Source organism: Corynebacterium sp. HMSC073H12 (assembly GCF_001837775.1).
Classification (GTDB): Bacteria; Actinomycetota; Actinomycetes; order Mycobacteriales; family Mycobacteriaceae; genus Corynebacterium; species Corynebacterium amycolatum.
This window is the reverse complement of sequence record NZ_KV834033.1, coordinates 1-51657: the sequence shown is the minus strand read 5'-3', so window position 1 is coordinate 51657 and position 51657 is coordinate 1. Positions and strand designations below refer to the sequence as shown.

The 51657-nt window shown below is 57.6% G+C and carries 45 protein-coding genes, 1 tRNA gene and 2 pseudogenes; 23 read left to right on the top strand and 25 right to left on the bottom strand.

The annotated features are described in order from the left end of the window. The first annotated feature begins 729 nt into the window (after positions 1-729). From HMPREF2708_RS11385 to HMPREF2708_RS03940, 7 genes and pseudogenes are all read left to right on the top strand, one after another. Complete coding sequence (locus HMPREF2708_RS11385; protein ID WP_070832627.1) at positions 730-3657, top strand: VaFE repeat-containing surface-anchored protein; 2928 nt, start codon at positions 730-732, stop codon at positions 3655-3657. 9 nt (positions 3658-3666) lie between these two features. After that, positions 3667-4428 (top strand): class F sortase, encoded by a 762-nt coding sequence (locus HMPREF2708_RS03965; protein WP_070832624.1) that lies wholly within the window; start codon positions 3667-3669, stop codon positions 4426-4428. 154 nt (positions 4429-4582) lie between these two features. Further along, on the top strand, positions 4583-4942 hold the full coding sequence (locus tag HMPREF2708_RS03960) for a hypothetical protein (RefSeq protein ID WP_070832620.1): 360 nt from the start codon (positions 4583-4585) through the stop codon (positions 4940-4942). Positions 4943-5609: 667 nt separating this feature from the next. Next, entirely contained in the window at positions 5610-7085 is a 1476-nt protein-coding gene (locus HMPREF2708_RS03955) for a SpaH/EbpB family LPXTG-anchored major pilin (RefSeq protein WP_070832615.1), read from the top strand. A 216-nt stretch (positions 7086-7301) separates the two neighbouring features. Next, a pseudogene (locus HMPREF2708_RS03950) lies at positions 7302-8121 on the top strand (class C sortase); the annotation flags it as partial. 285 nt (positions 8122-8406) lie between these two features. After that, entirely contained in the window at positions 8407-9309 is a 903-nt protein-coding gene (locus HMPREF2708_RS11095) for an isopeptide-forming domain-containing protein (RefSeq protein WP_168168097.1), read from the top strand. A gap of 11 nt (positions 9310-9320) precedes the next feature. After that, positions 9321-12959 carry a prealbumin-like fold domain-containing protein gene (locus HMPREF2708_RS03940; protein WP_246840325.1) on the top strand — a complete coding sequence of 1213 codons (3639 nt, stop codon included), beginning with the start codon at positions 9321-9323 and terminating at the stop codon, positions 12957-12959. Between the two features lie 202 nt (positions 12960-13161). Here HMPREF2708_RS03940 and HMPREF2708_RS03935 read toward each other — a convergent pair whose 3' ends face one another. Together HMPREF2708_RS03935 and HMPREF2708_RS11090 are read right to left on the bottom strand one after the other, a co-directional pair. After that, positions 13162-13794, bottom strand: coding sequence for a trypsin-like serine protease (locus HMPREF2708_RS03935; RefSeq protein ID WP_070832607.1), 633 nt, complete (start codon positions 13792-13794; stop codon positions 13162-13164). A gap of 211 nt (positions 13795-14005) precedes the next feature. Continuing rightward, the gene (locus HMPREF2708_RS11090; protein ID WP_168168096.1) at positions 14006-14164 is read right to left on the bottom strand and encodes a hypothetical protein; all 159 of its coding nucleotides are present in this window, start codon (positions 14162-14164) and stop codon (positions 14006-14008) included. Between the two features lie 325 nt (positions 14165-14489). Here HMPREF2708_RS11090 and HMPREF2708_RS03930 point away from each other — a divergent pair, with 325 nt between their 5' ends. The 5 genes from HMPREF2708_RS03930 to HMPREF2708_RS03910 all read left to right on the top strand — a co-directional run bounded on the left by HMPREF2708_RS03930 (position 14490) and on the right by HMPREF2708_RS03910 (position 17322). Further along, positions 14490-15017, top strand: a complete 528-nt coding sequence (locus tag HMPREF2708_RS03930; RefSeq protein ID WP_016421902.1) for an Asp23/Gls24 family envelope stress response protein — start codon at positions 14490-14492, stop codon at positions 15015-15017. Positions 15018-15082: 65 nt separating this feature from the next. Continuing rightward, complete coding sequence (locus HMPREF2708_RS03925) at positions 15083-15280, top strand: hypothetical protein (protein WP_005511694.1); 198 nt, start codon at positions 15083-15085, stop codon at positions 15278-15280. Further along, the gene (locus tag HMPREF2708_RS03920) at positions 15277-16332 is read left to right on the top strand and encodes a hypothetical protein (protein ID WP_070832604.1); all 1056 of its coding nucleotides are present in this window, start codon (positions 15277-15279) and stop codon (positions 16330-16332) included. The genes HMPREF2708_RS03925 and HMPREF2708_RS03920 overlap by 4 nt, the downstream gene beginning before the upstream one ends. Then, positions 16319-16774 (top strand): hypothetical protein, encoded by a 456-nt coding sequence (locus HMPREF2708_RS03915; RefSeq protein WP_070832601.1) that lies wholly within the window; start codon positions 16319-16321, stop codon positions 16772-16774. Before HMPREF2708_RS03920 ends, HMPREF2708_RS03915 begins: the two co-directional genes overlap by 14 nt. Then, complete coding sequence (locus HMPREF2708_RS03910; RefSeq protein WP_070832598.1) at positions 16771-17322, top strand: Asp23/Gls24 family envelope stress response protein; 552 nt, start codon at positions 16771-16773, stop codon at positions 17320-17322. Before HMPREF2708_RS03915 ends, HMPREF2708_RS03910 begins: the two co-directional genes overlap by 4 nt. A gap of 58 nt (positions 17323-17380) precedes the next feature. Here HMPREF2708_RS03910 and HMPREF2708_RS03905 read toward each other — a convergent pair whose 3' ends face one another. The 4 genes from HMPREF2708_RS03905 to HMPREF2708_RS03890 form a co-directional block, all read right to left on the bottom strand. After that, complete coding sequence (locus HMPREF2708_RS03905; protein WP_070832595.1) at positions 17381-17959, bottom strand: RNA polymerase sigma factor; 579 nt, start codon at positions 17957-17959, stop codon at positions 17381-17383. Positions 17960-18067: 108 nt separating this feature from the next. Continuing rightward, the gene (locus HMPREF2708_RS03900) at positions 18068-19498 is read right to left on the bottom strand and encodes an ABC transporter permease (protein WP_070832592.1); all 1431 of its coding nucleotides are present in this window, start codon (positions 19496-19498) and stop codon (positions 18068-18070) included. Beyond that, positions 19485-20222, bottom strand: a complete 738-nt coding sequence (locus HMPREF2708_RS03895) for an ABC transporter ATP-binding protein (RefSeq protein WP_070832589.1) — start codon at positions 20220-20222, stop codon at positions 19485-19487. Before HMPREF2708_RS03895 ends, HMPREF2708_RS03900 begins: the two co-directional genes overlap by 14 nt. A gap of 9 nt (positions 20223-20231) precedes the next feature. After that, complete coding sequence (locus HMPREF2708_RS03890) at positions 20232-21347, bottom strand: efflux RND transporter periplasmic adaptor subunit (RefSeq protein WP_070832586.1); 1116 nt, start codon at positions 21345-21347, stop codon at positions 20232-20234. Positions 21348-21708: 361 nt separating this feature from the next. Here HMPREF2708_RS03890 and HMPREF2708_RS03885 point away from each other — a divergent pair, with 361 nt between their 5' ends. After that, positions 21709-23238, top strand: coding sequence for a catalase (locus HMPREF2708_RS03885; protein WP_070832583.1), 1530 nt, complete (start codon positions 21709-21711; stop codon positions 23236-23238). Positions 23239-23393: 155 nt separating this feature from the next. Here the strand turns inward: HMPREF2708_RS03885 and HMPREF2708_RS03880 are convergent, their stop codons facing one another. The 10 genes from HMPREF2708_RS03880 to HMPREF2708_RS03835 all read right to left on the bottom strand — a co-directional run bounded on the left by HMPREF2708_RS03880 (position 23394) and on the right by HMPREF2708_RS03835 (position 32902). Further along, entirely contained in the window at positions 23394-23741 is a 348-nt protein-coding gene (locus HMPREF2708_RS03880) for a hypothetical protein (protein ID WP_070832580.1), read from the bottom strand. Between the two features lie 131 nt (positions 23742-23872). Continuing rightward, on the bottom strand, positions 23873-24169 hold the full coding sequence (locus HMPREF2708_RS03875; RefSeq protein ID WP_070832576.1) for a hypothetical protein: 297 nt from the start codon (positions 24167-24169) through the stop codon (positions 23873-23875). Between the two features lie 589 nt (positions 24170-24758). Beyond that, positions 24759-25100 (bottom strand): monovalent cation/H(+) antiporter subunit G, encoded by a 342-nt coding sequence (locus tag HMPREF2708_RS03870; RefSeq protein WP_016421914.1) that lies wholly within the window; start codon positions 25098-25100, stop codon positions 24759-24761. A gap of 24 nt (positions 25101-25124) precedes the next feature. Next, complete coding sequence (locus HMPREF2708_RS03865; protein ID WP_005511667.1) at positions 25125-25415, bottom strand: monovalent cation/H+ antiporter complex subunit F; 291 nt, start codon at positions 25413-25415, stop codon at positions 25125-25127. Then, positions 25412-25894 (bottom strand): Na+/H+ antiporter subunit E, encoded by a 483-nt coding sequence (locus HMPREF2708_RS03860; RefSeq protein WP_070832573.1) that lies wholly within the window; start codon positions 25892-25894, stop codon positions 25412-25414. The genes HMPREF2708_RS03865 and HMPREF2708_RS03860 overlap by 4 nt, the downstream gene beginning before the upstream one ends. Further along, the gene (locus HMPREF2708_RS03855) at positions 25894-27435 is read right to left on the bottom strand and encodes a monovalent cation/H+ antiporter subunit D family protein (RefSeq protein ID WP_070833095.1); all 1542 of its coding nucleotides are present in this window, start codon (positions 27433-27435) and stop codon (positions 25894-25896) included. The genes HMPREF2708_RS03860 and HMPREF2708_RS03855 overlap by 1 nt, the downstream gene beginning before the upstream one ends. Before the next feature lie 23 nt (positions 27436-27458). Then, the gene (locus tag HMPREF2708_RS03850; RefSeq protein WP_070832570.1) at positions 27459-27941 is read right to left on the bottom strand and encodes a sodium:proton antiporter; all 483 of its coding nucleotides are present in this window, start codon (positions 27939-27941) and stop codon (positions 27459-27461) included. Further along, a complete protein-coding gene (locus HMPREF2708_RS03845) occupies positions 27938-31132 on the bottom strand; it encodes a DUF4040 family protein (RefSeq protein ID WP_070832566.1) in 3195 nt (1064 codons plus the stop codon). Before HMPREF2708_RS03845 ends, HMPREF2708_RS03850 begins: the two co-directional genes overlap by 4 nt. 560 nt (positions 31133-31692) lie before the next feature. Beyond that, a tRNA-Pro gene (locus tag HMPREF2708_RS03840) sits at positions 31693-31769 on the bottom strand. A gap of 197 nt (positions 31770-31966) precedes the next feature. Continuing rightward, entirely contained in the window at positions 31967-32902 is a 936-nt protein-coding gene (locus HMPREF2708_RS03835; protein WP_070832563.1) for a metallophosphoesterase, read from the bottom strand. A gap of 39 nt (positions 32903-32941) precedes the next feature. Between HMPREF2708_RS03835 and HMPREF2708_RS03830 the strand changes: the two genes are divergently transcribed. Then, positions 32942-33403 carry a GatB/YqeY domain-containing protein gene (locus tag HMPREF2708_RS03830; RefSeq protein ID WP_005511696.1) on the top strand — a complete coding sequence of 154 codons (462 nt, stop codon included), beginning with the start codon at positions 32942-32944 and terminating at the stop codon, positions 33401-33403. An 80-nt stretch (positions 33404-33483) separates the two neighbouring features. Here HMPREF2708_RS03830 and HMPREF2708_RS03825 read toward each other — a convergent pair whose 3' ends face one another. Beyond that, entirely contained in the window at positions 33484-35898 is a 2415-nt protein-coding gene (locus HMPREF2708_RS03825) for a transglycosylase domain-containing protein (RefSeq protein WP_070832560.1), read from the bottom strand. A gap of 370 nt (positions 35899-36268) precedes the next feature. Between HMPREF2708_RS03825 and HMPREF2708_RS03820 the strand changes: the two genes are divergently transcribed. The 4 genes from HMPREF2708_RS03820 to HMPREF2708_RS03810 all read left to right on the top strand — a co-directional run bounded on the left by HMPREF2708_RS03820 (position 36269) and on the right by HMPREF2708_RS03810 (position 38455). Further along, on the top strand, positions 36269-36631 hold the full coding sequence (locus HMPREF2708_RS03820; RefSeq protein ID WP_038627417.1) for a WhiB family transcriptional regulator: 363 nt from the start codon (positions 36269-36271) through the stop codon (positions 36629-36631). Between the two features lie 99 nt (positions 36632-36730). Beyond that, positions 36731-36892 (top strand): Sp36 family protein, encoded by a 162-nt coding sequence (locus HMPREF2708_RS11000; protein WP_005511670.1) that lies wholly within the window; start codon positions 36731-36733, stop codon positions 36890-36892. A 135-nt stretch (positions 36893-37027) separates the two neighbouring features. Further along, complete coding sequence (locus tag HMPREF2708_RS03815) at positions 37028-37504, top strand: RidA family protein (RefSeq protein ID WP_070595909.1); 477 nt, start codon at positions 37028-37030, stop codon at positions 37502-37504. A gap of 135 nt (positions 37505-37639) precedes the next feature. Continuing rightward, positions 37640-38455, top strand: a complete 816-nt coding sequence (locus HMPREF2708_RS03810) for an MBL fold metallo-hydrolase (RefSeq protein WP_005511689.1) — start codon at positions 37640-37642, stop codon at positions 38453-38455. 579 nt (positions 38456-39034) lie between these two features. Here the strand turns inward: HMPREF2708_RS03810 and glxR are convergent. Then, entirely contained in the window at positions 39035-39718 is a 684-nt protein-coding gene (gene glxR, locus HMPREF2708_RS03805) for a CRP-like cAMP-activated global transcriptional regulator GlxR (RefSeq protein WP_070832557.1), read from the bottom strand. Positions 39719-40344: 626 nt separating this feature from the next. Between glxR and nth the strand changes: the two genes are divergently transcribed. From nth to HMPREF2708_RS03785, 4 genes are read left to right on the top strand one after another with little or no spacing between them, the layout of a single operon-like run. After that, a complete protein-coding gene (gene nth, locus HMPREF2708_RS03800; RefSeq protein ID WP_371326293.1) occupies positions 40345-41172 on the top strand; it encodes an endonuclease III in 828 nt (275 codons plus the stop codon). A 16-nt stretch (positions 41173-41188) separates the two neighbouring features. Then, entirely contained in the window at positions 41189-41947 is a 759-nt protein-coding gene (locus tag HMPREF2708_RS03795) for a TlpA family protein disulfide reductase (RefSeq protein WP_070832554.1), read from the top strand. Beyond that, complete coding sequence (locus HMPREF2708_RS03790; RefSeq protein WP_070832552.1) at positions 41944-42816, top strand: NUDIX hydrolase; 873 nt, start codon at positions 41944-41946, stop codon at positions 42814-42816. Before HMPREF2708_RS03795 ends, HMPREF2708_RS03790 begins: the two co-directional genes overlap by 4 nt. Next, positions 42813-44009, top strand: coding sequence for a MarP family serine protease (locus HMPREF2708_RS03785; protein WP_070832549.1), 1197 nt, complete (start codon positions 42813-42815; stop codon positions 44007-44009). The genes HMPREF2708_RS03790 and HMPREF2708_RS03785 overlap by 4 nt, the downstream gene beginning before the upstream one ends. Positions 44010-44456: 447 nt before the next feature. Here HMPREF2708_RS03785 and HMPREF2708_RS11230 read toward each other — a convergent pair. The 6 genes and pseudogenes from HMPREF2708_RS11230 to HMPREF2708_RS03770 all read right to left on the bottom strand — a co-directional run. Further along, positions 44457-44592, bottom strand: a pseudogene (locus tag HMPREF2708_RS11230) (IS3 family transposase); the annotation flags it as partial. 284 nt (positions 44593-44876) lie between these two features. Continuing rightward, entirely contained in the window at positions 44877-46382 is a 1506-nt protein-coding gene (locus HMPREF2708_RS03780; RefSeq protein ID WP_070832546.1) for an ABC-F family ATP-binding cassette domain-containing protein, read from the bottom strand. A 450-nt stretch (positions 46383-46832) separates the two neighbouring features. Next, the gene (locus HMPREF2708_RS11420; protein WP_371326292.1) at positions 46833-46982 is read right to left on the bottom strand and encodes a hypothetical protein; all 150 of its coding nucleotides are present in this window, start codon (positions 46980-46982) and stop codon (positions 46833-46835) included. Positions 46983-47102: 120 nt separating this feature from the next. After that, entirely contained in the window at positions 47103-47420 is a 318-nt protein-coding gene (locus tag HMPREF2708_RS11415; protein WP_371326291.1) for an IS110 family transposase, read from the bottom strand. Between the two features lie 340 nt (positions 47421-47760). Continuing rightward, positions 47761-48738 carry an alpha/beta fold hydrolase gene (locus tag HMPREF2708_RS03775; RefSeq protein ID WP_070832544.1) on the bottom strand — a complete coding sequence of 326 codons (978 nt, stop codon included), beginning with the start codon at positions 48736-48738 and terminating at the stop codon, positions 47761-47763. A 94-nt stretch (positions 48739-48832) separates the two neighbouring features. Further along, positions 48833-49333, bottom strand: a complete 501-nt coding sequence (locus tag HMPREF2708_RS03770) for a phage holin family protein (RefSeq protein WP_070832543.1) — start codon at positions 49331-49333, stop codon at positions 48833-48835. A gap of 204 nt (positions 49334-49537) precedes the next feature. Here HMPREF2708_RS03770 and HMPREF2708_RS03765 point away from each other — a divergent pair, with 204 nt between their 5' ends. Next, positions 49538-50545 (top strand): Fic family protein, encoded by a 1008-nt coding sequence (locus tag HMPREF2708_RS03765; protein ID WP_083321861.1) that lies wholly within the window; start codon positions 49538-49540, stop codon positions 50543-50545. 24 nt (positions 50546-50569) lie between these two features. Here the strand turns inward: HMPREF2708_RS03765 and HMPREF2708_RS03760 are convergent, their stop codons facing one another. Next, the gene (locus tag HMPREF2708_RS03760) at positions 50570-51451 is read right to left on the bottom strand and encodes an HAD family hydrolase (protein WP_083321860.1); all 882 of its coding nucleotides are present in this window, start codon (positions 51449-51451) and stop codon (positions 50570-50572) included. Positions 51452-51657: the final 206 nt, after the last annotated feature.

Below are 51657 nucleotides of genomic sequence, written 5' to 3'. Positions count from 1 at the left end.
TCATAAACTCGCACAGTTTCACATTTGCAGTCCCCTATTCAGTCGCGTTTTACATAACGTGATCTGTTGGAATGCCATGAATCAGACCCACTTTTGTCTATTAACCGCGGATGGAGAGGACTGGGGCGGAGAGGCGATTATTTATGCAGCTGCAATTAGCACACAATTATGTGGCTTATTAAATGATGCCCGGGGATTCTTTTGCAAATAGTCTTGAGATGTTATTTTTGCTCTTAGGGATTTATTGGGTCGCATTTTCATTAGGTGGGGGTGAGGTGTTGGCTGTGCCGTAACTCACAATTATGAAAATCGTGACATGGGAGACATTCTAACCCAAATTAATGGGTGGGGATTCATTGAAAAAACTTCATATGCGCAGGTTAATGGTGATTTTATGGGTTGAATGGCTAGGTGTCATGGAGAAAAGTGGAACTTTGGCATGTGTGTGGTATCCAAATGTCTACCCCAGAAAAAATATGTAAACAACAATTATTGCTATTGAAATAAATGACAAGAGGGGTGTCAATTAAATGGCTCAACAAACATAAAATGTATTTGTTATATTCAGGGGTGGCCAACGCTATAAATGAGAATTAGAAGGCGATGTCAACTGGGCTACCTGTGATGGGGGCTGGAGACGCTTATGCGTGGTCATTGATTGTTAATTGAAGGCTGGAAAGGTAGCGAAAGGTGTATAACGCACTGAAATCGAAGGAAGGGGGAGGGCTCATGTTCGGTCGTTTTACAAACGAGAAGCGCTGGTTGGCGCTTTTTAGCTTCGTGGCTGTGCTCGCTCTTTTCTTCGCTAAATCTCCGATACTTGCGCATGCGCAGGAGCCAGAGGACACTGGCGAAACCCTGACGATTCAGAAGATTTTGAGTGTTCCTGGAACCGTTGAGGGTGTTGAAGCCAATGGAAATGTCCGTAATTTTGGGCCACTCATTGCGGCATTTGACGAGGCTGCAACTCCATTTGGTAGCCACAAAATGGGTTACTGCATTGAGGCCAGCGTCGCCGGTGATCTGTATGACACCGGTCGTGTGCAGAACTTCAGTCAGTTCTCGCGCAGTACAGATACCAATAACAAGCTTCGGAACGACTTTGACCGATACCGGAAGCTCAACTGGATTGCGCACCACGGTTCTCCAGCTGTTGGTTTGGATGAACTGGGGAAGGCAGCTGGAGTTAAAGGCCGTCTGAATGTGCTGGATGCCAATAACGCAACTCAATTCGCTCTGTGGCACTTCTCCGATGACATTGACTTCTCCAAGGGCATTCACAACCCATCGACGAAGGCTGTCTACGACTACCTCACTGGTCCGGCTAACGTCGGTCAGGGCACCGTCGATGGTACGAACCGCACTGGCTACATTTTCAACAATGGTAAGAAGCAAGACATCATTGTGATTGACAATGTCACGCCGTCTTCCGGTGAGGTTCCGGCTGAACCGACGAAGCCGTCTGAGCCAGAAAAGCCGACCGAACCGGAGAAGCCAACTACTCCGACCACTCCTGCGGAGACCACGACCCCATCCGAGTCGACCAAGCCGTCCGAGCCGGAGAAGCCGACCACGCTTAAGCCGTCGATCTCCACTCAGGCTCGCCTGAACGGCAACAAGATTGTTGCGGGCGCTGTAGTTAAGGACATCGTGAAGTTCACCGACCTGGTGCCGGGTAAGAACTACCGCCTGGACGCCACTCTGGTGGACAAGACCAATGCCGATCGCGTCTTGGGCACCGGCAGCGTCGAGTTCACTCCGGAGACCTCTTCGGGTGAGCAGGCTGTCATGATTACCGTCTCCGATGATGTGGATGAGCCGGTTTCCGCTGCTGTTGCATTTGAAAAGCTGACCTCGACAGAGGTCACCGCCGATGGCCAGGACAACACCGATGGTCAGCCGGTAGAAATCGCCTCCCACGAGGACATTAACGACGCAGCTCAGACCGTTCACGGCGAAAAGCCGGAACAGCCGACGACCTCCGAAGAGACCCCGACGAGCGAGGAGACAACCGAGGAAACAACGGAGCCGTCGTCCAGCGAGACCGCTACTTCTGAGACCAGTGAGTCTGAGGCTCCGACGACGTCGGAAAGCGAAGAGCAGTCGAGCTCTTCGACGACTACTCCTAACGCCTCCGAGTCCACGAAGCCGGCTGCCCCGACGGAGCCGACCGAGCCGACTGACAGCACTGAGTCGCAGACCACGGAGCCGACCGAGCCGACTGAGACCACCGAACCGTCTAAGCCGAGCGAGCCCGCTGATACGCCGCTGAAGCCGGAGCTGCGCACGGTAGCGGAGCTCCAGGGCAACCGCATTGAGGCCAACGCCAAGGTTGTTGACACCGTACATTTCGAGGGGTTGGTGCCTGGTAAGAACTACACCCTCTCCGGTGAACTGGTTAACAAGGCTGATGGCTCTGTCATCGGTCATGGCGAGGCGACGTTCAAGCCGACGTCGGCAAGCGGTACTGTGACTGTCACTCTCGAGGTGTCTGATTCTGTTAAGACTCCTGTCGCTGAGGCCGTCGTATTCGAACACCTGACCTCTGATGAGGTCGACTCGACTGGTAAGGAAAGCGCTGGCCAGGTCAATGAGATCGCGGACCACGCAGATATTAACGACGCAAGCCAGACCGTGACTGGCGACGTTCCGGAGAAGCCGGAAGACACCCCGACCGAGGAAAGCGAAACTCCGTCCGAGGAGACGACCGCACCGGAGACCAGCTCGACTGAGCCGACCACTTCCACGGTTCCGGCAACGCCTAGCGACGATGAGCCGTCCGAACAGCCGGAGACGACACAGCCGGAAGAGCCGTCTGAGACGACAACTCCGTCTAAGTCCGAGTCCGAGAAGCCGAGCACGCCGTCCAAGCCGAGTAAGCCGACCAAGCCTGCTCAGCCGGAGAAGCCGAGTAAGCCGTCCAAGCCTGCTCACCCGGAGAAGCCGTCCAAGCCTGCTCACCCGGAGAAGCCGAGCAAGCCTGCTCAGCCGAATCATCCAAGCACTCCAGCGCAGTCTGAGGACAACCCATCCATCACGACTACTGCCGGTATTGCCGGCAAGGGTCTGGTTGAGAAGGGCGCTGTCGTCATCGACACCGTGCACTTCACCGGTCTGAAGCCGGGTACGAAGTACACCCTGACCGGTGAGCTGATGTGCAAGGAGACGGGCAAGTCCACTGGCGCTAGGAGCCGCCTGCACTTTGTGCCGACGGCATCCGCAGGCACGGTTGATGTTCCGATCATCATTACTGACGGCGACTGCGCTTCTCAGGTTGCCTTCGAGACTCTGACCGATGTCAATGGCAAGGAAGTTGCTGTTCACAAGGACATCAACTCTGCGGAGCAGACTGTCACGAACGGCAAGGCCCCGGAGAACACGCCATCTGAGCAGCCGAAGGATAAGGGCGAGCAGAACACGCCTAACGACGATTCCTCTGCACCTACCAGCGAAGCTGCCACCCCGAACACTGTAATTAATCAGCATTCGGAGCAGAACAACACCAACGTCACCATCATCGGTGGAACTGGCCAGGCTAAGCAGAAGAACCACGGAAAGCCGTTGGCGCCGAACTCGGAACGACGTGCAATTAGTTCGGTTCCGTCTGGCCCGACCGGTTTGGCTACTCACGCTCTGCCGACGGTAGCCACGAACTAAGGAGATTCCATGACTGATCAGTTTGGCTCGGACGAAACCGGCAAGGAACCTGGAAACACACCAGGATTCGAACCGGAAACCGAAACCGAAACCGGCGCACGGGAGCACGTTGATCCATTTGACCAGGACGAAGACCAGGCCGATGGCCAAGTCGAAGACCTGCAGGACGTGCCTTGGTGGAAGCAGCCAAGGGTGTATATCGCCGCTATCGCATTAATTGGCGTTATCGCTCTGCTGGTGATTGCCCAACTGCACCGCAATGATTCGGCACTCGAAGGTGCGCAGGAGAATCTGCCTACTCCAGCACAGGGTTCTCGGGGAGCTGTGCACGAGATGGAGATGCTCATTGATGGTAAGTCGGCTCCGATTGATTTCGTTCAGCTGACTGATCAGGGATCTCTGATTCCACCGACCGATGTTTCGCGCCTTGGCTGGTATTCCGCCTCCGCGATTCCCGGTGAAAAAGGTGCTGCTGGATCGTCCGTCATTACCGGTCACGTCAATGAGGTGAATCAGGGTGATGGTTACGCTGCACGATTCGCTGACCTGAAGGCTGGTGACACCGTCACGGTGAAGGTGGATGGCGAAAGCCGAGACTTCACCGTCAGCAAGAATCCGATCCAGGTGGTCAAGGGCGCTCAGATGCCCGAGGTTGTCAACGATGCAGTTGGTGAGAACCGCTTGGTCCTCATTACCTGTGGGGGCGAGTTCGTCGGCGGCACTTTGGGTTACGCCGACAACATCATCGTCGAGGCCACTCCAGTGCGCTAGATCAGCGCACTAGGGCGCAGCCTCAACTAATTGACCAATTTCATTGGCTGCGGCTGTTGAACGCCGTCGAACAACGGCGGCGCCGGGAGTCGCAGAAAAACACAGAACAAATCTGCAGAAACCCTGCAGAAACACAGAAGATAAGGAAGTACCTATGAGCATGTTGAAGAAAATCGGTGTCTGGAGCGTGGGAGCACTCGTGCTTGCAGCTCCGGTTGTTACTGCCGCACAGGCGGTAGCCGCACCTGCAAACTCCGCTGACACTGCAGTTGTCGCTCCGGGCAAGGGTGGGTTCCTCCACTCCGGCAAGCTGGCCGTCAATCGCTACGTCTTCGAGCTCGAGCATCGCGATGGCAAGGACTACGTCAACATCACCTTCACCGGCGATCACAGCGCTGATGTGCAGATCATGCCGGATGGCACGACCCCTGAGGGTAAGAAGAAGGTCGATCAGATCGGTAACGTCCTCAAGCTCAACGGCTACAACGATGTTCACTACTGGGCGGTTCTCTAAACGTCCCTTGTGACGCCACAGCGCGCCTCGTGACGGTTTCTGTCTCTGTGCTTTTACAGGTCCTAGCACAGGGCGGTGCGTCGCGGGGCGTTTTGCTTCAAACGTTTGGCTTTCGCTTGACGACGTTGTTGTGACAGTAAACACGAGAAGGTTGATAAGGACTCATTTTCCAGGTGTGTGCTGTGGCGATAATGGTTACGCATAGGAGCCATCGCTATGGTGCATTTGACTACCCCCATTTTTGGGTGTGTTTGATTGTGTGGGAAATTGGGAGGATTTTCGGGGGTGAATGGAAAATCGCTGTGACCTCGATAGAAGGATATTTATATTCGACAGTTCTTATGTTTGCATAGGTTTCTTAGATGCTTGGTTCGGCGGTGTGTATCCGGCAAGTATCGGCTGGAAGTGAAACGAGTTAAGTTATTTATAAGCGGTTCACTGAGCGTTGTTAACCGAACGAGCAATGGGCTTGGGCTGCAATGTTTCGACCAGTAAACATTAAAGTTCATAACGCTTAGGCTTAAAAGGTTAGACAGGCTGGTCTTTTTCTTAAGGAAAATCTCAGTTTTGGCAAGTCGGGGAACGATGGTGTCGCCGTCTGGAGTGAATCGCGAGACGTATTGAAGCGTGTCGCTTCATTTTGGACTTCTGTAAAGGACCTGTTTTCGTGAATAAGTTCTCTCGTACCGCCCGCTCGGTAACCTTCGCTGCCATCGTCGGTCTGTCTATGGGCGTCTCCGCCCCGGCTGCAATCGCTCAGCCTGAAGGTCCTGCTGTTGAGCAGGGGGCTGTCAATAAGGCAAACATCGATTTCAACAAGAAGGGTTCGATCACCCTCCACAAGAAGAAGGGTGCTGAGTCGAGCACTGCGGCTACCGGCCAGGAGATGGAAGGTGTACCGGGCGAGCCGCTCGCTGGTGTGACCTACAAGATCACCAAGCTGGATTACGACCTGCAGAATGGTGACTGGTCGACCTTCCCGAAGAACGCTGCCGATGCAAAGGGCCACGAGACCGGCACGACGTTTGAGCAGACCACGGGTGCCGATGGCAAGGTGTCCTTCGAAAACCTGGAGCTGGGTATCTACCTGGTCGAGGAAACGAACGCTCCGGCTGGCATCGTAGCTGGTGCTCCGTTCATCGTCTCGGTTCCGATGGTCAATGAAGCCTCTGATGCATGGAACTACGACGTCGTTGCTTACCCGAAGAACACGGAGACCAAGACCGAGAAGACCGTCAAGGATGCAGATAAGCACATCCAGGACGCATACACCTACACCATTAACGCTGACGCTCCGACCTGGGGTGAGGGCAAGAGCCTGACTGCTTTCCGTTTCGAGGATCAGCTGGATCAGCGTCTGGACTTCCAGCAGGTTACCGAGGTCAAGGCTGGTGACGAGGTTCTGGTTGAGGGGGACTACACGGTCAACAATCCGGCTGAGAACGGAAACAAGCTCGTCGTCACGCTGACCGAGCAGGGTCTGGCCAAGGTTAAGTCGGGCGCCAAGATGTCCCTGACCTTCGAGGTCAAGCGCAAGGAGGTTGGTGACACCACTGAGCTGAAGAACCAGGCCGACGTCATCTTCAACAACCCGAATACCGGTAACGAGGTCACGAACAAGACCAATGAGGTCGTGACCTACCACGGCAAGCTGAAGGTTGTGAAGAAGGACGGCAAGGAGGCCGGTAAGGTCCTGGAAGGTGCTGAGTTCGAGCTCTACCAGTGCACCTCGGCAACTGAGCTGGGTGAAAACCCGTTGACAGTAAACGGTGCGGACAAGTGGACTACCGGCGCTGACGGTACTTTCACCATTGATGGTCTGCACCTGACTGACTTCGAGGATAACAAGGAAGTCGCTCCGGTAACCAAGAAGTTCTGCCTGAAGGAGACCAAGGCGCCGGCTGGCTACGCACTGCCGGAGAATGCCGTCACCGAGATTGAGTTCACTCGCGACAACGTAAAGGCAACCGGTGAGCTCGAGGGTGACGATGAGGTCACTTTGGTTTCTGAGATTGAGAACATCAAGCAGGACACCCCGAACCTGCCGATGACTGGTGGTGCCGGTGTCGGCATCCTGGCTGCCATCGGTGCAGCTATCGTCGCAGCTGGTGCATGGTTCGCTCGCCGCGGATCGAAGAACTAAACCCGAGTATGTACTCGGTGCCTTAGAGCAACTATCACTCTAAGGACGGTGAAGCAGGGTACGCGTTGTGTACCCTGCTTTGCCTAGCGCACTGTGGTCAGTGCGCTGCTGTTGTGATTGATTTTGGTTGTCTGCGCAGTGGCAATTGGCGGCGGGTTTGGTGTATCTGGCTGTTGAAGGCTGTGCGTATTTAGGAATCTTTTGGGGAGTTGTCCCGTGGAACAGTCGTCTGCTTCGGTAGTCGAGCTGGATGCTAGCCAGCAATCAGAAAAACCGGCCCGTAAGAGCCTTACGCTGCCCGCAATTATCGTTGTAATCGGCTTGTTGGTCATGCTGTACCCCGTGGTGTCGACAGCATGGAACAACATGAATGCGTCACGTGCCGCGCGAGCGTATGCGCAGTTGGATAAAGATATTCCACAAGATGTGAAGAACACACAGTGGGAACGTGCGCATGCGTACAACGAGGGTCGCGATACCGGCCCAATCCTGGACCCGTGGTTGAACCGCATCCATGCGGATAATCCTGAGTACGCAGAGTACTTAAATCAACTAAATGAGACCGAAGCGATGGCTCGGTTCATTTTCCCATCCATCAATGTAGATCTGCCTGTACTGCATGGAACCTCGGATGAGACCCTGCAACGTGGTCTAGGTCATTTGTATGGATCTGATTTGCCGGTCGGCGGCGTCGGAACGCATTCGATTATCACTGGACACACTGGTCTGTCGAACTCAACAATGTTCGACCATTTAACTAAAGCCCGTGAAGGTGACGCCTTTTATATTCAGGTGTCCGGTCACCGGCTTAAGTATGTAGTCGATCAAATTAAGGTCGTTCTGCCACACGAAACTGACGACTTAAGGCCTGTGCCCAATCAGGACTACGTCACGCTTATTACATGTACCCCCTATGGCATTAACACCCACAGGCTTTTGGTGCGTGGCCATCAAGTGCCGCTGAATGAAGCGGATGATGAAGTTTTCAGTCAGACCCACGGTGCAGGTTGGCAGTGGTGGATGTACACCTTGCTTGTAGTCGTGCTTGTGCTTGGCACCGCTTTTGCCTGGTGGGTATGGCGTCAACGCCAGCTGGAAGATACTGACGACGCCTTCGGCGAAGACAATCACGACGGCGACATGGCCGAAGATTCCTTTGATAACTATGACGGCAATCAGGTGGACGAGAGCGTTACTAGCCACCGAGCTGGCGGTCGCCACAGGCGCACGAGAAAGCGAACTGAAAAATCGGATCCGTCGCAGCCGCGATCAGCTTCCGAACAAGACGGAGACGATGAAGATCGCTGGTGGGAGCATGACAATGATTAATAATCGTAATAATCGGCTGAACAGCGTGGTTGCAGGAACCATTGCGCTTGCTTTCACCTGTGCTGGCCTTGGGACAGGTGCGGGTATCGCGCAGGCGGTCCCTGTCGCAGGCCGCGACGGCGTGGCGGGGGTCGAGCAGTCTGTTGGCACGAATGTGCTGAAGATTCGTTTGACCAAGGGAAACCCCGATGATGACGGTCAGACTGTCGCAGGTTCCGTTGAGGGAGTGACCATTCACCTAGACCGGTTGGAGGGGATTGACCCCAAAAATCCAGCGGATATGAAGCGAGTGGAATCGGCCAGCCTTGACGAAATCCAAAAATGGAACAAGGACTTAAACCTTTCCAAGGTGACAGATGCTAACGGCGAGGTTCAGTTTTCCGGGCTTGTCGACGGCATCTATCTTGTGACCTCAAGTGCACCGGACGGTAACTACCGTGAAATCAACGCTTTCCTGGTCGCAGTACCTTTCCACACAGTGACGGAAGACCCCAACCCGGTTGAAGGCGTCATTGTGGCGAAGTCGCATACGCCGGGTAAAACTCCACCACCGACGACGCCTCCGACAACTCCACCTAAGACACCGCCGACGACGCCACCTAAGACACCGCCGACGACTCCGCCGGACACACCTCCGACGACGCCGGAGGATGGAACGACTACTCCAGCGACAACGCCTACTACTACGCCCACCAAACCTCCGAAGAAACCGGTTGGCGAATCGGCGTCAGGTTCAAGTCAAGGCCAGTCTTCATCGTCAGGGACATCAGGTTCTCTGGCGCTGACAGGTGTGCAGGTTGCTGGATTGGTGGCGGCAGCTGCCGCATTAATTGGTGCGGGCTTCATCATTATTGCGGTGAGCAGGAAGAAAGATAAAGGAAGTGAGGGACGCTAATGTCCTGGACAATGTTTAGCAAGCCAAAATCCGCGCGGCGAAATATGCGCGTGATGGCATCGGTCGCTGCGGCGCTGACCCTCACTTTCGGTGTTGTCATGCCAGCAGGCATGCCAGAGGTGGCTGGCGTTGTAGCGGAAGCACAGACCACTGACATCGGTGTGGCGTTGACTTCAGGCGACCAGTTAACCGTTACCAGCGGTGATACTGCGAAGTTTGAAGGAAAATTTGCCAGTGATGCAACTCTCAGCGGGCTGGAGATTACCGCAGATAGTGCCTCTGATTTGGAGTTTGCCGATGGCAAGTATTCGTTGACCGTCAATGGTAAAAAGATTGCTCTCCGTGAGGGAGACAATCTAGGGGTCGATGTTTCTTCGAATGCTGTGAAGTTCAACATTACGGGGTTGAACTCTAAGGTCACCGATGGGGCAACGTTTGTTTTTGAGACCCCTGAAATTTCGAGTGGCGCTATTTTCAGCAATACTTCGGTAGCAGCATTAGGCGAGATTGCTCAGAGTTCGGAAGCCCCTAAGCCAGATAATTCGGAGTCCGCTGAACCAGCCGAGTCTTCTAGCGCGATCGAGCAGGAAGATACCTCTGTTGCGACTGATGCACCCGATGTTCCGGGAGCGGAGGCCGGTGAACCACCGCTTGAGGTGTCAGAGCCCTCCCCTGAAGATCCGGTAGCAGCACCTCGTGCTGCACAACCGCAGCGTGCGCCACAGAGGATGGCGGCACCTGCGGCAGCCAATGCTGCCTATAGCTTTAGGATCGACAAGAACAACGGAGATACGAACGGTAGTGGGTATGTAAACAAAGGCAGCCGCTTCATACCCAGCTTCGTAATTCCCGCAGACCAGTTGTCGAATGGGACGATTACTCTCCCCAAAGACACGGAAGTCATTCTTGAAACGAACATTGATAGTTACATGTCTAAGGACTCGGCAGACATGATTGTTTACTACACGGGTACGAATGGAGGATGGTACGAGACCAAAGCTACGTACAAAAGAATCAACAATAAGAAGTACCAGGTAATCCTGCCACAGATCTCGATTGGCGGTCCTGCGCAGATTCAGTTTATGGGGCTGCATCGTGGTCCGGCCAACACCGTGTATTCGGCGACGTTCAACCTTCCCACGCCACCGCCAATTCCGAAGTGCGAAAATCCGACCCCCGAGACGGAAGTAGTGGGCAAGGCTACGCCGCGTCAGCTGACGGCTGAAGAGTTTGCCTACGGCAGTCCGGTGTACGTTGTCACTGGTACGCCGAAAGATCTTAAGCGCGATACCTCGATTTTGAGCCGACAAATTAATCAAGGTAAGGCCTACCAGGAGGTTGGCCGATCGCCGTGGGTGTATAACTCCCTAATGTACGACCCTAATGACAACTGGCTCTACGCAGTAAGTCAGAAGCGTGGTCTGAATGGTGACAACTGCTATCCAGCAGGTAATCTGCTTCAGATTGATCCCGGAACCGGTCAAGTCCACAACCTAGGTCCGATTAAGAAACCGGGAACGCAAACCAGCGCATTTGAAACTGCAGGCGACCGTGACTTCTCGAACGCGGGTGTCTGGACCGAAAACGGTTACTTTGTGGCAAATGCATCAACATCCGGTAGCCGTAAGTTCTACCGTGTGAACACGGATAATTCCACAGCAGAGCGGGTATTCGGGAACCAAATCTCATTTGCGGAGGACTGGGCAGTACTCCCCGACGCACCACGGTACATGTGGGGCTTCCAGAGTAAGGCCGGTTCGAAGGATAGGGTGATTCTGGAGCGCATCGACACTGCAACAGGACAAATCTCTACCTGGGATTTGACTAATTTGACCACGCTTGATGGGCGCCGAATTGTGTTTTCGTCGGCATCGTGGGGTAAGGCTTGGACTTACTCAAACGGAAACCTAGGTTTCGGCGCGGGTAGTGACCAGGCTGGTCAAAATGGCTTTGAGCTAAAGATTGATAATCCTTCTTCCAGCCAGCCGACCTTTGAATTGGTTAACATTCTGAATAATCTTCCGGATTCGTTCAATACTGATGCGGCCTCTAGCCTGGTGGCACCTCCGCCAGAGTTTCAGTCGAACCTTGCTGTGAAGAAGCTCCGCTCGAAGACGGAAATTATCAATGGTGTTCCACGGACTTTCTGGACGATTACGGTAGAAAATACGAGTGATCATCCGAGTTCCGGTGGCACCTTCTACGAGTACCTTCCAACAGATACTCACTACGGTGTAAACGCTAAGGAGCCGACTGCGAAGTTCGAGGGTTTTGGTCCTGGATCTACGTTGGTTAACGGACGTAAGCCTGGCCCAGACCAGATTGGTGTCGGCAGCGGCATTTTGGCAGGTATGAATGCGCAAGGATCATCCGGCGGCGAAGGAAAATACATGACCGGCTATGTCGGTACGGTTCCTGGCCATGCGAAGGTTGAATTCGTTGTATCTGCTCCAGTGCGTACAGATGAACACGGCAACCTGAAGACAGTCTGTAGCCCCAACCGAGTGAAGCTCGTCGCAACGGACTCCGAGTCGGGTCCGGGTGACGCAGATAATGTCTCCACCGAAGCTTGTGTAGACAAGGTTGCGGTAGATACAGAACCGCAGCCGGTACCGGGCACGCAGAATGAATTTACTGCAAGGTACAACGTGGTCGTGGAGTACCCCAAGACTCCGGGATACGAGTCGAACGAAGTCGTCTATGGACAATTGCTAGACACGCCGAAGTTTGTCGGAGCGGCGACCGTCACCGGGGCAACGGTAGTGTTCCGCGACGAATTTAACCGCCTAAGTGAGCCTAGGGAATTCCGAGGCCCAGGTCCGTATGCACTAAATGGCAACAACACTCCGAAGATTACGAAACCAGAAGGTGTTGACGGTAGCACCGGCAAGCATGTCTATGAGGTCACTGTTCGTTTCACTCTCAACGCATCGAAGTTGGATGAAACATCTGTGCCTGAAGGACACCCATCAGAGCCGTCCGGTAACTACCGTTGCTATGAGGAGAATGGTCTCTACGAACCCAGCTTTGGCCTTATGAATGAGGCAGAAATGGGCGGTTGGAAGGATACCGACTGCATTCCGTTGACCCCTCCAGAAAAGAAGATGGGAGTCTTCTTGGAGAAGGTCAGCTACAACCCGGATGCGCCGGATCAGATTCAAACCGGCGGTCTGCTCGACGGTGCAGAGTTTGCAGTTCACCGTGCCGACCCCAATGGTGCGTTGAACTTGAACTCTGACGGAAGTGTCAACCTTGATACAAACCCAGTAGTGCGACAGTCTCAGACAAACACTGCGGGCCGTGTTGAACTCCAGGGCCTGGATGCGCCGGGTGTTTACTACCTGATTGAAACTAAGGCACCGCAGGGTTACAACTTGCTCGTTGAGCCCATTAAGTTCTCCACGGCGTGGGATGAAAAGGGCAATGCGATTATCGAAGTTCTCTCCGGTGGTGGTGTCGCAGTGTCAGGAAACCAGTGCGATAAGACTGGCATTCCAGAGTGTGATTCGAAGGTAGGCATTTTGCAGATTGCCGATGTGACCAAGGGCGAAATGCCTAAGACCGGCGGAAGTGGTGTGGCACTGTGGGCACTGGCTGGTGCTGCTTTGGCAGCAGCCGGAGTCTTCGCAATGCGACGTCGTAACGCCTAAGCGATAGAGATGCCGGAGGGAACCATTTCCCTCTGACGAATCAAGCCCGCTTCTCCTACCAAGTAATCGGTAGGAGAAGCGGGCTTTCGCCTCTGGCTATCGGTGATGGCTTGTTTTCCTCGGTCGGGTGACGTGACCCCAGAGGATGACAAGCTCTACGGAGAAAGAGGAGAATGACAAGCCCTACGTAAACAAAGCCCTCTTACCAGGGTGAATTAGCGGTGATATAGGAGCCAAGCTGCTGTCCGTTCCCATCGATGATGTTCCAGGTAGTCGATACAACACCGACAGCGCCTTTATCCGGAACCCATACTGGCCCTCCGGAATCGCCGCGTTGAGCGTGTACGTTTTGAACCTGTAGAGCGTTGTCCTCGGTTTGGTATGCATCTCGATCAGCGGCTAAACCGCAGGAAACTTTCCCCGTGGTGTTTCCGTAGATGCAGACAGTCTCGCCTGTTTGAACATCTGTGGGGGATAGCATTGAGTCGCCCGAATACGAATTCTCACCTGCAGTAGCGGGGTCGTCAAGCGAGACAACTCCAATATCGTTCCCCGTATCTAGCGAATGGTCATATGTGGGAGACGGTTGGAAAACTCCAATTTTCTGAAAGGTCCCATCCGTCACTGTGTCTCCCTCTTGTCCACAATGACCTGCTGTGTAGATTTGCGAATTGGTCTTGTCGACATAGCCAGCCGTACAGACACTAGCTTGTGGTCCATTAGCGTGAATGATGACAACCGGATCGCCTTGGTTAATGGTGGCGGCGTAGGCCGGTAGTCCGGTTGTAGCGGTGATAACGGCAGTGACAGTGAAAATCCATGAAGGTCTATTCATGGGGAAATCTGCTCCTCAGTGAGTTGGTCGGGGGCGGCCCAAAACAAAGCTAATCTCGTCGGAAAAGATGGAACGTATGCGACCGGGCAGTTCATATACCCGTTTCGTATCGCGAATATAAGGAAATGTATAAAACTATCAGTTAAGGCAGAACCTACGCTCAACTTGGAAATCATGCTCGATAGCGTGACAAAATGGGGTAGAAGAAAGGTCAACGACCATCGGGGGAGCGGGCCTGAACAGCAGCCGAGTCGCCGCTGGCACTGTCGCCGTCGTCAAGCGCGGCAGGCAAATCGCGGCGCGCACGGGTTCTGACCGTGGTCGGCATTAACAGACCGCTGAAACGTGGAATCTCGCTGTAAGCTGCCACTCGTTATACAAAGTTGTCGAATTTGTTAGCAAACGGCTGGCACGTGGGGGTTCGTTCGTGATGTCAGAACGGGAAATGAGAGGTCATATCCTGCCGCCAAGCAGGGATAATCTAGAAATTTCAGAGCTCTCCGTGATGCCGGGGAAGAAAAGCACATCAAGTCTGTAATCCAGTTCTCTAAGAGACTTTCATAACGAAATCCCTGCTGGAGGGGCTCTCACGCAGTCATGTACTCCTAGCCGCACTGCAGGTTGCCTGTGGCGGTTATAGCATCGGCATTGTCCAGACATTTCGTCTACAACACTGAGAACAGGAACGGCACATCATGGCTGACAACGCAAAGAACACTGCTAAGAACACCCCGGCAACTCAGGCTGGCTCGGACTCCGCGAATAAGGGAACCGGCCACGGCCACACTTCTATCGACGACAGCGTCGTCTCCAAGATTGCGGGCATCGCTACCCGCGAGGTCTCCGGTGTCTATGACCTTGGTGGTGGCATGGATCGCTTCGCTGGCTCCGTCCGTGAGTTTGTCTCCGGCGGCAGCGCCAACGTGTCCCAGGGAATTGCCGTTGAGGTCGGCGAGCGCCAGGCTGCAGTCGACGTCACCATCATTGCCGAGTACGGCGTTGCCATCCACGAGCTGGCAGAGGCTATCCGCCAGAACGTCATTAGCTCCGTTGAGCGTATGACCGGCCTCGAGGTCACTGAAGTCAATGTCGACGTATCCGATGTTCACACCGACTACCAGACCCCGCAGGAGCGCGAAGAAGAGGCCGCTAAGCAGCGCGAAGAGCAGCGCAAGGCCATCGCAGCTGCTAACGAGCCCAAGGAGCAGCCGCGCGTCCAGTAGTTAACAACTATTGCGCGTCGAGGCCGGGCAGGATGGGCAGTTAAGCCCGTATAAAGGGGAATTTCATGTTCGATAATTACACAAAGACTTTCGCGACGATTGCCGTTGTCCTGTGCTTCGCCGCAATGATTGGTGGTTTCACAGGCTTTCTTGCGGTTATTGCCTTCGGAGGTCTGGCCGGTGCAGCCGGCGCGGTACTCGATGGCAAAATCGATGCGCCCGAGCTCAACCGTAAGTTCAACCGAGGAGGCCGCCGACGGTGACTATCCACGTTCCAGCAACGCGTGGCACCACTGTCGTAAGCGAAAAGGCAATCCGCCGTATCGTAGAGATGGCCGTGCGCACGGTTCCCGGTACGCTCGACCAATCCCGTGTTCTAGGGCGCGACTATCCAATTGTCTCTATCGACAGTGATATTGCTCCTAGTTCTGCCACTACAAACGTCGTTAGTGCAGTTCGAGTCGCAGTTCGCGCTGTCGCATCCTGGCCTGCACCGACAGCGGAGATTGCAGTGCGCATTCGGTCGAGCGTCGCTACCTGGCTCGTCGATATGGCCGGTCTTGAAAATGTCACCGTCGATGTTGACATCGACAGCGTCGAAACCGGGCACGTGCGTGTCACCAGAGAGGACTTGGCGCACTTTTCAGATCACCCGCAGTTGACACCTGTCCGGGTGAACCAGCAGGTAGTGACCGCCCCGCAGGTGCAGCGGGTCCCAGAAGTGCAGTCCATCGCTGTGCCGACGCCGCAGCCGGTACGCAGTATTTCAGTGCCGCAGCCACCGTCAGTGCGCAGCATTACTCCGCCGCGTCCAGAAAGAGTACGCAGTGTCCCAGCGCCTGCCCCACAACCGGTGCGCTCCGTCATAGCGCCGAAGCCGCTACCAGCTGTGACTATTAAGGCACCGAAACCGCAACCGGCCCGTCGCATTGTTGCGCCTCCGCCGCTGCCAGTGGCTCGCACCTCGGCACCGAAGCCGGTACAGGTGCGTCGCACACCAACTCCACGGCCAATACAGCTGCGAAAGGTTACAGCACCAAAGCCGTCGTCCTTGGTACAGGTGAGTGTCCCCCGGCAACCAAAGCTGCGTCCGGTACGAGTGCCGTCGCCACGCACAATTAGTGTCAAAGCGCCACGACCAGTGCTACTCCGGCCGGTCAACGTTCCGCGTCCAACTCGGCTGAAACAAGTTCGTGCGCCCCGACAGGAGCAGCTGCGCCCGGTATCCGTGCCACAACCACGTACCGTGGTGGTAAGTACGCCAGAGCCGCGCCCACTGAAAAAGATTGAGGTGACACCCTATGACGTCGACTGAGAGGTCATCGGCTGCGGTGGTCTCGGACGAGTCAATCGAAACTCGCCAGGGACGTGACCCGCGTCAATCACCAAAGGTCCGCGGGCTGGGAGTTTTCGCCGGTCTGTTGATGATTGCAGCGGCCGTAGTCGCAGGTAGAGACGCAATCATTAGTGCTAATGGCTCGGGTGGCGCCTCATGGTTACAGCCGGTATTCGACTGGTTCAGTAACCCACAGGACTCAGCCGCGTCATGGGTGTTGCTCCTCGTCGGAATCCTCGCTGCAATCTATGGGCTGGGACAGCTCATCGCGGTATTTCTTCCCGCCCCGCGCCGGTATGTACGCGTCGATGACGATGGAAACCTGCCAGTTTGGATGCACAAGTCCGACTACCAAGAACTCCAAAATGGCACGGCACCTGCCTCCGGAGCTCACGGCGGATACGAAGGTGATGACAAGTGAAAACATCAGTAAGCGTATTCGACCGAATTGTGCTGTTCATCTTCTCAGCGCTGTTACTTCTGGTAGCAACATGGGCGATTGCAAGCTACTTCGACGTCGCTCCCGCACAGTGGCTTCATGACACCGGCCGGATGGAATCCTGGGAAAAAATACCTGAGCAAAGCTGGTATGTTCCCGTTCTCGGCGTCGTCACAGCGATCCTAGCAGTGGTCGGCTGCAGCTTGGTGGTCGCTAATCTGCGATCGCACCGGTTCAGCACGGTCGCCGCAGCGGAATCACAGGAAAAACTGGGAGAGATTTCGCTGCCGGTCGCCGATGTTGCCGATGCGGTGTGCGCCGATCTAGAGCGCAACGCCCACATCAACCAGGCGGACTCGCGGGTCTACCGGGATAATGGAATCCCCACCTTAGAAGTGACTGTGGCGATGCCGCCGCAGGCGAGCCTCCCCGCTGTTGTAGCTGCCCTGAAAAACGCGGAGCGCGATATGCGTGATGCCCTCGGACATGCGGATATCGCCTCGACCTACAAAATTGAACTGGACCGTTAGTCAGCTTCGCGGGGAGACAACCTACAACGGCTAGCTAGGTGCCCTAGCCGGGGCGGGCCTAAACAGCTGCAGAGTTGCCGCTGGCGCTGTCGCCGTCGTCAAGCGCGGCAACCAAATCGCGGCGCGCACGAGCGACGCGGGAGCGAATAGTGCCCACGCGACAACCTGCGATTTCCGCGGCCTCCGCGTAGGAGTAACCCAGCACCTGCGTCAGAATGAGTGCCTCGCGGCGTTCTTCCGGCAGCTGCTCCAGCAGCACGCGGGCATCAGCGAGCTCTGACCACGACTCGCCAGTTGTGAACTGCTCGGCAGCGTTTTCCACTTCCATCGCGGACTTCTTCGGGCGTGCCGAATCATGGCGGACCGAATCCACCCACACGCGCCGGGCCAGCGACAACAGCCAGGTGCGGGCAGAAGAACGCGCCGCAAAGCGGGGAAGTGCCCCCATCACGCGCAGGTACGTCTCCTGCGTTAAATCATCCGCAGCATCAACGCCGCCCAGATGTGCGACCAGACGCCACACGTCCTTCTGGGTCAGCCGCACGAACTCCGTCAGCGCAGCCTGATCACCGCGGCCGGCTTTCAGCGCCAGCTGCGTGATGTATTCGTCATTAGAGACGAGGCGTGCGGGAGTCATGGCAATAGCTTAGCAACTTAAAACCTAAAGATAATTCGCCTGGCTGCACGTGGCCTCACCTGCAAAAAGCAGGCGGCAACGCAGCCAGGCGAACTAGGGGCTGAAATGCTAGAAGCGGATGGCGTCGATGGGCTTGACGCGGACTGCGATGGTGGCCGGGATAATACCCGCCAGCGCGCCCACGAACGTTGCGACCAACACGCCGATTACAGCGGCCGTGACGGGGTAGGCCACGGCGCCGGTCTCCAGCGGCAACGCCAGCATCTTATCCAGCGGCAGCTGCTTGACCGTGATGATCGAGGCAATCACGCCAACCACGCCCGCCACCGTCGTGGCGACAATCGACTCCAAGAACACAGAGATAAAAATCCTGCCTGCCGACGCACCCATTGCGCGACGAATACCAATCTCACGGACGCGGTGACCAATGGTGACAATCGAGACCGTGAGCAGCCCCAACGCGCCAAGCGCGATCACAATGCCACCGATAATGCCCAGCGCAGTGGTGATGGTGTTATTCATCTCCTGGGAAATCTCCGTGTCCTTCTCCGACAGGGAAGTATTCACCTTCCAGCTGGGGCCGAGCTCCGCCTGGAAAATGTTGTGCAGCGCCTTCTGGTTCTCCTTCGCGGACTCTTCAGGCGTTGCGACGAGAAGTTGCGGCTCACCCACCTGTCCCTCGTAGCCCGCGTTGAGGAAGGAATCGTAGTGCGTGACAATGCTTGGGGCGTCCCACGAACCCAGAGACTTATACACTCCCACCACGGTGAAAGTAGTGCTACCGGTTTCCTTCAACCTGAAGGTTGGATGATCGGCTAGTGCTGGGTTGCCCAAGGTTTCGTAGAACTGGTCGTTGACGACGACGGGGTTCATCAGTCGCTGCCCATCGGTATCTTCCAAACGGCGTCCCTGCACGATGGTACGGGCGTAGATATCGAACCAACCGGGGTCAGCGGCAATCAGCTCGGGAGTACCTGGCGAAAAACACTCGTAATCATCCGGAGCGCAGTCATCCATATTTTGCTCGGGCGTCGCTGGCTGCATGCGAACTCGCGACCACAAGTTGGCGTGAGTGGTCTCCACCAGGCGGTGAGTGGCGGTGGAAAAGGCATCATTGATAGACCCGTCCGGGTTGATGACGCTCAAATCGTCCGGGCCGTTTCCACCGGTGCCGCCGTCGCCGAAGTCGCCGAAGCTATCGGCCATTGTGCCGGCGCTGCCGTCACCGAAGCCTCCGTCTCCGAAGTCGCCACCATCCTCAGAACCGGAACTACCCGCTCCGGCGGTCAACGTGACCGTTCCGGCGACACCCGTGCTCTGTGCGGTGACCGCATCCTGGGAGCTGGTGAGAATATTGCCAAGTGCAATGACTGTGGTCATCGCCCACACTGCGGCAGCAACACTGACCAGTGACAGCATGATGCGGCCACGGTTAATGCGCAGCTCATGCCACGCTTCCAGCAGAGCGCCGAGATAAGGCGTTGCTGCATAGAGGAAGGAAGGCCGTGACTTCGATTCTGTTTCTTTATTCGTCGTCATCAGCAACCTCCTCCAATTCGTGCATGGCGTTGGCAGCAGATAGCAGGACGGAGTCGGCGTGCAACTGACCGTCGCGAAGCTCAAGTACCCGATCGCCGCGCTCGGCGACCTCTAAATCGTGCGTAATCAGAATCAACGCAGCGTTGTTTTCCGCCGCGACTTCTTCGAGCAGATTCATGACGATCTTGCCGGTGTCGACGTCGAGCGCACCAGTGGGCTCATCGGCAAGAATGAGTTGCGGTTGGCGCACGAGCGCGCGGGCAATAGCCACACGCTGCTGTTCACCGCCGGAAAGCTGGGAAGGCGTGGCCTCTAGACGATCGCCCAGGCCGACGCGCTCCAGCATCGCGGCGGCAAGCTCGGTGCGATTCCAAAACTTCTCGCCCCGGTCGTACATCAGCGGAACCTCGACGTTTTCCAGCGTGGTGCGGGAGGGGAAAAGGTTGAACTGCTGGAAGACGAATCCCAAGTTATCGCCCCGAAGTGCGGCACGTTTCCTGTCCGACAAGGTGGAGATATCAGTGCCGTCGAACGTGTACGTGCCGGAGTCCGGTAAATCGAGCATGCCAATGATGTTGAGCAGCGTTGACTTACCCGAACCTGACTGGCCGACAATGCTGAGGTGCTCACCGCGGGGCACTTCGAGGTCGATGCCTTTCAAAATAGGCAGCTCCTCGCCGTTGGGGAGCGTCACTGTTCGAGTGACTGCGGTCAAACTAAGCATGGCGCGGGCCTACTTTTCAGAGCCAGCGTCATCGCCGGACTCATCGAAGCCAGTGTCACTGCCATCACCGCTGCCGTCGCCAGCGCCGGTGCCGGTGCCAGTGCCGTCGTCAGCGGACTCGTCCTTGTAGGACGGCACGTACTCCAAAACCTGCTGGCCTTCCTTCAGGCCACGCTTGATCTCAATGAAAGTGCCATCGTTGGCGCCGAGCTCAACCTTGATTTTGGTGGGCTTGCCGCCATCCTTAGCCGGAGCGTAGACGACACCTTCGCGGAAGCGTCCCTCCACGGCGGTCACCGGCAGTGCCGGGACCTCCGAGGTGGTACCGCTGCCAAGAATCAGCGTGGCAGGAACACCTTCGTAGACAGTCTGATCTGCGGGAATATCGCAGCGCAGCTGTGGGCCACCCGAGGAATTCCCAGCAGCGGCGGCACCCATGCCAGCGCCATCCCCGGCGCCAGTGTTCTGCGAGCCCGCGCTACTTCCAGTGACAGTCTTCACCGAATCACACAAAAACGGTGCCGGGCCATCGGTGATAGCGAGGCGGCCATTGTTAATCGAATCTCCCAGCGTGTACAGCTGACTCGGCTTAATAGGTGCTACAGCGTGGAAGCTATTCGGCGAAATCGTGCCAATTTCCTGGCCGATCTCGACCGTCTGGCCGATGACGATATCCCACTGCACAGTGCCGGAAGCCTTAGCGGTGATGTTTCCCCAGGTCACGGTGGTCTCTGGTGCGGCAGCTGCGGCGCCTTCTTCATCGGAATCCGCGCTGCCGGAGGTGCTGGCAGCCTCAGATACCGAGGTCTTCTTCACCTGGAGCAGGTTTTGTCCCTCTACGGCGTTGCCACCACTGTTGACATAGGCGTCAGTGATTTCACCGGAAGCGTTGGCGCGGATCACGGTGGGTTCATCCGGGACGATGGTGGCAGACAGCTTCTGCGTGTTATTGATCCGCTGAGGGGATAGCTCCGTGGTGGGTTGGGAGAAATCACCGGTTGCTTGCGCATAGTCCTCGTCGTTAGCGGGGAAGAATGCGATCTTGAGAAGCGCAACGGTCGCCAGCAACGCCAGCGTGTACTTGAAGACTGTGAGCGCTTTCGCGCCCCTCCCTTGTTTTTTCATGTCTGCAGAAGTATCCGATCAGAATCCAAATTGACAGCGTGGTACGCGAGAAATCCTACCCTCAGCCCGCGCGGGCCGTGGTAGTGCTGGCTATACCTTTTATTCAGCGCTAATAGGTATTGCAGGAAAGCGCGGTAAGTGCTTTTCGACGGTCATTGCGTGTGGTTTCCGTGGAGGAATTTTTGCCCTTTTTCGGGTCGAGTGTTTGCGGCTGATACAGCGAACCTAATCGGACTAATAATTAAGTCCACATATAAATCGCGGGCGACTGATAGGAAAAATATGAGATTTCATGTAGGGTGGAAAACGTCAGGGCATGTTGTGACTGCCATCTAGCCCTTGTCTTTAGGAGGAAATCCCCATGTCCAATCTCTATGAAGGCTCCAATGGTCCGACCACTCGCCTCAACGGTGCGCCGGTTCCTACAGAGCAGCACTCGCTAACCAGTGGCCCACAGGGAGGTATTAACCTCCACGACGTCCACCTGCTGGAGAAGCTCGCACACTTCAACCGTGAGCGCATTCCGGAGCGCGTTGTTCACGCTAAGGGCGCAGGTGCTTTCGGTGAGCTGACCGTCACCGAGGATATCTCCAAGTACACCAAGGCTGCGGTCTTCCAGCCGAACACTGTCACGCCGATGCTGGCACGATTCTCCACTGTCGCTGGTGAGCAGGGCTCCCCGGATGGTTGGCGTGACGTGCGCGGCTTTGCACTGAAGTTCTACACCGAAGAGGGCAACCTCGACATCGTGGGTAATAACACGCCAGTGTTCTTCATCCGCGATGGCATTAAGTTCCCGGACTTCATCCACTCTCAGAAGCGCCTGCCGGACACAGGTTTGCGCGATGCCAATATGCAGTGGGATTTCTGGACTGCCTCTCCGGAGTCTGCGCACCAGGTCACCTACTTGATGGGTGACCGTGGTATTCCGAAGGACTTCCGTCATATGGACGGCTTCGGTTCCCACACCTATCAGTGGATTAACGCTGAAGGGGAGCGTTTCTGGGTTAAGTACCACTTTAAGACTCGCCAGGGCTGGGAGTTCCTGACGGATGATGAGGCCGCCGAGCTGGTTGGCGAAAACGCCGACCACGCTCGCCAGGATCTCTTCGAGGCGATTGAGCGCGGCGACTACCCAACCTGGGACGTCAAGGTGCAGATCATGCCTTACGCCGAGGCCGCCAGCTACAAGGTGAACCCGTTCGACCTGACCAAGACCTGGTCGCAGAAGGACTACCCGCTGATTCCGGTCGGTCACTTCACCCTGAACCGCAATCCGAACAACTTCTTTGCCGAGATTGAGCAGGCCGCATTCGCGCCGTCGAATACCGTGCCGGGTGTTGGCTTCTCCCCGGATAAGATGCTGCTGGCTCGTGTGTTCTCCTACGCTGATGCGCACCGCTACCGTCTTGGTGTCAACCATGACCAGCTGCCGGTGAACCAGCCGCGTTGCCCAGTGAATTCCTTCTCGCAGGATGGCTACGGCACCTACCACTACGCGAACCCGAACCTGCCGGTTCATGGCTCCAACGCCGCCGGACGCGGCCCGGAGGCCGATACTGCGGCTGCGGCCAAGGCCGCTGGCTGCCCAGTGCGCTCCGGTCATGCCGGGCAGGTCGATGCCGGTGCCTTTGGTCAGTGGGAGAGCGTGGGCGAAGAGTTCTACGCCGGCGCGTATGTACAGCACCCCGAGGATGATGATTTCTCGCAGGCAGGCGACCTTGTCCGTAATGTGATGGACGATGCTGAGCGCGATCGCTTGGCAGACAACATCGTCGGTGCCATGCAAGGTGTTTCCCCAGAGGTGGGGCAGCGTGTCTACCAGTACTGGACCAACGTTGATTCCTGGCTCGGTGCCGAGGTGGAAAAGCGCTTCAAGGCAACGAAGTAAGTACAAAAAGCGTTAGCCCTGCAGGCGGTTTGACCATCTGCAGGGCTAACGCTTTATTTAAAAATTCTGTCTGTGCATGACAGCCACGGCTTTGTGGTTGCCTGCACGCCGACCCGGTTTGGGCGGCTAAGGAACAACCCTAAGTGTGAGCTGTTTTAGGCTCCGATGCCCGGCAGGCTCGGGGAGTCGTTGAAGAACGACTTCGGAGCAGCTGCAGCCTCGTCAGCCTCTTCGGCGGACTCGGACACCTCCTGCCCCTGTTCGGCAGCGTCGGAGACACTATCAGCCTCGACACCGCTGACGTGAGTGGAGTTGTCATTCGTGGTGGACTGATCGTTCGTGAGCTCGATGTCCATGAAGTCGCGGCCGAACGGAGCGTTCCAGTCACCGGTTTCCAGGAGGGTCAGATCACCATCGATGGTCGGATTAATCTCGACGGTGACGTTGACGGTCGGGCCGGAAGGCATTGCTTCCAGAACCTCAACGATAGGAGTGACGTCCATGTTTGGTGTTCCTTTAGACAGTAACGAAATGAAGAATATCGGTTTTAACTGAACAATAAACCGCAGTCTTTATTAGAGACTGGCGGTTTATTGTGTCAAGGATTGGCGGAGCTATTGTCCTGCCATGAAGCCTAGAGAGCAGACAGGCCGATGTCCCCGATCTCCGGGTTCAGGAAGTCGAACTGACGCTGGTCAGACTTGTCGACGGTGGTCTCCGGGTTCAGGAAGTCGGAAACCTCGGTGTCGTGGGAGTCGGTGGTGGAGATGTCCAGGAAGTCGTTACCGAACGGCAGGTTCAGGTCGCCACCAACGTTGGCGAAGTTGACGTCGTTGCCAGCCAGCTGCTCGAAAGCCGGCAGCGGGCTCTCGACGGTGACGTCCGGGAGTGCCTCGATGAGGGTTGCAACGCATTCAGTGGAGCAGGACATGAGAAGATCCTTAAGTTCTCGGGGGTAGAAACTTTGAGTCGCTCTTGGCGAACTCACAGAAATTAAGTTAACCGATGGGGCAAAGGGCTGCAATGAAAAAATAAATGACTCGGTCCGTTGTTGGTCGGTTGTGCCCCCCTGAAGCTCGCTCAAATTCGTCTAAAAATTTTGGAAAGTGGGCGGTTTTGTGACGTTCGAGGCGACACCGGCCTCTGCCTGAATATCGGATGACAAAAGTGTTGTTTTCTTAAAATTTACCGGGATTGCATTGATTGTTTTGTTCTTGGTGTCACAAAGGTGCAGGCAAACGGCAAATTCATCAAAAATGATAACCAAGGGTTCCCTAACTAAGGGAAACCAAAGTTTAGTTAACGGCAAAAACTGCCACTCAATTTAGGGGCATAAAATGAGTTAGCAAGCTCCCCATAACCCATGAGAGGTGCATCACATTGTGGGTGCTCGAAAGTGTGGGGAGATATACCCCCTTTTGGGTAGGCTGGGTGGCCTAAAGGGGGTGCCGGAGCGCGCTGAGGAGCCGCTGTGAAACTGGCCGCTAACGGCGTAATCAGGACGTTTCCCGCGCCGCTAGCTACCGCTCCGGCACGTAGTCCTCAGCGGAGCCGTCACGGGCACCCAGCACCGCGCGTCCAAGTACCTCGGAGGCGACAGTAGCGACGACCAGGACAGCAACAATCGCCAGAATGGCGGTGAGGGTTTTGCCCCAAGTCAGATCGCCCTGGTCGGCCTCTAGGACCAAGTTGGCAATCACCAGTGCGGGGATACCCACCATGATTCCGGCTGAAAGCTGGTTCAACCGGCTCAGGGCATCTTTAGAGCGCCACATGGCCACGCCCGCCAGGAGCAGGTACAAAGATCCGCCAATGACCAGCACGGCAAACAATATAGTTACAAGAATTGAAGCGATACTCATATTGCGATTCGTCCTTAATCGGTCTTAGCGGCGGCCACGGGAAATAACTCGGGCCAGGCCCACGGTCGACAAAATGCCAAGCAGACCCGCCAGCATTGCAATATCGAAAGTGATGGCCGTAGTCCGCAGCATGGCAGTTGTGAGAAACACTCCCACCATGGGGTAGAAGGCAGCGTCGGAAAGTACTGCGCGTGAGACATTGCCCTTGACCCGGAAGATCAGCACCACGCCCACAAGTAGCGCCACTGAACATAGAGCAATGCCAATGCCGCTGATTACCTGTACTGCGGTGGGATCGATCAATGTGTCATTCATGAGCGTGCTCCTTTGTCTTCGCCTTTGGAGGCAATGCCATCCGGCAGCGGCAGACCATGGTCGACCTCAGCGGCAACGCCGACGACGGCATCCGGGTCAATGAACTTGTCCGCGTTGTACTCCTCGAAGACGAACGCCTTCGGGCGGGGGGCATCGCGGAGGCTGGGAACGAGGTGCTCCTCCATGTCATAGAGGGAGTCGTACAGCGCATCCAAATCGGCACCGAAAATCGCGTGGATGATAAACAACCGTCCCACATCGGTCTCACGGACACCGCAGACTAGCGTGCCAGGAGTCATGGTGATGGACTCGGCAAAGAGAGTGACCTCGAGGTCAGACTTCACACGCAGCGGCAGCCCAATGAGCACTGGCTGCTGCTTCTGACTCGGGCGCAGCGTATCGCGCACCACGTCCGTCGCAGCCACAACAACCTGCCAGACCAGCCAGAGGGAATAGCGGATAACATGCAGGAACTTCATCAGTAAATACCTCCGATGGCGTTTTCAACCCCGCCGAGAGTCGCCTCGCGGTAGCCATCAATATTCAGCAGCGCATCAGCCGCACCGGTGGTCGCCCAAGTGACGGCGCCGACCGCGACAAACATTGCCACAGAAACAATTGCCAGCATGGCGGACGGCGCAACCAGCGCGCCCGGAACGCGAACGGAATCGTCCACGCCCTGCATGGGGCGGCCCCAGAAGACCGCACGCCACAGCCGAATCATGGCCAGCAGCGAGCCCAACGAGGCAACAATAATCGCCGTAATCGCGACAATCGAGCGGGCATCGCCAGTAGCGGCAGAGGCAAAGACAATGCCCACCTTGCCCCATACACCGGAAAATGGCGGGAAACCAACAATGGAGAAACTCATTGCCGCCATCACCCAAGCGACCGCCTGGTCGCGGCGGGCAAGCCCAGAAAGCCTGGAGAGCGTACCCGTACCGTAGGTCTCTTCCACCGCACCGGAGCCCAGAATGAGGGCACCGACAGTCACCATGTGGTGGATTGCGTAGAAAATACCCGCAGCCAGTGCCGCCTTGGCGCCCTGGCCGTCGTTAGCATCCGTGAACGCCAGCACAATCAGAATGAACGGCATACCCGTGACCATCTGGTAGGCCAGCACTTCACGCATAGTGTTCTCGGCGAGACCAGCAAACGCGCCGACCAGCATCGAGATCGCCATGATGATAATGATCGGCCAGTGCCAAGAGGGGTTCATGCCCACAATCACGACGTAGATGCGGAAGAGCATGTACACCGCAACCTTCGTATGCACCGCAGAAAACAGCCCCATTACCGCAGGGCTTGTCGACGGATACGTCCTCGGCAGCCACGTGTGCGCCGGAACCAAACCGGCCTTCACACACAGCGCAATGATGACAATGCCGAGTGCGACAACACCCGTGCCGCCGGGGCCACCCTCGCTGGCCATGTCGGCCAGCATTGCGATGTTCACATTGCCCGCCGAGCCGTAGATCAGCGCGACGCCAATCAGCAGCACCGTGGAGGTCAAAAGGTTGACCAGCACGAAGTTACGACCAGCAGCCAGGCGGTGCCAGGTACCGGTTACTGCAATCAGGCCGTAGGAAGGCAGCAGCATGACCTCCATGAACACGAAGAAGTTGAACAGATCGGCAGTCAGGAAAGCGCCCGACATACCCGCGAGCATCATCAGTGTCAGGGAGGGGAAGAACCGCGAGGTATTTTCACCCGCGACGTGGGCGAACCAGTTACCGATGGCGACCACCGCTGCGGCCACGCCCAGCATCAGCATGGAGAACGTGTCCGCCAAGAAAGGAATCGAGATACCACCGGGGAACGCACCCACACCATGGCCGACCGGGCCGTTTTCAGCGACGTAGAACATCACCCAAAACGCAGCCAGCGACGATAGTGCCGGAACGGCGATGCCCATCGTCGCTCGCATCCACAGCTTCGGCAGGATGGCTGTGACTGCCGACAAAATCAGCGGCAGTGCCGCAAACAGTGGCAGTAGCGAAGACAGAGTTGAAGGAGACATTGCAGAGGTCATTGCAGAGGCTTCTACCATTTCTCGTCACCGCCGAAAGGAGTCTCGCGCGGGAACTTGTTCGGAGCCGGAGTGACTCCCGGGGTGCCGGTGACCGTGGAATCGGAGTCCGCTGGAATGTGCTTACCTGCACGACGACCAGCCGTCGACAGCTTTTGCATAGCTTCGCGGTCTTCGTGGATACGAGTGTCGTCATCGCGGCCCAAACCAGCCAGAGCCAGCATGAACGCGGTCACGGCCATGGTAATCACGATGGCTGTCAGCACGAATGCCTGCGGCAGCGGGTCCGCCATCTGCTCGGCAGCGCCAGCGCCGGCAGTAGCTTCGTTGCCCAGCAGCGGCTCACCGCGCCAGGCACCGACACCCGTCGACAAAATAATCAGGTTGGCGGCATGCGAAATCAGAGTCATGCCGATAATGGTGCGCAGCATGCCGCGCTGTAGCACCAGATACGTGCCACCGCCTGCGAGGACGGCAGCCATGATGGCGATAATCACTTCTTGGCCTCCTCAACGGTGGCATGAGCTGGGGCAGGGGTGTTCTCCGTTTCTGAGGCGAACACGCCCATCTCCGGCGGCACCCGCAAGCTCGAGCGGTCTGGATAGAGATCCTGCATCACATCGTCCGACCCGGTCACACCAGGACGGTTCGGGCCGCCCAGGAGATTCAGCGCGGTTGCCACAATGCCGATGACGGCCAGGTACACGCCGACGTCGAAAAGCAATGCCGTGGTGAGGTGCTGACCCAGGAACTCGCCGTACAGCGGTGCCAAGAACGACCCCTTGGCGAATCCGATGAAGCCCGTGACGATTGCCGTGATGACACCCGCGGCGCTGAGGACCACCGGGGTCTTCTTGCCGAAGACCAGCTCGTCGCGATCCTTGGACAGGTAAATCAGCATGACGGCAGCGGCGCCGATCAGCGCCGCGTTGAAGCCGCCGCCCGGAGCGGTACCGCCGCGGTAGAGAATCACAGCAGACAGCGCGAACAGAACCGGCGACAGCCAGCGGACCAACCAGCGCATCATGATGGAGTTCAGAGCGGGCTCCGCAAGCGGCGAAGGCTGATCGAGCAGGTGCGGGAAGCGAGGAATCGACGTGACAACCGCCGCCATCGCGACACCCGCCATACCGAGAACCGCCAGCTCACCCATGGTATCGAAAGCACGGAACTCAACCAGGATCACGTTGACAATATTGGTTTCGCCCGTGACCTTCTCCGTGTTGTCGATGTACCACTGCGCAACCTCAGGCAACTGACGACGGCCAGTGAGGAACCACACCGCGCCGAACGTAGCCAAGCCCACGGCAACTGCCACGACCGCGGCGGAAGCCTGGCGGTTCTTTGAGGTCTCAGAGAACGCGCGCGGCTGGAAGCGCAGCACCAGCATCATCAGCACGACAGTCAGGATTTCCACCATGAACTGCGTCAATGCCACATCTGGTGCGCCCAGCAGGAGAATCTGCAACGTGACACCAACACCGGTGACGCTGAGCAGCACAGCAGCCTGCAGACGGTTCTTCGCCCGAAGTGTAGCCCACACGCCAATAACAACAACGATCAGCGGAATCAGATCGGTCAGGTGGTCGATGCCGTCGATCTTCGGCAGCACCGGAGCGCCACCGACACCCGGAGCGATTGCAATGACCAGGGCGTATACCGCGAGCAAACCAAGCAGCGGCAACAGGTGCCGTGACGGCTGATGCGAATGCGCCATCTTGGCCATCACGCGACCCACACGCTGCGAGACGCTCAACGACGTATTGATTGCCTCCACACCGGTGAACGGGAAGAGCTTGCGGTCGGCCATGACGGCGCCTACGCGGGCGCGAGTGAAGATGAAGCCAACGCCGACAACCAGCACAATCACAGAGATAATCAGCGGTACGTTTACGCCGTGCCACAGGCTCAAGTGCGATTCCTGAGTCGTGCCAGCCGGAAGCTGACCGACCGTATCCGCCACGCGGTCCAGCGGACGGTTCAAAATAGCACCGGCAGCGAAGGCTACAGGCAGGCTCAGCACGCCAGGAATGGCGGCCGGAAGCCACAGCGAAATCGGAGCCTCAGTGATGTGGTCAACATCGCGCGGACCATCCACGAACGCACCGAACACCAAGCGTGCCGAGTACGCGAAAGTACCAATCGCACCAATCGCCGCCACTGTCAGCAGGATGACGACACCGGTGTTGGACAAAGGTGCGCCCTCGAATGCGGTCAGCATGCCCTCCTTCGACATAAAGCCGAAGAACGGCGGAATTGCCGCCATCGATGCCGCACCGAAAATCATGGAGCCAAAGCTCCACGGCATCTGCTTCCACAGCGGACCCAAGCGACGAATGTCGCGCGTGCCCGCCTGGTGATCAACCACACCGGCCATCATGAACAGCGAAGACTTAAACATCGCGTGCGCAATGGTGTGCACAACCGCAGCCATAATGGCGAACTTCGTGCCCACACCAATCGTGGCGACAATCCAACCCAACTGCGAGACCGTCGAGTACGCAATCAGCTTCTTCAAGTCAGTCTGCTGCAGCGCAAAGTAGGCCGTGGCAACAGCCGTCCACATACCCATGACAATCAGCAGCAACTGCCACACACGCACGTCTGCGAAGACCGTGGAAAAACGCATCAGCAGGTAAACGCCCGCCTTGACGACGGCCGCAGCGTGCAAGAAAGCCGAGACGGGAGTTGCGGCCGCCATGGCCTCTGGAAGCCAGGCGTGGAAAGGGAACTGAGCTGCCTTCGTGAAAGCACCCAGGGCCACCAACGCGGCAATGAGGCTACGCGCTGTCGGGTTGGCCTCCCACTCAGGCGAAGCCAAAACCTCGGTGAGGTTCGTGGAACCGGTTAGCCACACAGCACCGCCGAGGGCGGCCAGAAGCAGCAGGCCGCCGGTGAAGGTCAGCAGGAGTGTGCGCAACGAGCCCAGCTCGCCCGACGAACCCGACCTTGCGATGAGCAGGAACGACGCCATCGAGACCAGCTCCCACCCGATGAAGAGGAGCATGATGTCGTCGGCAAGCACGAGGAGCAAAACCGCCAGCATGAACGCCGTCATCAGGACGTAGAAGCTCATCGCGGATTTCTTAGGCGGCAAATACGCGGTGGAGTAGATGAAGACTATCGAGCCCACCAACAGCGCCAAGAAACTGAACACCATGGAGAGCGGATCGAGCTTCAGCGCAAACGCCGCGTTCAGCTCCGGGGACCAGACACGGGACCAGGTGAAGGTGGTGCCGTCAAGGATATCGCCCGTTACACGCGAAAGCTGGACCACCGACGCGAGAAAAAACGCGACGATGGGCCAGCCTGCGTGACGACCAAGGAGCTTCACAAACAGCGGGGTCAGCGCCAGGGCAACCGCGACCAACAGCGGGACCGAAAGGAGGGTCAGGCTGTCGGCGGAGACTTGGGCGGCTTGAGCTGCTTGGGTGGCTTGAGCTGCTTGAGCTGCTTGGGCTGCGAGCGTTGTCGCGTGCTCTGCGGAGCTGCTTGCCGGGGCGGTAATAGTTGCCGGGGCGGTAATAGTTGCCGGGGCAGAAAGAACGGAATCTAAAGAATTCAATGTTGCCGATACGCCGCCGGACGCAAACTCAGAAGCCAATGTCTGGTCTGGTGGTGCGGTCGCCGACGGAGGACTGGCTGTAAAGGAGCTGGCTGATGCCAGAGCTGCTGCCAGGTGCGTCACTTGGGGGCTACTTTCACATTGCTGTTAAAAAAGTTCGTACTTCTACAGACTAACAGCCACGAAATTGCTCTACGCGGGGTGAAAGGGGCATTTGGGGGAGTGGGGTAAGGCTCTGTGGACCCGGTAGCGAAAAAATAGTGGATCGAGTGATGCACGTTGCGTCGGCGGGTGGGCACCTTCGCTACTTACCCCCAACTCGAGTTACTGACTGCGTTTATGTCAGGTGGCGTTGAGTCAATCCGAGTTACTGACTGCGTTTATGTCAGGTGGCGTTGAGTCGATCCGAGTTACTGACTGCGTTTATGTCAAAAATGGCCTGAAAAATGGCCTGAAAGTGTCATAAACTCACACAGTTTCACATTTGCAGCCTCGGAGTTTTCGGGCTGTCAGTTTTGCCACGTTATCCCCGGCTGTGGTGCTGCCGAAGTTGGGGCCTGACCAGTCACTACCTTGAGAACCAGGCACACCTTTTGTCTAGCGTCCCTGAACGGCGGCGGAAAGTAGCCAATGACAAAACCCTCCCTCACTTGGATAACTCCAGGTGAGAGAGGGTTTTTACTTGGTCGGGGTAGCGGGATTTGAACCCACGGCCTCTTCGTCCCGAACGAAGCGCGCTACCAAGCTGCGCCATACCCCGAGGCCACAGACACGAACTGGGAACATACGTCTCAGTGCTGTGCTTGCGAGGACTTACTTTAGCCCGACGCTGAGCCAGAATGCAAATCGCCTGCTTAACGGGCTGTGGGGCCAAGCGGCGGTCTCTGTCGCACCCGACGAACTACGGACTGCGGACAACGAACCGCACCCGACGAACTACGCACCACGAACTGGAAACTACGAATCCCGCTCCACAACCTCAATCAAGGTCGCGGATGGGCGACAGAACAAACGCACCGGGGCGTAAGGGGAAGTGCCAAGGCCATTGGAGACATGCAGCCACGTCTTTTCGGTCCAGCGCGACAACCCCGAGGCCCGCGAGCGGTCGATACCGCAGTTGGTCACAATGGCCTTCCCTCTGGGCAGGCACACCTGGCCACCGTGGGTATGACCAGAAAGCACCAGGTCGTAGCCATCTTCTGCAAAAGCATCCAACACGTGGGGCTCCGGCGAGTGCGACAGGCCGATAGCGATGTCGGCATCCGCATTCGGGGCACCGGCGATCTGCGAATAATCCTCCAACTCGTGATGAGGGTCATCCACACCGGACAGTGCCACCTTCACTCCGCCCGCGACAAACTCCAGCCGGGCATGGGTGGCATCCTGCCAGCCGTGCTCGATAAACGCAGCGCGCATACCGCGCCACGGTAGTTCGACGCGCGAAGGCTTGCGCTTCTTTCCCGTCAGGTACTTCAGCGGATTGACAGGCCGCGGCGCGAAGTAGTCATTGGTGCCAAACACGAAGGCACCCGGACGGTTCAGTAGGGGGCCGAGCGCTGCGAGGACACTGGGAACGGCCTTGTCGCTGCCCAGGTTGTCGCCGGTATTAATCACCAGGTCAGGGTTCAGAGCATCGAGGCTGGCAACCCACTTCTGCTTCAACTTCTGGTCGGGGAGCATGTGGAAGTCGGAGACATGCAGAATCCGGAAAGGCTCACCCTCGCGCTTTCCCGCCCGGGCGAGCGTGCCGGGTGCCAGCACGGGAACTTGCACACGGTGGAGTTTAAATGCGCGCAATTCGATTTGGTTCGCGTAGATGAACGTCGTCAAGCCAAGCGTGGCGATAGCTGCGGCAGACCGCAAAATTCGGTTGGAAAAAGCGCGCGATGTCATGACAGAGACACTATCAACTACAGCGGTAATCTAGGGCGTATGAGTGAACTGAAGAACACAATTGTCTCCGATATGACCGCCGCAATGAAGGCCCGCGACAAGGAAACCGTTGCGGCGCTGCGCATGCTGAAGGCCGCCATCCAGACCGAGGAGGTCTCCGGCTCCAAGCACGAGCTCACCGATGAAGAGGTGCTGCGCGTGATTGAGCGGGAGGTCAAGAAGCGTCGCGAGTCCGCTGAGATGTACGCCGAGAACGGCCGCCAGGAACTTGCCGACGCCGAGCTCGCCGAAGCAGAGGTTTTCGCCCGCTACCAGCCGGAACAGCTTGACGACGACGCCGTGAAGAACCTCGTCGCAGAATCCGTGGCCGAGGTTGCTGGCGATGACGCGCCGAGCATGAAGATTATGGGTCAGGTTATGAAGGTGGCAAAGGAAAAGGCCGCTGGCCAGGTCGATGGCAAGCGGCTCTCCGAGGCTGTTAAGGCTGCCCTGCAGGGCTAGCGCGACCTTTCGGGGTTCTTTCAGTGCCGCGGTGACTTTTAGCAAGTTGCCGCGGCCATTTTTTTTTAAAACGGCAGCTTCTAGAACGGCAGCAGCGGAATCAGATCCCGCAAGCTCGGCGCCGGCGGAGTGTTTGGCCGAGGGAACTGCGGTAGTGGATCCGGCCGGGGCGTCGTCGACTCCGGTCGCGGCGACGGCGACGGCGCTGGTGGCGGGGTCGGACGACGGGTGCCATCGGCCACGCGAATCGTGACGGTGCCACCCTTGAGAAGTAGTGGCGGCTGGTCCAGCCCGACCACGATTCCGCGCGACTCGCCAGTGAGGGAGACTGTGCGTTCCTCGACCTTGTAGCCAGCCTTCTTAAGGGTCTCCCGAGCCTCGGCCTTCTGCATGCCCACCACATTCGGCATTTGGGTGATAGAGGTGCCCAGACCGTAGTCCGAATCCAATGGGGGGAGGTTCTTTCCGCCATAGTCCTCGATAACCGGGCCGACTGCGCCGAACCATGTCCGCGCGGGCTCGCGACCACCAAAGAGGTTGCCGCTCGGGCACTGGCGCAGCGGTGACGTACACAGCTCCGTGACCGTCGGGGTGTCGTTGTAGGCGTACACCGATCCGGCCAGGCCGCCGGTGAAGCCCAGGAATGCCGCGGACTGGTTCGACTCGGTGGTACCGGTCTTAGCCGCGACTGGGCCTTCCCAATTCAGCTCTTTCGCGGCATCCTTCGCAGTGCCATTGGTTGCGTCATTGCTGAGCGCATTAGCGATTGCGTGCGCGACCCCCGGCTCCACCGCCTGCTCGCACGGTGGCACATTCAGCTTGACCGCATTGCCCTTGGAGTCCGTGATCGACTCAATTGGAGAGGGCTCGCACCAGCGCCCATTACTGGCCAGGGTGGCAGCGACATTGGACAGCTCAAGGTTATTCACCGACGTCGGCCCCAGCACGAACGAGCCGAGCTTATGCTCCGAGACATAGTCCGCCACCGAGGAGTCACCATCAAAACTTCCCGGCTCCGTGTATGAGCGCATGCCCAGGCGTACTGCCATGTCCATCACGCCATCAACACCGACTAGCTCCGAAATCTGAATAAAAGGAGTATTCGGCGATCGCGCGAGCGTCTCGCGCAGTGACATCGACGGCGGGAAACTGCCTACGTTCTCCACGCAGTACAGGCCCGGCGGGCAGCCCTCTGCGCCACCGGTGCCCAGCCCGGAGGCCTCATAACGACGCGGCACCGGGAAGTGGGTATCAATACCCAGCCCCTTTTCCACTGCCGACGTCGCCGCGAAAATCTTAAAAATCGAGCCCGCGCCATTGCCTACCGGCGTAAATGGCTGCGGCTGCACGGTCTGCATTTGCTCCGCATCGAGGCCGTATACGCGTGACGACGCCATCGCGAGCAACTTCCTGGAGTCATCCCCAGGCTCAAGCAAACTCATAACCTCAGCTGCGCCATCCGCAGTCGGTGACGCCTGCTGACGCAGAGACTCCTGCACACTGTCCTGTACACGCGGGTCCAGTGTGGTCTTCACATGGAAGCTACCGCGCTTCAGCTTTTCGGCATCAATACCGTGGTTCTCCAGGTAAGAGACCACATAGTCACAGAAGAAACCGCGATCGCCCGCCGCGATGCAACCCTGCGGCAGGTGCTGAGGCTCCGGAAGAATACCGAGATCAGCTGCCTTGGCGTCCTGAGCCTCCTGCGGGCCAATTGCCCCCGTGGATTCCATAGCCGCAAGCACGTCGTTACGCCGTGCATGCGCACCTTCCGGATTTGTATACGGATTGAGCCCGGAAGACTGCTGAACCATGCCCGCGAGCAGAGCGGCCTGCGGAACATTCAGATCGGACGCGGGAATGCCGAAGTAGGTCTGAGCTGCAGCTTCCACGCCGAAAGCGCCATTGCCGAAGGGGACCAAGTTTAAATACTTGGTCAGAATCTCGTCTTTCGTCAGCTCATCTTCCAAATCCAACGCAATGCGAATCTCGCGGATCTTGCGGCCGTAATCCGTGGCAGTAGCAGCGCGGCGCTCCGACTCCGACTGCGCGTCCACGAGCAGCGTATGGTTCTTAATCAACTGCTGCTCAATCGTAGAGGCGCCTTCCTGCACCGACTGAGACATGAAGTTCTTTACCGCCGCACGGGCAGTACCCTTCCAGTCCACACCAGAGTGCTCATAAAAGCGCCTATCCTCCACGCTGACCAGCGCGTCCTTCATAGCTGGCGAGATGCGTTCCGACGGCACATTAAACCGCCGCTGATCATAGAGCCACGCAATTGGCTGATCATTCCGATCCGTAATAGTGGTGACCCCTGGTGCGTCCTTAGAAATCACCGACCGCGACGCCGACGCGAATTCATCAGCCGTGCGCGCGACGAGGTAGGCCGAGCCGCCCACAAGAGGAAAGAGGGCGCTGGCCATAATCAACGCCGCCAACACAGTGGCAACGGAGAGCTTGAACAGCGTCGAACCTTTATTCACAGCAATCACACTACAAGGTAGGGCGGATTGAGCCGAAGTGAGTTTTCGAAAATCCGCCTAGCGACATGCCGGGCGAGCCCAGAAAAACGCCTGGCGAGCGGGGGAGGAGTGCTACGAGCGCCCTTACAATACCGGGCAACTCATCGTGTAGTGGTTTCCGGAAAAAGATTTTCAAAGTGACGCAAATCACCCCCGTCGTTTTGTTGGAAAAAGTTGCCCCACCTGCATTGTTGTATTTAGAGCTGCGCCACGTCCACCCTCCCAGTGTGACCCAATCGACATTATTTGGGTGGTGTGAATAGACTTACAACAAAATTTCAGCACTATTTAGTTGAAACTATTTCGAAATAACGAAAATCGCAGGCACGAGGAGGCTACAATGACCGCCACGATTCCCGATCGCAACCGCACTGCTACTACGCCAGAATACGAGCTCGGTGTAGAGAGCTTCCGCGATCGCCAGGAGTGGGTCCCGCGCGCTAAGTGTCGCGATATTGACCCGGATAAGTTGTTCGTTCGCGGTGCCGCACAGCGCGAAGCCGCAGTTATCTGCCGCCACTGCCCAGTGGTTCTGCAGTGCCGTGCCGACGCTCTGGATAACCGCGTCGAGTTCGGCGTCTGGGGTGGCCTGACCGAGCGTCAGCGCCGCGCAATGCTGCGCGAGCACCCGGAAATTACTTCGTGGGCCGACTTCTACGCTGAGCAGTACGCAGCTCAGCGCAAGGCAAAGCTGGCTAAGTAAAGCCGCCGGACTGGCGGACAGTTGGCTAAGTACCAAGTAAAACCGAAGTAAAACTGAACCCCCAGCGCGCGAAGCTGGGGGACAGATAAAGTAGCTTCCATGACTACTAAATGGGAATACTTCACCGCACCGTTGCTCATTCACAACACCAAGGCCATCCTGGACAACTTTGGTGAGGACGGCTGGGAACTCGTCACTGTTCTCCCCGGCCCGACCGGCGAAAACCACGTTGGTTACTTCAAGCGCCCGAAGGCTGACTAATTACCTCGGTGTCTAGCACCTAACTAACAACGGCGGTTGTGCTTTCGAGTGGCAGCTGACTCACGGTTGGCTGCCGTCTTGCTTTGTCCGGCTTCATTCGCCCGGCCCTAGCCGCCGTGGAAAGGCGTAACTTAAATGAGCAACTCTGAATCTCGCACTCCTTCCCAAGCCCTCGAGGACCTGGGGCTTACCCTGCCTGCCGTTGCCGCGCCAGTTGCGGCCTACGTACCCGCAACGCGCACGGGCAACCTCGTTTTCACTTCCGGTCAGCTCCCATTCGTTAACGGCGAGCTCACCCACGTCGGCCACGTCGGCGCAGAAGTCACTGCTGAGGAAGCCAAGGAGGCCGCCCGCACCTGCGCTCTCAACGCTTTGGCCGCAGTCGATGCCGAGGTCGGTCTCGACAATGTCACCCGCATCGTGAAGGTCGTCGGCTTCGTCAATTCCGCCGCCGGATTCACTGGTCAGCCGGGCGTTATCAATGGAGCCTCGGAACTCTTCGGCGACGTCTTCGGCGAACGCGGCCAGCACGCTCGCTCGGCAGTGGGTGTGAATCAGCTTCCGCTGGACGCACCCGTGGAAGTCGAGATCATCGTTGAAGTAGCCCAGTAGCTGCTGTCTTTGTTGCCGTGACCAGTGGGGATGTTGCTTTCTCCGGGACGTCGTAAAGCATGCTTACACCCAAATGAGCCGAATTGGAGGACGTGGCGCGCTCCCCGGATTGCGCAACCACGTAGGATAGAGGACATGGAGCATCCTGCGTATAGCCAACTGCGTCAGATTTCTCAGTCTGTGGGCGTCGTTCTGTGCCCGAACCCCAGCTACTCTTCGCTGGAGGGTACGAACTCCTACGTTATTAAGGCTGAGGGGGATAGCCGCAGTATTGTCATCGATCCGGGTCCGGAGGACGAGGGACACCTGAACGTCCTCCAGCGCTATGCCGGCGACGTTGCGTTGATTCTGCTGACGCACCGTCATGGCGACCATGCTGATGGCGCCGCACGTTTCCGTCAGCTCACCGGCGCGCCGATTCGTGAGCTGGAGTCTCAGTACTGCGCGGGAGGCCAGGATCCGCTTGTCGACGGCGAACGTATCGTCCTCGACGGAGTGACTCCGCAGATTGAGGTCGTGGCAACCCCTGGTCACACCGCTGATTCCGTTTGCTTCTTCATCCACACTGGTGATGGCGAGGACGATGTTGAAGGCATCGTTACCGGTGACACAATCGCTGGCCGCCACACCACTATGATTTCGGAGACCGACGGCGACCTGGGTAAGTACATGGAAACCCTGAAAATGCTGGATTCGCGCGGCAAGGGTGTTCGTCTGCTGCCTGGTCATGGTGCTGACCTGCCGGACATCACTGTAATGACACAGAAGTACATTGAGCGTCGTAAGCTGCGCCTGCAGCAGGTGAAGGATGCCGTTGCCAAGCTGGGTGACGAAGCTACGGTCGACCAGATTGTGGATGAGATTTACACCGATGTCGATCCGGTGCTGCGTCATGCTGCTGAGCAGTCGACGCGTGTGACCCTGCGCTACCTGCGCGATCACGGGGAGTAGTTGCTGGGCTTTGGCTTCGGCCGGTTGCTGGGCTGGGCTTAATTGAGACTTGGCTGAAGCTGAGCTTGAGTCACCGCATGAAAAGAGCGTGTGATCTGCAGTTTTGCAGGTTGCGCGCTTTTTGTTTGGGTTAGTGCTGGTTCGGGCGCGGTGGCCTCGTCGGGTCAGCTCAATCACTTATCGATGAGGTATTCACCTGTCGATGAGCTATAGCGCACGCATAAGTGAACAGCGCATCGACAAGTGATTGATGCGGGGAGAAATTGGTGAATGGTGCATCGATAGGTGCCGGGAAAGCGTCGATGAGTGGCAGAAAAAGCGGGGAAGCATCGACGGGACGCAACGATAAGTGCGCCAACCTTGGCCATAATTCGGCCGGTGGGGTGGGGCCAGCATGCCAGGCCAGCATGCCAAACCAGCATGCCAGGCCAGCGGGGAAGACAACAAAAATCCCGCGAGCCTCATGCGTTTCATGTGCTCCTACGGGAACCGAGAAACCAAAAGCAGAGGCTGCGGGATGTGAGTTGTGAGTCGTTTGGGCAGCGCCACAAGCGCCACAAGCGTCACAAGCGCAACAAGCTAGCGTGCGCGTCGGGCCAAACGCTCCGTATCGGAGATGAGCACGGACTTGCCCTCAAGGCGAATCCAGCCGCGGTGGGCGAACTCTGCCAGAGCCTTGTTAACGGTCTCACGAGAGGCGCCGACGAGCTGTGCGATTTCCTCCTGAGTGAGGTCGTGGTTCACGCGGAGAGCAGAACCTTCCTGAACACCGAAGCGATTAGCCAGCTGAAGCAGGGACTTAGCAACGCGACCAGGGACGTCGGTGAAGATGAGATCGGCCAGCGAATTATTGGTGCGGCGTAGACGGCGGGCCAGCATGCGCAGCAGCTGAGCTGGAACATCCGGGTGCGACCCAACCCATTCCTGCAGCTGATCGGCACTCATGGACGCGGCGGAAACCTCAGTGACGCAGACCGCCGAAGAGGTGCGCGGGCCCGGGTCGAAGATGGAGAGCTCGCCGAACATGTCGGACGGGCCCATGATGGTCAACAGGTTTTCACGACCGTCGGCTGAGCGACGAGCCAGCTTCACCTTGCCATCAATAATGATGTAGAGCCGATCGCCCGGCTCGCCCTCATTGAAGATGGTGGTTCCACGCGGGAAGCGAACCGTCTCGAGCTCGCCGAGCAGGGCCTGCACAGCATCCTGGTCAACTCCCTGAAATACACCGGCCCGGGAGAGAATCTCCTTGACGTCATCCACGGTAAAATTCTCCTGTCTTGGGCCACTAACCACCGTAAGTACAGGCCAGCAGCCGCCAAATTAACACTCGACTACAAATTGCAGTGGTCAAACAGGAAGAGAAACTGCCCCGTCCCACTACTTTCGGTCTTTCCCGGTAACGCCGCTGCCAGCTTTCAAAGCAGGTCCATCCCTGGACGAATTTTACGACAAATCGCCTTTATAGATGCATCCCAAAACTGCGCCGTTACGAAACTACGCCGTCACCAAGATGTGATAAACACCACTGTAGCAAAAGAGCCACTGCGTCTGTGGAGAATTCTGGTGAAAAGCCGCTGAACTGTGTATTTCTATTTAACAATTCGCTAACGGTGTTCCAAGGGGTAATTGGGCATGACTTTTTGATTTTTGATCGAATATGCCCGAGCCGCTACCGGTTTCATCCGCATCTCCGACGAACCTAAGAATTCAGCCCGCGAAAGGTGCGCACGCGAATTGCAATCCGGGGTAGCCGATACACTACGACCATGGATACGACCGGCAAGGCATCGTCGTTAAGCACGCACCAGATAAGCAAGCATCAGACGATAAGTAAACCTCAGCCCACGCACCCGCAGGGGTCCCTGACGTCGAAGAAGCGTCGGGCGGTGGGGGCGCATCCGGCGGCGCGGGGGAAGGAGACGCGCCTGGGCATGGTGCGGCGTGCGCGGCGGATTAACCGCACACTGGCGGTGGCGTACCCGAATGCGCACTGTGAACTGGACTTTCGTAATCCGTATGAGCTCGCGGTGGCGACGATTCTGTCGGCGCAGTGTACGGACGCGCGGGTGAATATGACTACGCCGGCGTTGTTCGCTAGGTACCCCAGTCCAGCCGATTTGGCGGTTGCGAACCAGGAGGAGGTTGAAGAGCTCGTTCGGCCGACGGGTTTTTATAGGAATAAGGCCGCGAACATCATCGGCTTTGCGCAGGGGGTGATGGAGCAGCACGGCGGCGAGGTCCCGGGCACGTTGGAGGAGCTGGTGAAGCTTCCGGGTGTTGGCCGCAAGACCGCGAATGTGGTGCTGGGGAATGCTTTTGGGGTGCCGGGGTTGACGGTCGATACGCATTTTGGACGTCTGGTGCGGCGCATGGGCCTCACAGAGCAGGAAGATCCGGTGCGCGTGGAGCACGAGATGATGGAGGTGCTGCCGCGCGCGGAGTGGACGTGGTTTTCGCACCGGCTGATTTTCCACGGTCGCCGGGTGTGCCATTCGCGCCGGGCGGCGTGCGGGGCGTGTTTCTTGGCGGCGGATTGCCCGTCGTATGGCGTCGCGGGTCCGGCGGAGCCGGAGACTGCGGAGAAGTTGATTAAGTCAGACGACAGAGAATGGCTTCTCTACCTGGCCGGTCTTAATGACGGCTACAGTGGGGAGGAACTTTCCGCGCTTGACGACGGGGATAGCGCGCGCAACACCACAGCGACACAGGACTAGTCGAGGAGCACTTTTCGTGAATGAGCAGGGCGGTCGTAGTCACAATGGTGGCCACATTGGGGATCGGCAGGCGGACGTTAACCGTTCGGCATCGCTGATTACGCTGCTCATCGCGGGGATTAGCATTGTGGGGCTGGTGGTTTTCGCGATTGTGAATACCACTGGTGGCAATGACGAGGCCGACGGTGGTGGGACTGGAGCTGGTGTGAGTGCCGGTGTGGATGGCGCTGGCAGTGCTGGCACCGGCAGTGATGATGAGGTGGATGGTGCATCGGCGGCGCCAGCGATGTCGAAGGACGAGATCGCGGCGGTAGCGGGTAGTGGCTCGCTGGCCGGTGTGCGCTTGCCGCTGTTGGCGGAGTCGGGAGGCTCAGCGGATCAGAGCAACGAGGCTGGCCGAACGGAACTGGTAGACATGGGCCAGGTCGTCGAGGCTAAGCCAACCGTGCTTAATGTCTGGGCATGGAACTGTGCGCCGTGTCGCCAAGAGCTGCCGCTTATTGAGCAATGGGGCAAGGACAACCCAGATGTGCAGGTGGTGACGGTGCATGCGGCTCGCGAGGCGGGGCGTGGCCAGGCCTTCCTGCAGGAAATCGGAGTGAATCTACCGACCTACTCGGACACGGTCGATGTGGTCGGACCAGCGTTGAATCTACCGCGAGTTGTGCCCATTACCGTGGTGTTTAAGGCAGATGGCACAGTGGCGACCATTCATCCCGGTGAATTCACCGATGCGCAGCAGATTACTGATCTCGTGCGAGGCGCGTTGAAGTGACTAAGGGACAGTCGTGGAATCGCGACGCAAGCTCGGGGCTGTATCTGCCGAAGTGGTTGACCAATAGTTTGCCGCCGCACCTGGTCAGCGCTGATCATGGCGCGGCAGGGCTCGACGCAACAGGCCACGCCAGCAGCGCTAGCCACGACGCAACAGATCACTCGGAGCAGAAGGTGGCCGGTCGCTCCGATTCGTCATCAAGCGTGAAGCGCGCGTTTGCGAAGTTGCGGCGAGACTCCTCGACGCAGGAGAAACCGTTGCGGAATCCTGCGCGGTCGGCGGTGTTGGTGCTGCTCAGCGGTGATGCGGAGGCGCATCAGCGGCCGGAGGATGCCAGTGTGGTGCTTATTCACAGGGCGACAACGCTGCGTAAGCATGCAGGTCAGATGGCGTTTCCGGGCGGTCACATCGACCCCGGGGACGTGGACGAGGTCGATACCGCGCTGCGTGAAGCAGAGGAAGAAACCGGGCTGGACCGAAAGACGGTGACGCCGATGCGGGTGCTGGACTCGATTGATATTTCGCGGACTGGGTTCGCGGTCAATCCGGTGCTGGCGTACTGGCATGCACCGCATCCGCTGCGCGCGGTCGACTCTGCGGAGACGGAATCGGTATTCAACGTGCCAATCAGCCACCTGACGAATCCGGACAACCGCATGATGCTGGGGTATCACGGCTGGACAGGGCCGGCATTTAAGGTTGGTGACTTCGTCGTTTGGGGCTTTACCGGCGGCGTGCTGTCCTACTTGCTGGATGTGGCCGGCTGGTCGGAACCGTGGGACGGCACCAACGTGCAGAAACTTTTGCCGGTGCTCGCGCGTTCCGCTAATGGTGAAAATCTGTCCGTACTGAAGGGAGGCCGACGATGATGCCTGCAATCGCTGTGTTTGACGTTGCGCTGCTGGCGGTTTTCATTTTCGCGCTCGTCGTTGGCTGGCAGCAGGGCGCCGTCTCGTCGATTATGGCCATTTTGGGCGTTGTTCTGGGCTTGGTTATTGGTGTGCCCTTGGCGCCGCTAGCTATGGCGCAAGTCGAGAACCAGTCGGGGAAGGTTCTTCTGGGCCTCGGCACAGTGATTCTGTTCGCCCTGATCGGTCATGCGGTGGGAACAGTGGCAGGGCAGTCGCTGCGGAATACCATTCGCTCGCCGTTGGCAGTCGGCCTGGATTCGAGCCTTGGTGCCATCGTGCAGTCCGTGACTGCGCTGGTAGTGACATGGATGATCGCCGTGCCGCTGGCCACGGCCGTGCCCGGGCAGTTCGCCGACTGGGTGCGTGAGTCCAAGGGCATGAACCTCATTGATCAGATCGCTCCCGACGAATGGAGCGACGGCTTCAGTGGCATCCTCCGTCAGCTCCGCGATGATGGAATGCCCGCCATCGCTCCGCCATTCGGCTACAAGCAGAACGTCCCCGATGAACCCGCCGATCCCAATGTGATTTCGCAAGGTGTCGTCGACAGTATTCGACCGTCCATCGTCCGCGTCTTGGGCGAGGCCCCGCAGTGTGAGCGCTTGCTGCAGGGCACGGGCTTTGTCATCGCGCCGGATCTGATTCTGACCAATGCGCACGTGGTCGCCGGCGCCACCACTGTTCGGCTGGAAACCGTGGTCGGCATGGCTGACGCGAATGTCGTGCACTACGATCCGCTTGACGACGTCGCCCTGCTCCGAACCACCGACCTGCCCCTGGAGCCCATGCAGTGGTCGGATCAGGAAGCTCGTCCGGGCGATGACGCGGTAGTGCTGGGCTTTCCCGAGTCCGGTCCCTTTAAGGCCACACCTGCTCGCGTGACGGAGAACATCATTATTCGAGGCCCGGATATTTATTCGTCGACCAGGCACGAGCGCCAGTCCTATGTTCTGAAGGCAGATGTGCGCCACGGTAACTCGGGCGGCCCACTGATTACGCCGCAGGGCCAGATCCTGGGCTTGGTCTTCGGTGCCGGTGTGAACAATGACCAGACTGGTTACGCGCTGACGCACGCCGAGGTCCAGCCACACATTGATGAGGCGATGAATAACTACGGGGCCATCAGCACGCAGCAGTGCGTGGCGGGGTAAGCGGCAAGTTGTGTGGGGCACGCCCGACTGTAGCAACCCGGCTTTATGCAATAGCAGTTCGGAGCTAATGGGCGTTGGCCGCGCGCATGTTGAGGTCACCAATGTGGGTTCGGTTGTTCGGTGTCCGCTGTGTTGCAACCGGCTGTTCGACAGTAGTGTTGGCGATGGACCGGTAACGGTTTGGTTGGCCTCTTGGCAACTTAGGACCTGCGGGGCCCTCGGACTGCGCAACGAGATGATGTCGGCCTGGTATCGCGACAGCGTTGTATCTCGTGGGCAGGGCTCCAGATGGATCGCTCGAAGCAAGAGTTGACGCAGACACAGACAGCATCAGACGACGGTACTTCCAGCATCAACTATGAGAGAAAAACGTTTGCAGTACCGGCTACACGGAAAAACAGGTACCAACTATCCCGAATCGACATCCTAGGTTTAGTTCCGCTTCTTTTACGACCCTGTGTTGATGGGCTGGGTGCGGCAGTACTCGGTTTTTATTTCCTGTGGGGGCGTAGTCCAGTGCTTCGTGAAGCCGATTGGTGCCCCACCCGTACACCCACCGCAAGGTGGCAAGCTCAGCTTTCCCGGCCGTCGCCCACAATGCTAAGCGCGTGACATCGCAAAATCACGGCACCTATAGTGACTTCACAAAAATACAGCAGACTATGCACTTGGCCCCATTTTCAAAGATGACAGCTCAAGACGGTGGAAAAATACGACTCAAAGTGACAGCGCGTGCTTACGAGGGGGCACAATGCATGGAATCACGATATCGTCATGGTTCAATTCAAAGAGGCGCTGCCTGAGCACATTTGAGGTATAAATTACTCGCCCGTTTTCGTGTGCCGACTGACTCATTGCAAAATGCTTTTAAAGCTCGATGGTGCGATCCAGCGAAAGGTTCGAACAGAAGTATTCATCGTGGCTGACGACGAGTAACGCTCCGCGGTAGGCAGAGAGGACGTCGACAAGCCAGTCCACGGTGGGGATATCCAAGTTGTTAGTCGGCTCGTCAACTAGCAGGAACTGCGGTGCGGGGGACGCAAGCAGTACGCGCGCGCACTCGACGCGGAACCGCTCGCCTCCGGAAAGTTGCCTCACCGGTGCGTGGACACTGTCATTCTGGAACAATAGTTGCGCCAGCTTGTCGCGGATAAGCTGCAGGTCAGCCTGCGGATTGCTTTCCGCGACCAGCTCCCACACACTCTTTTCCGCCGGCAATGCGATGCGTTGGCGTAGGTAGCCGCAGGGCAGCGCATAGTCGACTTCGCCGCTGGCAATCCGATTGAGAAACGTAGTTTTTCCCGACCCATTGGCACCGGCGAGTCGAACACGTTCGGGGCCGACGATTGTCAACATCTCGCTGTCCAGAACGCGCGTGGCATTGGGAAGGCTGGTATCGGGAAGCTCGATGTGAACGTGAGTGTCCTCCCGCAACCTAAGCTGCGCCAAGTCATAACTTGCCCGAGCTTGTGACACCGAGGCTGCGGCATCACTGGCACGCTTGGCTGACGAGACCTGAGATCGGTTCTTATCGTTTCCCATGGCCATGCCGGGCTTGCGTTTGGAGGTAGCGAACTTTCTCCCACGGCGGGCGTCACGGGCGAGCCGTGTCTGCATCTCGGCACGTTGTCGAACTTCCTTGTGATAGGAGGCTCTGGCCTCACTTACTTCCGCCCGCACGGCTTCCTGTTCGTGGTCGATGGTTTGACGGTAGTGCTCAAAGTTTCCGCTAAACATACGTAATGAGCCGTGATAGAGCTCAGCGATCTCGTCAGCGTGGTTGAGCAGCTCCCGATCGTGCGAGATGACCACCATGGGCACCTGGGAAGAGTCAATCATATGTAGGAGGCGCTCCTTGGCGGCGGCGTCGAGATTGTTCGTGGGCTCATCAAGAACAATCATCTCTGGTTGGGAGAAAAACAACGCCGTCAGCGCCACAGCGACTGCCTCTCCTCCCGACAGGCTGCCGACGCTGCGAGTAAGAGAAAAATTCAATTCCGACGCGCTAAGGGCGGCCTGAATCCGTTCCTTTAGATCCCAGTTGTCAGCAACGATGTCCGCGAGTTCCTCGGAGTAGTTGCCCGCTTCGATCTCCGCTATGGCGTCTAAGATTTCGCGGGCTTTAAATACATCTGCGATGGTGTCGGTCACTTTGAGCCCTAAATCTTGGTCAAGGTAACCGATTTTAGGGGCCTCCACCGTGCCAGAAGTGGGTTGATAGATGCCGGCCAATACCTTAGCGAGGGTCGATTTTCCTGAGCCATTAGCGCCCACAAGACCGGTGAAAGGCGCAGTGAATGTAGCGCTTAAGTCTGAAAAACAAGGAGTGCCGTCTGGCCAGGCAAAAGAGAGATGGGAAAAAGAAATAGGCATGCCAAGTTCCGCCTTCGAGTCAACGATGAATAAGAGCGCGTCGAATTAGGAACGAATCTTCATAGGCCGAAACTGTACTTCAAACCAATCTGAGCGTCAAAGCTCACCAACTGTAAAAGCGCGCATGATGGTCTACTGGGGGTGTCCCTATGTTTTTGTCAAGCCCCAATCGGAGTTCTTAGGTGAAACTCTTGGGGATGGGTTCTAGGCACGGTTTATTGGGCCCATCAATTGGTGTTGGTGGGCCTGATTGCTGATCGGCTTAAACTGCTACTGATTGTTTGGTAGGTGCGTTTCGGTAGAATTCCTTGTTTTGAGCATGGCGTAGATGACGTTACATCTACGTCTGGATAGGCACATGAGTGGGGCGCATTGTGGCGTTTGCCTTTTGCTCTTTTGCGCCCGTAGTAGGTTCGGGACGTTTCGTGGCTTCGCATGGCAGCAAACGCTTCAGTAGAACAGAGCATTTTTCAGTCGCTTGTTTCCTGTATTGGATGGGAACTCACCTCGCATTGATGAGCCTGATCTTCGTGTTCCTGCATAGGCGGTCAGATGACCAGAGAATGCGAAGTGGGATCCATCACCGATGGAAAGCGGCATCTGCGCTGCGGTCTTGATGCCGATTCCCGGCATGCTGGATCCAAGACCTCGGAGGCAGGGAAATCCTCCAGCATGTCCTCGACCTGGCTGGTGATAGTTTCGCGTTGGGCTTTTAGTGCTTTAATGTTGGCTGTCAGCGAAAACACGCTCCAGGCTGGGGTAGATTTGGGTGAGCACGCTGCGTAGCCGGTTGACGGTTCTGGTGCAGTCACGAGGTATGTCATCGTCAAAGCCGGATAGCATCTTGAGGGCTGAGAGTACTTCGCTGTTTCGACCAACCGACCGCAGGGTGTGCGGCATTGTTCGTGCAGTATCGGCGATGATGAAGGCGTCGCGATTGTCGGTTTTCGCCTGTACAGGGTAGGGATCCGTGGCTTTTCGCATGGCCAAGCCTGGTAAGTAGCCGACCTGGCAACCGCGTTGACGGGCAACCGCAATGGGTAGCGCTCCGATGGTGTTGGGATTTGTCTACATCTAGGCCAAGGAAAATGTCGATGGGAGTATCCTGCGACATGGATGGTTCCTAGGGGGAAACGTGGTGGATTTGCCAGTCGCTGGTGTCATGGCATTCGTGGCGCACACCCACGTCTACATTGAGACCTGGAGATTCCGGCTGCGTCCCTATTAGCTGTCATCGAATGTCCTGGTGCCGGGTGGCACCACTCCCGGATTATTGAAACTACAGGGCGATTAAGTCATGCCCAGCCCAGCGACTATCCCCATTATCGGGGATGACTTCAAGGTAACGGGGCAGGTAAAGGGCTAAAAGGCCCGATCCTTAAGACCCTTCCGGCAACCAGTGCAGGTGATCCCTGATCGCCTGCACCACAGCCTGAGGCTTCTCTACCGGCAGGAAGTGCCCACAATCCGGCACAACGCGCACGTGGGTGGAGCTGAGCTCCACCAGCGCAGGTGGGGTACGAGTGTCCTGCTCGCCGACGAGTAGCACCGTGTGCTCATCGCTTTTCGACGACCCCTCCATCGCGCCCAACCACTTGCGGAAAGCGGCCGGAGCCGGTCGCGTCCACCAATTCATATGTGCCAGTGCAGGGCGGAGTGCCCCACTGGCCAGGCTGTCAGACATGAGTTCCGCGGTCTGTTTCCCCTCGGGGGTCTCGGCGAACCCCTCTCCGGCGGTGGACATGGACTCGCTCACGATGCGGTCAATGAGCCGCTGCTGGCGAGCCTCAGCCGCCTGCGTGCTGAACTGATTGCGACGCAACCGCGGCATCCGTGGCCGCGAATCCCACCACGAACGGCGCAGCAGCGGAGCTAGGCTACTGCGGAAGTCCTCCGACCACGGGCTCTTCAACTGGTTGAGCCACACCTTCGGATGCGCAGCACCACAACCAATGATTCCGGAAACAAGATTCGGCTGCCGCGAGGCCAACGTCCACGCCACCCACGTGCCGAACCCCTGGCAGACCAGCAGTGCGGTCGAGTGCCCCAACGAGCGAATCGACGAGGCGATGTCCTGGGCCGCCTCGAACGGATCGTAGCCATGCGGTGTTCGGTCGGACTGACCGTAGCCACGCATAGAAATAGCCACAGCGTGCACGGGGAGGGGGTCTCCCGAGTCGTCGTTAAGCATTGGCAAAACCTCGCGCCATTCAAACCAACCGCCAGTCGAGCCGTGAATAAACAACACGAGCGGATCGGAGGGGCGGCCGCACTCGGCGATGTGTAGGCGCTGGCCGCGGACGTGAATGAGACGATGACGCCAGGGGCCGGTAAGAGAATCGCTGAGGGAGGTCATGAGGGGAAAATACCTTATCCGAAGGGCTTGAACCGGGACTGAATAAAACAAAAGGGCGAGACCAACAAAGTCCCGCCCATTTTCTTTCAAGCCTTTAGGTGTACAGGCCGTTCGACTGCGAAGACTTCTTCGCGGACCCCGACGGCACGACCCCCTTCAGCTCCTGCATCGACTCGATGGTTTTCTCTGGCTTGCGGATCGACTTGACCTTCTTCAGACCCAGCAGTGCCGCCACGCCGGCGATGACCAGCATCAGAACGAAAACGATGAGGAATGCAGCCCAGGTTGGCAGCCAAAGATCCAGCAGCCAGCCGAGGAAGAAGAAAAAGAAGAACGAGGAGTACAGCGCGACGACGCCGGCAACCGCGAAGAAGCCACCGCCAACTGCACCCTTCTTAGCCTCGCCAGCAATTTCAGCCTTGGCCAGCTCAATCTCAGAGCGAACCAGAGCGGAAATCTGCGTAGAAGCATTAGACACGAGCTGGCCGATGCTGGCATCGCCCGAAGCGTTGCTATCCACATCGCTCAGCGGGATAGCGGTAACACGCGGTTCGGTGCCGTCGGTAAAGAGACCCTTCGTATCGTCGTTGCTCACGTGTACTTCCTCCTACGCAGATGGTTGGAAAAGATGGTTTGAAACTTTAAAACTGCAGTTACAAACTGCCATACTACCTCTCATTGTGGGGAGAGCGCGCCACAAGGGCGAAAAAGCCAAGAACTCGTTGAAGTTTTTCTCATCTTTGACCATTTCTATATAAGTTTGTCACTTACTTAGCGGTGAAGAATTAGGGTGTGGGATATGAACAATCAGCCTGAGAACGTGCGTGGAGCCGATGGAATTGGTGCCGGTGCTGGCAATGGTGTGGGCAATGGTGTTGGCGCCGGAAAAGGTGGCCTAGCTGGGATGAGCCTGGGTGTGTCCTCCGTGTCGGCGAAGAAGCGCGCAGAGCGTGAGGCAGCGCAGGCGAAGGCATCTGAATCGGGTGCCGATGGTGCTGACGGTGCTTCCGGCGCTGCTATCCCGCAGCTTGACCCCAAGGACCCCCTCGCGCCCCTGTGGCAGCTCGACGGCGTTGCACATGCCGCTGATGTCGCGGCCAAGGCCATCCAGGCTGTCCACAGGCACAAGGCCAACCTGCGCAAGCACAACGTCACCGGCTCCGAGTCGGTCCTTCGTGGCGCTCGGGCATCGGCGTGGCTAGAAGGCGGCGAGCCATCGCTTCCCGACGACGGCAACATCACCGATCCCGTACTCGCAGCAGCCCTTCGGGTTGCCGACACCATTTCCCCGGAGTCAATTGGTGAGACCACTCGCGTGTGGCAGCGCGCTCCGCAGCAGGTGCTGGCCAAGTTTGCGTTGAACGCATCGCCCGCAGGTGAGACTGAAGACGGTTCCGAGGCGCGGATGAAAGCCGGGCGTCCGGTTGGTGACGACAAGCTCTCGTCTGCGATGAAGGAGCAGCGTCTGCACGTGCTCGGTGACTTCATCACTGGCCGCAGCCAGATCCACGCAGGTGTGCTCTCGGCGATTGTGCACGGTGAACTGCTGACTCTGCGCCCCTTTGAGTACCACAACGGCATCATCGCCCGCGCCGCCTCGCGGCTGACGACTGTCGCAACCGGCCTGGATCCGCGTGGCTTGGCCGTGCCCGAGGTCTACTGGACTCGCCACCGCCAGGAGTATTTCGAGGCCGCAGAGGGGTTCGCGTCGGGAAGCGCCGATGGCCTGCGTGCGTGGATTCTCCTGCATCTGGAGGGGCTGAAGGCCGGTGCCGTGGAAGCGCGCGGTATCGCCGAAGCGGCGTAGACGGGCCGGCTGCTGGATGGTGGGTTAGTCGGCCTTTGGCTCGTCGTCGTTTTTGCGCAGTGCCAACAGCGTCGCACCCGCGCCAAGCGCCAGTGTGACGCCGGCAAGAATTGCAGCATTGCGTTTCGACGGCGCGCGAAACAGCGGGACGGGATTCCGGAATTGGCGCACAGGCCACTCACGCTCTGCCGCAATCTTGCGCAGAGCGCGATCGGGATTGACCACAACGGGATGGCCGACTGCAGCCAGCATGGGCTCATCAGTGATGGAATCCGAGTACGCAAAGCATTCGGCCAGGTTGAACTGGCGCTTTTCCGCTATCCGACGCATCTGCACAGCCTTGTTTTCGCCTCGGCAGAAGAACTCCGTTTCACCCGTGAAGAACCCATCGCGAACCTCCAGCTCGGTGGCCACCACGTTGTAGACACCGAGTGCCTGCGCAATGGGCTCAACAATCTGCCGAGCCGACGCCGAGATAATGAACACCTGATGCCCCCGTGCGCGGTGTTCACGAATGAGCTCCAAGGGCTCGGCGTAGATGTACGGCGTGATGTTCTGCTCTAGGGTTTCGATCGCGACCTGGCGCAGCTCCCGGGCGCTGTGACCAGCGATAAGAGCGGAGAACTGCTCGCGCGTGGCCTCCATTTGCGCCTCATCGTGTCCCTGTGACATGTACAGGGCGTGACTGAGTGCCATTTGCAGCATGTCCGTCGGCGAAATGATGCCGCGCTCGAGGAATTGCTTGTTGAACGCATATGCCGAGCTCTTGGCAATAATGGTTTTATCCAGGTCAAAGAACGCAGCGACGCGAGAGTTAGCGGTGGCGGGAGCATCGTCCACGATGCCTGTGTTCGTAGAAGCGTGCGGCTGCGGCGTTGTTGAAGCCCTGTTCTCGCCGGTGTTCATAGACTCTGAGCTTACCCATGGATGTCGGGCTCGGGGAGACGTGACATCGAATATCGTGACATCGAACATATTGGGCATTAAATCCTTTAAAAGGTATTTGCAGATTCCTCGGGATATGTAATACTTGGACGTGGCTGGCCCCTTCTAGTTCTTTTTAGAAACAGACTGCGAGGCCGCCCCGGCTCAATCCCCCCCCCCCCCCCCCC

Coding starts and splice junctions, on each gene's coding strand:
- HMPREF2708_RS03965 (WP_070832624.1), top strand. CDS start 3,667: ATGACTGATCAGTTTGGCTCGGACGAAACCGGCAAGGAACCTGGAAAC.
- HMPREF2708_RS03855 (WP_070833095.1), bottom strand. CDS start 27,435: ATGTCTCCTTCAACTCTGTCTTCGCTACTGCCACTGTTTGCGGCACTG.
- HMPREF2708_RS03835 (WP_070832563.1), bottom strand. CDS start 32,902: ATGACATCGCGCGCTTTTTCCAACCGAATTTTGCGGTCTGCCGCAGCT.
- HMPREF2708_RS03905 (WP_070832595.1), bottom strand. CDS start 17,959: ATGACTCCCGCACGCCTCGTCTCTAATGACGAATACATCACGCAGCTG.
- HMPREF2708_RS03885 (WP_070832583.1), top strand. CDS start 21,709: ATGTCCAATCTCTATGAAGGCTCCAATGGTCCGACCACTCGCCTCAAC.
- HMPREF2708_RS03830 (WP_005511696.1), top strand. CDS start 32,942: ATGAGTGAACTGAAGAACACAATTGTCTCCGATATGACCGCCGCAATG.
- HMPREF2708_RS03930 (WP_016421902.1), top strand. CDS start 14,490: ATGGCTGACAACGCAAAGAACACTGCTAAGAACACCCCGGCAACTCAG.
- HMPREF2708_RS03815 (WP_070595909.1), top strand. CDS start 37,028: ATGAGCAACTCTGAATCTCGCACTCCTTCCCAAGCCCTCGAGGACCTG.
- HMPREF2708_RS03895 (WP_070832589.1), bottom strand. CDS start 20,222: ATGCTTAGTTTGACCGCAGTCACTCGAACAGTGACGCTCCCCAACGGC.
- HMPREF2708_RS11095 (WP_168168097.1), top strand. CDS start 8,407: ATGATTAATAATCGTAATAATCGGCTGAACAGCGTGGTTGCAGGAACC.
- HMPREF2708_RS03765 (WP_083321861.1), top strand. CDS start 49,538: ATGAACAATCAGCCTGAGAACGTGCGTGGAGCCGATGGAATTGGTGCC.
- HMPREF2708_RS03925 (WP_005511694.1), top strand. CDS start 15,083: ATGTTCGATAATTACACAAAGACTTTCGCGACGATTGCCGTTGTCCTG.
- HMPREF2708_RS03760 (WP_083321860.1), bottom strand. CDS start 51,451: ATGAACACCGGCGAGAACAGGGCTTCAACAACGCCGCAGCCGCACGCT.
- HMPREF2708_RS03880 (WP_070832580.1), bottom strand. CDS start 23,741: ATGGACGTCACTCCTATCGTTGAGGTTCTGGAAGCAATGCCTTCCGGC.
- HMPREF2708_RS03960 (WP_070832620.1), top strand. CDS start 4,583: ATGAGCATGTTGAAGAAAATCGGTGTCTGGAGCGTGGGAGCACTCGTG.
- HMPREF2708_RS03780 (WP_070832546.1), bottom strand. CDS start 46,382: ATGCCTATTTCTTTTTCCCATCTCTCTTTTGCCTGGCCAGACGGCACT.
- HMPREF2708_RS03820 (WP_038627417.1), top strand. CDS start 36,269: ATGACCGCCACGATTCCCGATCGCAACCGCACTGCTACTACGCCAGAA.
- HMPREF2708_RS03900 (WP_070832592.1), bottom strand. CDS start 19,498: ATGACGACGAATAAAGAAACAGAATCGAAGTCACGGCCTTCCTTCCTC.
- HMPREF2708_RS03915 (WP_070832601.1), top strand. CDS start 16,319: ATGACGTCGACTGAGAGGTCATCGGCTGCGGTGGTCTCGGACGAGTCA.
- HMPREF2708_RS11000 (WP_005511670.1), top strand. CDS start 36,731: ATGACTACTAAATGGGAATACTTCACCGCACCGTTGCTCATTCACAAC.
- HMPREF2708_RS03875 (WP_070832576.1), bottom strand. CDS start 24,169: ATGTCCTGCTCCACTGAATGCGTTGCAACCCTCATCGAGGCACTCCCG.
- HMPREF2708_RS03775 (WP_070832544.1), bottom strand. CDS start 48,738: ATGACCTCCCTCAGCGATTCTCTTACCGGCCCCTGGCGTCATCGTCTC.
- HMPREF2708_RS03940 (WP_246840325.1), top strand. CDS start 9,321: ATGTTTAGCAAGCCAAAATCCGCGCGGCGAAATATGCGCGTGATGGCA.
- HMPREF2708_RS03785 (WP_070832549.1), top strand. CDS start 42,813: ATGATGCCTGCAATCGCTGTGTTTGACGTTGCGCTGCTGGCGGTTTTC.
- HMPREF2708_RS03890 (WP_070832586.1), bottom strand. CDS start 21,347: ATGAAAAAACAAGGGAGGGGCGCGAAAGCGCTCACAGTCTTCAAGTAC.
- HMPREF2708_RS03860 (WP_070832573.1), bottom strand. CDS start 25,894: ATGAAGTTCCTGCATGTTATCCGCTATTCCCTCTGGCTGGTCTGGCAG.
- HMPREF2708_RS03935 (WP_070832607.1), bottom strand. CDS start 13,794: ATGAATAGACCTTCATGGATTTTCACTGTCACTGCCGTTATCACCGCT.
- HMPREF2708_RS03870 (WP_016421914.1), bottom strand. CDS start 25,100: ATGAGTATCGCTTCAATTCTTGTAACTATATTGTTTGCCGTGCTGGTC.
- HMPREF2708_RS11385 (WP_070832627.1), top strand. CDS start 730: ATGTTCGGTCGTTTTACAAACGAGAAGCGCTGGTTGGCGCTTTTTAGC.
- HMPREF2708_RS11420 (WP_371326292.1), bottom strand. CDS start 46,982: ATGCCGCTTTCCATCGGTGATGGATCCCACTTCGCATTCTCTGGTCAT.
- HMPREF2708_RS03810 (WP_005511689.1), top strand. CDS start 37,640: ATGGAGCATCCTGCGTATAGCCAACTGCGTCAGATTTCTCAGTCTGTG.
- HMPREF2708_RS03865 (WP_005511667.1), bottom strand. CDS start 25,415: ATGAATGACACATTGATCGATCCCACCGCAGTACAGGTAATCAGCGGC.